The organism is Luteolibacter sp. Y139 (genome assembly GCF_038066715.1).
GTDB classification, from domain to species: domain Bacteria; phylum Verrucomicrobiota; class Verrucomicrobiia; order Verrucomicrobiales; family Akkermansiaceae; genus Haloferula; species Haloferula soli.
This window is the reverse complement of the sequence record NZ_JBBUKT010000003.1, coordinates 1-57,671: the sequence shown is the minus strand read 5'-3', so window position 1 is coordinate 57,671 and position 57,671 is coordinate 1. Positions and strand designations below refer to the sequence as shown.

Annotated in this window: 46 protein-coding genes and 1 tRNA gene; 34 read left to right on the top strand and 13 right to left on the bottom strand. The window is 61.7% G+C overall.

What is annotated here, in order from left to right; genetic code table 11:
- Nucleotides 1-47: 47 nt before the first annotated feature.
- Nucleotides 48-1,358 (top strand): hemolysin family protein, encoded by a 1,311-nt coding sequence (locus WKV53_RS08605; RefSeq protein ID WP_341404164.1) that lies wholly within the window; start codon nt 48-50, stop codon nt 1,356-1,358.
- Nucleotides 1,359-1,367: 9 nt separating this feature from the next.
- Here WKV53_RS08605 and WKV53_RS08600 read toward each other — a convergent pair whose 3' ends face one another.
- The gene (locus WKV53_RS08600) at nt 1,368-2,168 is read right to left on the bottom strand and encodes a TatD family hydrolase (RefSeq protein ID WP_341404163.1); all 801 of its coding nucleotides are present in this window, start codon (nt 2,166-2,168) and stop codon (nt 1,368-1,370) included.
- 11 nt (nt 2,169-2,179) lie between these two features.
- Nucleotides 2,180-2,443, bottom strand: coding sequence for a hypothetical protein (locus WKV53_RS08595; protein WP_341404162.1), 264 nt, complete (start codon nt 2,441-2,443; stop codon nt 2,180-2,182).
- A 101-nt stretch (nt 2,444-2,544) separates the two neighbouring features.
- Here WKV53_RS08595 and WKV53_RS08590 point away from each other — a divergent pair, with 101 nt between their 5' ends.
- From WKV53_RS08590 to WKV53_RS08575, 4 genes are all read left to right on the top strand, one after another.
- The gene (locus tag WKV53_RS08590; RefSeq protein ID WP_341404161.1) at nt 2,545-3,102 is read left to right on the top strand and encodes a sigma-70 family RNA polymerase sigma factor; all 558 of its coding nucleotides are present in this window, start codon (nt 2,545-2,547) and stop codon (nt 3,100-3,102) included.
- Complete coding sequence (locus tag WKV53_RS08585) at nt 3,099-4,466, top strand: FecR family protein (protein ID WP_341404160.1); 1,368 nt, start codon at nt 3,099-3,101, stop codon at nt 4,464-4,466. Before WKV53_RS08590 ends, WKV53_RS08585 begins: the two co-directional genes overlap by 4 nt.
- A 70-nt stretch (nt 4,467-4,536) precedes the next feature.
- Nucleotides 4,537-7,290: a DUF1549 and DUF1553 domain-containing protein gene (locus WKV53_RS08580; protein WP_341404159.1), complete on the top strand. Its 2,754-nt coding sequence runs from the start codon at nt 4,537-4,539 to the stop codon at nt 7,288-7,290.
- Between the two features lie 4 nt (nt 7,291-7,294).
- On the top strand, nt 7,295-8,698 hold the full coding sequence (locus tag WKV53_RS08575) for a DUF1501 domain-containing protein (RefSeq protein ID WP_341404158.1): 1,404 nt from the start codon (nt 7,295-7,297) through the stop codon (nt 8,696-8,698).
- Nucleotides 8,699-8,700: 2 nt separating this feature from the next.
- Here the strand turns inward: WKV53_RS08575 and WKV53_RS08570 are convergent, their stop codons facing one another.
- Nucleotides 8,701-11,409 carry an endonuclease/exonuclease/phosphatase family protein gene (locus WKV53_RS08570; RefSeq protein WP_341404157.1) on the bottom strand — a complete coding sequence of 903 codons (2,709 nt, stop codon included), beginning with the start codon at nt 11,407-11,409 and terminating at the stop codon, nt 8,701-8,703.
- Nucleotides 11,410-11,527: 118 nt separating this feature from the next.
- Between WKV53_RS08570 and WKV53_RS08565 the strand changes: the two genes are divergently transcribed.
- Both WKV53_RS08565 and WKV53_RS08560 read left to right on the top strand, forming a co-directional pair.
- Complete coding sequence (locus WKV53_RS08565; protein WP_341404156.1) at nt 11,528-12,007, top strand: rhodanese-like domain-containing protein; 480 nt, start codon at nt 11,528-11,530, stop codon at nt 12,005-12,007.
- A gap of 44 nt (nt 12,008-12,051) precedes the next feature.
- The gene (locus tag WKV53_RS08560) at nt 12,052-12,978 is read left to right on the top strand and encodes a ThuA domain-containing protein (protein ID WP_341404155.1); all 927 of its coding nucleotides are present in this window, start codon (nt 12,052-12,054) and stop codon (nt 12,976-12,978) included.
- 90 nt (nt 12,979-13,068) lie between these two features.
- Here WKV53_RS08560 and carB read toward each other — a convergent pair whose 3' ends face one another.
- Entirely contained in the window at nt 13,069-16,359 is a 3,291-nt protein-coding gene (gene carB / locus WKV53_RS08555; RefSeq protein ID WP_341404154.1) for a carbamoyl-phosphate synthase large subunit, read from the bottom strand.
- A gap of 175 nt (nt 16,360-16,534) precedes the next feature.
- Between carB and WKV53_RS08550 the strand changes: the two genes are divergently transcribed.
- The 3 genes from WKV53_RS08550 to WKV53_RS08540 all read left to right on the top strand — a co-directional run bounded on the left by WKV53_RS08550 (nt 16,535) and on the right by WKV53_RS08540 (nt 19,285).
- Nucleotides 16,535-17,593, top strand: coding sequence for a hypothetical protein (locus WKV53_RS08550; RefSeq protein WP_341404153.1), 1,059 nt, complete (start codon nt 16,535-16,537; stop codon nt 17,591-17,593).
- 116 nt (nt 17,594-17,709) lie between these two features.
- The gene (locus WKV53_RS08545; protein ID WP_341404152.1) at nt 17,710-18,786 is read left to right on the top strand and encodes a hypothetical protein; all 1,077 of its coding nucleotides are present in this window, start codon (nt 17,710-17,712) and stop codon (nt 18,784-18,786) included.
- Nucleotides 18,787-18,805: 19 nt separating this feature from the next.
- The gene (locus tag WKV53_RS08540) at nt 18,806-19,285 is read left to right on the top strand and encodes a hypothetical protein (RefSeq protein ID WP_341404151.1); all 480 of its coding nucleotides are present in this window, start codon (nt 18,806-18,808) and stop codon (nt 19,283-19,285) included.
- Nucleotides 19,286-19,299: 14 nt separating this feature from the next.
- On the opposite strand, the gene WKV53_RS08535 is transcribed toward WKV53_RS08540, so the two are convergent.
- On the bottom strand, nt 19,300-20,055 hold the full coding sequence (locus WKV53_RS08535; RefSeq protein WP_341404150.1) for a class II aldolase/adducin family protein: 756 nt from the start codon (nt 20,053-20,055) through the stop codon (nt 19,300-19,302).
- 9 nt (nt 20,056-20,064) lie between these two features.
- Nucleotides 20,065-20,952: an AraC family transcriptional regulator gene (locus tag WKV53_RS08530; RefSeq protein WP_341404149.1), complete on the bottom strand. Its 888-nt coding sequence runs from the start codon at nt 20,950-20,952 to the stop codon at nt 20,065-20,067.
- Between the two features lie 159 nt (nt 20,953-21,111).
- On the opposite strand from WKV53_RS08530, the gene WKV53_RS08525 reads away from it, so the two are divergent.
- The 6 genes from WKV53_RS08525 (at nt 21,112) to WKV53_RS08500 (ending at nt 27,566) form a co-directional block, all read left to right on the top strand.
- A complete protein-coding gene (locus WKV53_RS08525; RefSeq protein WP_341404148.1) occupies nt 21,112-22,893 on the top strand; it encodes an L-fucose isomerase in 1,782 nt (593 codons plus the stop codon).
- A gap of 80 nt (nt 22,894-22,973) precedes the next feature.
- Nucleotides 22,974-23,948 carry an ABC transporter substrate-binding protein gene (locus WKV53_RS08520; RefSeq protein WP_341404147.1) on the top strand — a complete coding sequence of 325 codons (975 nt, stop codon included), beginning with the start codon at nt 22,974-22,976 and terminating at the stop codon, nt 23,946-23,948.
- Nucleotides 23,949-24,014: 66 nt separating this feature from the next.
- Nucleotides 24,015-24,440 (top strand): hypothetical protein, encoded by a 426-nt coding sequence (locus tag WKV53_RS08515; RefSeq protein ID WP_341404146.1) that lies wholly within the window; start codon nt 24,015-24,017, stop codon nt 24,438-24,440.
- A 13-nt stretch (nt 24,441-24,453) separates the two neighbouring features.
- The gene (locus WKV53_RS08510; RefSeq protein WP_341404145.1) at nt 24,454-25,998 is read left to right on the top strand and encodes a sugar ABC transporter ATP-binding protein; all 1,545 of its coding nucleotides are present in this window, start codon (nt 24,454-24,456) and stop codon (nt 25,996-25,998) included.
- A 24-nt stretch (nt 25,999-26,022) separates the two neighbouring features.
- A complete protein-coding gene (locus tag WKV53_RS08505; RefSeq protein ID WP_341404144.1) occupies nt 26,023-26,955 on the top strand; it encodes an ABC transporter permease in 933 nt (310 codons plus the stop codon).
- An 86-nt stretch (nt 26,956-27,041) separates the two neighbouring features.
- Nucleotides 27,042-27,566 carry a hypothetical protein gene (locus tag WKV53_RS08500; protein WP_341404143.1) on the top strand — a complete coding sequence of 175 codons (525 nt, stop codon included), beginning with the start codon at nt 27,042-27,044 and terminating at the stop codon, nt 27,564-27,566.
- A 25-nt stretch (nt 27,567-27,591) separates the two neighbouring features.
- Here WKV53_RS08500 and WKV53_RS08495 read toward each other — a convergent pair whose 3' ends face one another.
- Entirely contained in the window at nt 27,592-28,080 is a 489-nt protein-coding gene (locus WKV53_RS08495; protein WP_341404142.1) for a polysaccharide biosynthesis/export family protein, read from the bottom strand.
- A gap of 117 nt (nt 28,081-28,197) precedes the next feature.
- Here WKV53_RS08495 and WKV53_RS08490 point away from each other — a divergent pair, with 117 nt between their 5' ends.
- The 3 genes from WKV53_RS08490 to WKV53_RS08480 all read left to right on the top strand — a co-directional run bounded on the left by WKV53_RS08490 (nt 28,198) and on the right by WKV53_RS08480 (nt 36,437).
- Complete coding sequence (locus tag WKV53_RS08490) at nt 28,198-29,580, top strand: DUF58 domain-containing protein (protein ID WP_341404141.1); 1,383 nt, start codon at nt 28,198-28,200, stop codon at nt 29,578-29,580.
- Between the two features lie 82 nt (nt 29,581-29,662).
- Complete coding sequence (locus tag WKV53_RS08485) at nt 29,663-31,954, top strand: transglutaminase-like domain-containing protein (protein WP_341404140.1); 2,292 nt, start codon at nt 29,663-29,665, stop codon at nt 31,952-31,954.
- 367 nt (nt 31,955-32,321) lie between these two features.
- Entirely contained in the window at nt 32,322-36,437 is a 4,116-nt protein-coding gene (locus tag WKV53_RS08480; RefSeq protein ID WP_341404139.1) for a LamG-like jellyroll fold domain-containing protein, read from the top strand.
- Nucleotides 36,438-36,536: 99 nt separating this feature from the next.
- On the opposite strand, the gene WKV53_RS08475 is transcribed toward WKV53_RS08480, so the two are convergent.
- Nucleotides 36,537-37,199 (bottom strand): hypothetical protein, encoded by a 663-nt coding sequence (locus tag WKV53_RS08475; protein ID WP_341404138.1) that lies wholly within the window; start codon nt 37,197-37,199, stop codon nt 36,537-36,539.
- Between the two features lie 242 nt (nt 37,200-37,441).
- Between WKV53_RS08475 and WKV53_RS08470 the strand changes: the two genes are divergently transcribed.
- Entirely contained in the window at nt 37,442-41,809 is a 4,368-nt protein-coding gene (locus tag WKV53_RS08470) for a DUF7133 domain-containing protein (RefSeq protein WP_341404137.1), read from the top strand.
- A 1-nt stretch (nt 41,810) separates the two neighbouring features.
- Here WKV53_RS08470 and WKV53_RS08465 read toward each other — a convergent pair whose 3' ends face one another.
- Complete coding sequence (locus WKV53_RS08465) at nt 41,811-44,000, bottom strand: hypothetical protein (RefSeq protein ID WP_341404136.1); 2,190 nt, start codon at nt 43,998-44,000, stop codon at nt 41,811-41,813.
- Between the two features lie 66 nt (nt 44,001-44,066).
- Nucleotides 44,067-45,593, bottom strand: a complete 1,527-nt coding sequence (locus WKV53_RS08460) for an arylsulfatase (RefSeq protein ID WP_341404135.1) — start codon at nt 45,591-45,593, stop codon at nt 44,067-44,069.
- A gap of 129 nt (nt 45,594-45,722) precedes the next feature.
- Between WKV53_RS08460 and WKV53_RS08455 the strand changes: the two genes are divergently transcribed.
- Together WKV53_RS08455 and WKV53_RS08450 are read left to right on the top strand one after the other, a co-directional pair.
- Nucleotides 45,723-45,797: transfer RNA gene (locus tag WKV53_RS08455), tRNA-Cys, on the top strand.
- A gap of 135 nt (nt 45,798-45,932) precedes the next feature.
- Nucleotides 45,933-47,015 (top strand): DUF3800 domain-containing protein, encoded by a 1,083-nt coding sequence (locus WKV53_RS08450; protein ID WP_341404134.1) that lies wholly within the window; start codon nt 45,933-45,935, stop codon nt 47,013-47,015.
- Between the two features lie 11 nt (nt 47,016-47,026).
- On the opposite strand, the gene WKV53_RS08445 is transcribed toward WKV53_RS08450, so the two are convergent.
- Nucleotides 47,027-47,524 (bottom strand): helix-turn-helix transcriptional regulator, encoded by a 498-nt coding sequence (locus WKV53_RS08445; protein WP_341404133.1) that lies wholly within the window; start codon nt 47,522-47,524, stop codon nt 47,027-47,029.
- A 79-nt stretch (nt 47,525-47,603) separates the two neighbouring features.
- Here WKV53_RS08445 and WKV53_RS08440 point away from each other — a divergent pair, with 79 nt between their 5' ends.
- The 9 genes from WKV53_RS08440 (at nt 47,604) to WKV53_RS08400 (ending at nt 53,903) form a co-directional block, all read left to right on the top strand.
- Entirely contained in the window at nt 47,604-47,849 is a 246-nt protein-coding gene (locus WKV53_RS08440; protein WP_341404132.1) for a hypothetical protein, read from the top strand.
- A complete protein-coding gene (locus WKV53_RS08435) occupies nt 47,846-48,040 on the top strand; it encodes a hypothetical protein (protein WP_341404131.1) in 195 nt (64 codons plus the stop codon). Before WKV53_RS08440 ends, WKV53_RS08435 begins: the two co-directional genes overlap by 4 nt.
- 382 nt (nt 48,041-48,422) lie before the next feature.
- The gene (locus tag WKV53_RS08430) at nt 48,423-49,289 is read left to right on the top strand and encodes a hypothetical protein (protein WP_341404130.1); all 867 of its coding nucleotides are present in this window, start codon (nt 48,423-48,425) and stop codon (nt 49,287-49,289) included.
- Between the two features lie 614 nt (nt 49,290-49,903).
- Nucleotides 49,904-50,128: a hypothetical protein gene (locus WKV53_RS08425; protein ID WP_341404129.1), complete on the top strand. Its 225-nt coding sequence runs from the start codon at nt 49,904-49,906 to the stop codon at nt 50,126-50,128.
- A gap of 17 nt (nt 50,129-50,145) precedes the next feature.
- Nucleotides 50,146-50,847 carry a hypothetical protein gene (locus tag WKV53_RS08420; protein ID WP_341404128.1) on the top strand — a complete coding sequence of 234 codons (702 nt, stop codon included), beginning with the start codon at nt 50,146-50,148 and terminating at the stop codon, nt 50,845-50,847.
- Nucleotides 50,848-50,892: 45 nt separating this feature from the next.
- Nucleotides 50,893-52,581, top strand: a complete 1,689-nt coding sequence (locus WKV53_RS08415) for a hypothetical protein (protein WP_341404127.1) — start codon at nt 50,893-50,895, stop codon at nt 52,579-52,581.
- Between the two features lie 4 nt (nt 52,582-52,585).
- Complete coding sequence (locus WKV53_RS08410) at nt 52,586-52,852, top strand: hypothetical protein (RefSeq protein WP_341404126.1); 267 nt, start codon at nt 52,586-52,588, stop codon at nt 52,850-52,852.
- On the top strand, nt 52,849-53,028 hold the full coding sequence (locus WKV53_RS08405; RefSeq protein WP_341404125.1) for a hypothetical protein: 180 nt from the start codon (nt 52,849-52,851) through the stop codon (nt 53,026-53,028). The genes WKV53_RS08410 and WKV53_RS08405 overlap by 4 nt, the downstream gene beginning before the upstream one ends.
- 5 nt (nt 53,029-53,033) lie before the next feature.
- Nucleotides 53,034-53,903: a hypothetical protein gene (locus tag WKV53_RS08400; RefSeq protein ID WP_341404124.1), complete on the top strand. Its 870-nt coding sequence runs from the start codon at nt 53,034-53,036 to the stop codon at nt 53,901-53,903.
- Here the strand turns inward: WKV53_RS08400 and WKV53_RS08395 are convergent.
- Nucleotides 53,900-54,487, bottom strand: coding sequence for a hypothetical protein (locus WKV53_RS08395; RefSeq protein ID WP_341404123.1), 588 nt, complete (start codon nt 54,485-54,487; stop codon nt 53,900-53,902). The genes WKV53_RS08400 and WKV53_RS08395 overlap by 4 nt on opposite strands.
- A 616-nt stretch (nt 54,488-55,103) precedes the next feature.
- On the opposite strand from WKV53_RS08395, the gene WKV53_RS08390 reads away from it, so the two are divergent.
- The 3 genes from WKV53_RS08390 (at nt 55,104) to WKV53_RS08380 (ending at nt 56,801) form a co-directional block, all read left to right on the top strand.
- Nucleotides 55,104-55,373 (top strand): hypothetical protein, encoded by a 270-nt coding sequence (locus tag WKV53_RS08390; protein ID WP_341404122.1) that lies wholly within the window; start codon nt 55,104-55,106, stop codon nt 55,371-55,373.
- A 198-nt stretch (nt 55,374-55,571) separates the two neighbouring features.
- Nucleotides 55,572-56,225 carry a hypothetical protein gene (locus WKV53_RS08385; RefSeq protein ID WP_341404121.1) on the top strand — a complete coding sequence of 218 codons (654 nt, stop codon included), beginning with the start codon at nt 55,572-55,574 and terminating at the stop codon, nt 56,223-56,225.
- Between the two features lie 348 nt (nt 56,226-56,573).
- Entirely contained in the window at nt 56,574-56,801 is a 228-nt protein-coding gene (locus WKV53_RS08380; protein ID WP_341404120.1) for a hypothetical protein, read from the top strand.
- 682 nt (nt 56,802-57,483) lie between these two features.
- On the opposite strand, the gene WKV53_RS08375 is transcribed toward WKV53_RS08380, so the two are convergent.
- A partial coding sequence (locus tag WKV53_RS08375; protein ID WP_341404119.1) for a hypothetical protein occupies nt 57,484-57,671 on the bottom strand: 188 nt, incomplete at its 5' end.

Below are 57,671 nucleotides of genomic sequence, written 5' to 3'. Positions count from 1 at the left end.
AGCAGGGATGAAATGCTTCCCTGCCTCCTTCAGGTAACCACTCGAAAATGTTTGCTCTCTTTGAAATTGCGCTGATCCTGGTGCTGCTGGTCTGCAACGGGGTCTTTGCGATGACCGAAATCGCCATCGTCTCGTCGCGCCGGGCCGTGCTTCAGGCGCGGGCCGATGCCGGTGGCAAGGGTGCCGCACGGGCGCTGAAGCTCGGGGAGTCGCCGAATCAGTTCCTGTCCACGGTCCAGATCGGCATCACCCTGGTCACTCTCATCAACGGTGCTTTCGGTGGTGCCAGTCTTGGTCTCCGCCTTTCGGAGTGGCTCAAGCCGTTCGGTATCTTCGGGAATTTCACCGAGGAAATTTCGATGGCGGTGGTGATGTCCTTGCTGACCTATGTGTCGATCGTCGTGGGCGAGTTGGTGCCGAAGCGGCTGGCCATGCAATACGCGGAGAGCATCGCGAGCATCATGTCCTTGCCAATGGCCTGGCTGTCGAAGGTTTCGTCCCCGTTCGTAAGGCTGCTCTCGTGGTCCACGAGCAAGCTGCTTTGCTTGTTTGGCGTGAAGGAGAGCGAGGAATCGAAGCTTTCCCGCGAGGAAATGAACGTGCTGATCCGCGAGGGCATGGTGGCCGGCGGGGTGGATCGCAATGAGTCGCGGATGATGGAAGGCGTGCTCGGGTTCGAGAAGCTCGATGTCTACGACATCATGATCCCGCGTCCCAAGATGGTGTGGATTGATCGCGAGGAAAGCCATGCCCAGGTCTGGCCGCGGATCGTGAAGAGCACGCAGGGCGTGTTTCCGGTCTATCAGGGGCAGCGCGACAATCTGGTCGGCGTGGTCTCGGTGAAGGACTGCTACGCGCAGCTCGCCGCGGGGATCGAGGTGAAGTTCCAGAACCTGATGCAGCCGCCGCTGCTGGTGCCGGAGGTGCAGAAGGCGAGTCTCCTGTTAGAAGACTTCCGCCGCACGGGGCATCATGCGGCGTTCGTGGTGGACGAATTTGGCGGAGTGATCGGGATGGTGACTCTGATCGATTTGATGGAGGCGATTGTCGGCGACGTGCCGTCGAAGGAAGAGCGGCTCACGATGCCGATCAAGCAGCGCAAGGATGGCTCGTGGCTGATCGACGGGCTGTTCGAGATCGAGAAGCTGGATGCCTTCCTCAAGGGCTTCGCTCCACCGGATGGGGCGGGCGACGAGTATCAGACGCTGGCGGGCTGGTTTTCCCAGCGCCTCTCGCGTGTGCCGACCGAGGGCGACGAGATCGAAGAGCACGGCTGGCGCTTCGAGATCATGGACATGGACGGCATCCGCGTGGACAAGGTGCTGGCGACGCGGGTTCCGGCGAAGCCGAAGAAGTGAAACGCGAGGCTACAGCTTGAAGTTCGGCGACTGGCTGAGGAAGCGCTTCGGATTTTCGTAAAGCACGCGCTCGATATCCTCGGCGGAGTGCTTGCGGCGCTTCATTTCAAAGCCGCATTTCACGACGGCCAAGGGATCGGAGACACCCCAATCGCAGGCGGAGTTCAGCCACAGCCGGTCGCTGTCGCAGGTCTCCAGCATGTCGATCGCGCGGTTCGGCGTGCACTTGCTTTCCGGGTAGAGGGTCATGCCGGCCCAGTAGCCCTGCTCTTGTACGAGGTTCACCGTATGTTCCTCGACGTGGTCGATGATGACCTTGCCGCGGTTGAGCTTCGAGAATGAGGCGAGTGCGTCGAGGATCAGCTTGGTGCCCTTGAGCTTGTCCTCGAGGTGGGGGGTGTGGATCAGGATCGGCAGGTCGTGATCGAGCGCGAGCTGGACGTGCTCCTCGAAGATCGCGAGCTCGCTCTTGGTGTTCTTGTTCAGGCCGATCTCGCCGATGCCGAGCACGGTGGGCTGCTTGAGGAACTCGGGGATGATGGCCATCACCTCGCGGGCGAAGACGGCGTCCTCGGCTTCCTTCGGGTTGATGCACAGCCAGCAGAAATGGGGGATGCCGTATTTCGCGGCTCGCTTCGGCTCATACTCGGTGAGCTGACGGTAGTAGTCGTAGAATCCCTGCGGCGAGGAGCGGTCGAAGCCGGCCCAGAAGGCGGGCTCACAGAGGGCGGCGCAACCGGCGAGGGCGAGCTTTTCATAGTCATCCGTCGTGCGGCTGACCATGTGGGCGTGGGGCTCGATGTATTTCATGGAAATCTGTCTCAGGCTTGGGGAGCGCCGAAGGCACCCTGGAAGGTGGCCTTTTCTGCCGGTTCAGTGGAATGGTCGGAGAGCGCCTCGAGGACGGCTTTGGCCCGGCCGGGTTGGTCGGAAAGAAGGATGGGGATTGCCTTTTTCAGGCCATCGAAGCGGAAATCCGCCTCTCCCGGGTGCCTCTCGATGCGATCGAGGAAGGCGGCGATATCGAGCAACTTGTACCGCGCGTCCATGAAATGGAGGTCGAGGATGTCCTTCTTCGTGGGCATGGGTGAATTCTACGGCGGCAAATTGCGATTCCCAGCGGGAAAGCGTGGCAGCAGGGCAATCTAAACCTTTCCGGGGAGGCCGACATCCTCTCAAGTAGGGGATGATGAACGCGTCCCAAAATCCGGACGAGGGCGAAGTCTCCGAAGCTTTCGTCAGCGAGCTGACCAACCACCAGACAGCCATGCTGGCCTTTATCCGTGCCCTGATGCCGGGGTCCTCCGGCGCCCGCGACCTGCTGCAGGAGGTGAACATCATCCTGTGGCAAAAGCGCGCCCAGTTCGAGCCCGGGACCAGCTTCAAGGCGTGGGCGTTTCAAGTGACCCGCTACCACCTCATGAACCACCGGCGGCGGCTGGCCTCGAAGGGCTGGCTGATCTTCGACGATGACCTGGTAGAGCGCATTTCCCCGGCGCTGGAAGCGGATCCGGAGGAGCTGGAATCCCGGCACCAGGCGCTGCACCTCTGTCTTTCCAAGCTCCGGCCGAAGGATCGCGACCTGCTCCAGCATCGCTACGCCAGCGGTGCGCCGCTCAATGATTACGCCAAGGTCATCAATCGCAGCGCTGGCACGCTCAAGGCCACGCTTTTCAATCTCCGCAGCTCGCTCCGGAAGTGCATCGAACGGCGCTTCCACGAACAGGGCATTCCTCTTCCATGAATCTCAATGACCAGCAGCTCGTCGCGGCGGCCTTCGACGGGGCGCTCGATAAGGCCAGCTTCCGCCGCCTGCAAGAGCGGCTGGGGAAGGATCCGGCGCTGTTAGCCCTCTATCGTGAGCACGCGATGCTGCATCATTCGTTGTGCGAGGAATTCGAGGGCAGCCAGATGCTCGGCTACAGCGTGCCATCCTCGGTGGCGCGGACTCCGCGCTGGGTGCCGGTGCTGGCGGCGTGCGCGGTGGCGGTGGCCGCTATCTTCTTCGCCTGGCAGTGGCTGAAGCCTTCGCGGCCTGCGCCGGTGATGGCTGGCTGTGCGTTTTCCGCGGATGCGATCGTCAAGGTGGACGACCGGCAGGCGCTCAATGGCTCGGGCTTTGCGGTGGGGTCGCGGCTTTCGGTCGAGCGGGGATGGGTACGGCTGAATCTTCCGATGAAAGCAATCGCGCTGGTCGAGGCGCCGGCGTCGGTGGTCTTCGAATCGGATGGCGTGCTGCGCTTCGAGAGTGGTCGTGGGCGTCTTCACGGCCCGGAAGGCGGGAGGGGATTCACGGTGAAGACTGGCTCGCTGACGGCAGTCGATCACGGGACGGACTTCGGTGTCGTGAGTCGTCCCGGTGCCGCCGACGAGCTTCACGTTTTCTCCGGTGAGGTGGCGGTGAATGCGGTCACGGGAACGGCCAAGGCAGTGCTGCATGCCAAGGAGGCCGCGAAGGTCGACAGTGCGGGGGCGCTGCAACGGATGCCGGCCCGGGAGGAGGACTTCGAGTCGATCACGCCGGAGCTGCGGGTTTTGTTGGAAGATCGCTTCGATACGGGCGGCCCGATCAATGATCGCCAGCCGGTTGCCGGGATCAGCCGCTGGCGCTTGGACAAGGGGGCGCCGGTAATCAAGGACGGCCACCTCGAGGGCACGGGTTTCGAGGCTTTTTACACGCTGCCGATGGATGGGCTCACGGCTTCGCGGCCGGTGTTGCTGGTGACGGTGGAGACCGTGGCTTCGCCGTCGTTTCATACGGAGCAGTGGTCGGGTGTCAGCCTCTATCAGGAGGGGTATGAGCATTGCTTCTTCGGCGATTGCTTCGGACCCGAGGAGACGTGGTCGCTGGATATGAAGCGCCGCTTGGTGCCGGTGCCGACGGAACCCCGCCTTACGGGAGCGCAGACGATCACGCTTCGCTATGATCGGCGCGATGGCACGATCGAGCTGCATCAAGGGGCGAGCGCGGGGAATCATCCGCTGGTGCGGAAGACGATCCAGTCGGGCCTTTCGTTCGATCAAATCCGGATCGGTGCGGGCGATGGTGCAACCTTGGCCGTGGCGAAAATCAGTGTCCGCGCCATCCAGGAGCCGCCGCTGCGCTAAGTTTGGAGGTGGCGAAACTGCGCGGTGGTGAAAGATTTCACCGGGGGATATCGTCCCGCCTGTCGAACTGATGCGTGCACCCGTCATCCTGCTGGCCTTGCTTTCCTGCGCTTCCGCGGCGGAGAAGCATTGGGCCTATGTGGCACCGGTGAAGGCGGAGGTGGCGGGGAATCCGGTGGATGCGCTGCTGGAGCGGGCCTGGGAACACGCGAAGCTGAAGCCAGCATCGCTCGCGGCACCGCACCAGTGGCTGGAGCGGGCGGCATTCACGGTCACGGGGTTGCCGCCGTCGGACGAGCAGCTGAAGCGGATCGAGGCGAATCCGGACGAGGCGACTTGGAAGGCGTTGGTCGATGAACTGCTCGCGAGTCCAGCCTATGGGGAGCGCTGGGCGAGGCACTGGATGGATGTGGCGCGTTATGCCGACACGCGCGGGTATAATTTCGACCAGGATAATCGCTACCCGTTCGCCTACACTTATCGGAATTGGCTGATCAAAGCCTTCAACGAGGATTTGCCGTACGACCGCTTCGTGAAGTTGCAAATCGCAGCGGATCAGATGGTGGATCGGCCGGATCATCCGGATCTTGCGGCGCTGGGGTTTCTGACCGTGGGTCTGCGTGGCGGGCCGGTGGAGACGATCGATGACCGGGTGGATGTGGTAAGCCGCGGCTTTCTTTCCAGCACTGTTTCGTGCGCGCGTTGCCACGATCACAAGTTTGATCCGATCACGATGCGAGATTACTACTCGCTCTACTCGATTTTCGACAATACCGACGAACCGGATAACAAGCCGGTGATTGGGAAGGCGGACAACGAGGCTGAGTTTCAAGCCTATCAGGCGGAGGCGGCGAAGTTGGAGGAGAAGGATCTGGCCGTGCGGCAAGAACTCGTCAACCACGTGCGCTCGAAGGAGGCTCTGCCGAATTACCTCGAACTCGCGTGGCGGGCGCGGAAGGAGGATTGGAATCATGGCAAGGCCACGAGCGAGGGCTTCAAACGCGGCCGGCTTCGTCCCAATGCCTTGATGCGGTGGAAGGATTTTCTTGGCGAGAATGCCGGTGGTGAGCGTGTGAAGCGCTGGCTCGGGGAGATGGATGCGGCGGCGGATGACAATGCGCGCAAGGTGCTCTGTGAGGCGCTTGCGGGTGAATGGCTCGCTGCGGGTGAGGGGAGTGAACTCGCGCAGCTTTCCTCGAAGGATGGCTGTCCGCTGAAGTACGGCGTGGATCGTATTTCGGAATTCATGGACGTGGAGGATGGCAATCAGCGCCGTGCCCGCGTTGGCGCGATGAGCAAGCTGATGGCGGATCATCCCGGTTCGCCGCCGCGTGCGATGAGCCTGGGCGACAAGAAGCAGTGGGGGCAGGCGGTGATTTTCGAGCGTGGGAATCCGGCGAATCGTGGCGCGACCTTTGACCGCCAGTGGCTGTCGTTCCTGGGTGGTGGCCCGTATTCGGAAGGTGAGAGCCCGCGGCTTTCGCTGGCGGAGAAGATTACGGATCCAGCGAATCCGCTGACGGCGCGGGTGATCGTGAATCGCGTGTGGGCGTGGCATTTCGGTGCGCCGCTGGCGGAGCCGGGTGATTTCGGGATGCAGACGCCACGGCCGGAGTTGTTAGAGCTGCTCGATACGCTGGCGGTGAGTTTTCAGGAGAAGGGACAATCGCTGAAGGAGCTGGACCGGCTGTTGCTGACGTCGAAGGCCTTCAGGCTTTCGGCTGAAGGTTCGCGCGAGAATGACAAGATCGACGAGGCGAACACGAAGTTCTGGAAGTGGAATCGCCGGCGTCTCGACTTCGAGACGATGCGGGATCATGTGCTGGCCACGAGCGGGGCGCTCGACACGAGTCGCACCGGTGGGCGCTCGGTGAATCTCGACAAGTCTTCGTCGGATGCGCGGCGGAGCATCTACGCGTTCGTGGATCGCTATGCCTTGCCCGGCACCTTTGTGTCGTTCGACTTGCCGCACCCGGATCATCACAGCCCGAAGCGGGTGGAAACGTCGGTGCCGCAGCAGGCGCTGTATTTCCTCAATGGGCGGATGGTGATCCGGCAGGCGGAGCGGGTGGCGAATGACGCTGCGTTCAAGGCTCAGCCTGATGACCGGGCGAAGGTGCTGTGGATCTATCAGAGATTGTTCCAGCGGGTGCCGGCGGAGGACGAGATTCGCGCCGCGCAGGAATGGGTCGAGAGTGCGAATCCAGCGGACTACGCACCTAAGCTCGGTGGCTATTGGGAAGTCCGCCATGCGCCGGACACCGGTGCACCGACGGATGATCTGAGCACTTTCCCGATGTTTGCGAACGATGTTTGGAAGACAGGTCCGGATGTTTCGACTGCGCCGATCCGCTGGCTCAATGTAGGGGCCGATGGCGGCCATGCCGGGGCGCATCACGCGATGGTTCTGCGCTGGCGGGCCACAGGGTCCGGGCAGGTGAAGATGACCGCGCACCTCAAGCGCAATCAGAAGGGTGGGGACACCCTGGCGTGGCGCATCGATGGCAAGGGCAAGCCGCTCGCCGAGGCGAAGATTTCGCCGGAAGCTTCTGTCGATGTCGCAGGCACCTGGATCGACGTGAAACCGGGAGATACGATTGATTTCGTACTTCGTGCTCCGGATGGAGATGCCTGCGGGAGCGTGAACTGGACGTTCGTCATTGAAGGCCGGGAAAGCGAGTCGCAGCCAGTGATGGAGGTCGGGAATTTCGCCAAGCAGTTTCCGAAGTCCAATGACCCTGCACCCGGTGCGCAGCCGGCGAATCCATGGGCGGACCTGGTGCAGATGCTCTGGGCATCGAACGAGTTTCACTTTGTCGACTGAGATCATGTCCCATCACCGCATCACCGCTTCCGATGTCGTTCTCGATCGCCGCGAATTCTTGCAGCGGTGCGGGATGGGCTTCGGTGCGATGGCGCTGGGAGGTTTGATGGAAGCGGGTGCCGCGCCAGCACCCCATTTCGCGCCGAAGGCGAAGCGGGTGATCCATCTTTTCATGAACGGCGGTCCGTCGCAGGTGGACACCTTCGACCCGAAGCCGAAGTTGCAGGAGTTTCATGGCAAGTCGATGCCACTCGATGGCTTGAAGACCGAGCGGCCGACGGGTGCGGCACTGCGTTCGCCGTTTTCGTTCAAGAAGTATGGGGAGAGCGGACTGGAGGTCAGTGAGCTGTTCGAGCACACCGCGCAGCATGCGGATGACTTGTGCGTGGTGAGGTCGATGACGGCGGATGTGCCGAATCACGAGCCGTCGTTGATGCTGATGAATTGCGGTGACGGGCGCTTGTCGCGGCCTTCGATGGGTTCGTGGATCAGCTATGGTCTCGGCAGTGAGAACGAGAACCTGCCGTCCTACGTGGCGCTGTGTCCGGGTGGGATGCCGATCAAGCGCGCGGAGAACTGGCGCTCCGCATTCTTGCCGGGGAATTTCCAAGGCACCTACCTCGACAGCTCGATCGAAGATGTGAACCGGATGATCGAGAACCTGCGAAATCCCTCGGCACGCGACAGCCGGCAGGCGCGGCAGATCGATTTCCTGAGGAAGATCAACGAGCGCCATCTTGATTCGCGTGGTCATGATCCGCAGCTTGAGGCGAGGATCCGGAGCTTCGAGCTGGCGTATCGGATGCAGAGTGAGGCGACGGATGCCTTTGATGTGACGAAGGAGCCGCAGCATGTGCGCGACATGTATGGGCCGGGCTCCTTTGCCAGGCAGTGCCTGATGGCGCGGCGGTTGGTCGAGCGCGGGGTGCGGTTTATCCAGCTATGGCATGGCGATGGCCAGCCGTGGGATAGTCACGACGACATTGAGGATCACCGCCGCTTGGCGAAGGAGTGTGATCAGGGGATCGGTGCCTTGCTTGCGGATTTGAAGATGCGCGGCTTGCTGGATGAGACGCTGGTCCTGTGGGGCGGCGAGTTTGGCCGCACGCCGGCGGTCGAGCTGCCGCAAGCTGGGTCTAACAAAGGCGTGATGAAGGGGCGCGATCACAATCACTATGGCTTCACCGTGTGGATGGCCGGTGGTGGGGTGAAGGGCGGCCACGTTTATGGTGCGACTGACGACTTCGGCTACAAGGCGGTTGAGAAGCCAGTGCACGTCCATGACTTGCATGCGACGATGCTCCAGCTGTTAGGATTCGATCACGAGAAGCTTACCTACCACTACTCGGGCCGGGATTTCCGGCTGACGGACGTGCATGGGAAAGTGGTGAGCGACCTTTTGGCGTGACCTTATGGTCCGACTTTCACGCGGAAGAACATCGCCGGATCCGCCGTGGGCAGGGTCACGGCAATGGTTTGTCCGGCACCGGGATGAGTGGAGAGCGTGCTCCAGGCGGTGAGGTTGGTGCTCTTCTCCACCGTGTAGGTGATGCCATTGGCTCCCGGAAAGCTCAGGGTGAGTCCGCCCGAGTGAGAGAGGATGGGGCGGAAGATCGAGGAGGCATTGAAGGGGTTCGTGCCGAAGGCGAGTTCGTCGGCGTCGGACTGGCCATCATTGTCGTCGTCGGGATCGAGGCTGTTGGCGATGCCGTCGCCATCGAAGTCGCCGTCGGAGATACCGGTGACGCTGAGGTTGTCGATGGCGAGGCCTTGGGAGGGAAGCGTGGGCAGAACGAAGCTTTGTCCTTGGTTCGGTTGGCCGGGGGAGTGGGCGACGCCGGTGAACTTCTGCCAAGTGAAGTCGGCCCTGTTTCCGCCGGTGCCGGTGCGGCCGAGCGCGGATTGTCCGGCAGTTTCGGTGCCGACCTGGCTCACACCGATATTGGTGGAAGTCATGCCGCTGGCGGGGCCGTTGGTGGCAGCGAATGATCCTTCGTAGGAAATGAATTCCTGAACCGTTCCGCCTGCAACGACGGCCATTCCATCGATATCATTCTGAATGCCGGAGATGAGCTTTGAGAAGAGCCGATGGCCTGACGCGGTCGTCGTGCCGAGGGTGAAGGTATCGAGAGTATGGGTGGCGTAGGTGACACCGCCGGTGCCATTGTAGAGCACGAGCGAGATGCCCGAGAGTGCACCCGAGTAACCGGGTCCCACGGCGATTTCGACGAACTCGCCGGTATCGGTGCTCGCGTTGTCGTAGTGGAACTCGTTCACGAAGACATCCGAAGGCAGGGCGCCGCTGCCTGCCCCCGGTGTGAAGGCGACTCGCAACTCGAAAGAAGCATCTGCTGGAATTGAAAGTCCCGAGAGACTTGCGGACTTCGCGGTCGTCAGCCCTCCGGTGATCGGGCCGGTTGGCTGGGATTGGCTGGCGACGTGGGAAAGGCCGGGTAGCGGGAAGGTTTGCCCGTCGAAGAATACGGATGCGCTCAGGCTGTCCGCTGCGCCATTGAGGGCGGCTCGCCATTGCTCGACATCGAAGCCGATTTGCAGGCCGGTGAGTGGTGCGCCGGATTGATTGACGAAGGTAGCGGTGGCGGTGGTGCCGGTGCCGGTGCCGGTGCCATTCGGCAAGATGCCGAGGGATCCATCCGTGCCGCTGCCGTAGGAGCGCAGTCCGCTTGTGATGGAGGTGCCGCTGTCGCTGCCGCGCCAGGTGAGACCACCGGAGGTAGTCCACGGGGCGGGATCGTGGGTGCCGTCGAAGGTGGTGAATTTCTCGGTGACCGGCTGGCCTGCGGAGGCGATGATGTAGGGGCCATCCACGTCGTTGAGTTGGAGCACGGCGCTATCCGGATCGTAGGCGGAGGCGGTAGCTGTGAACGTGATGCTGCGCTGTGGATCGGTGATGAAGTTCCGGGGAGCGTGAACGCCAGTGCTTCCGCTGAGGCTGCCTGCCGGGATGATGATGGTGGGTGAGACGGGCGTGGCGCCGGGGTCATCCGAGGAAAGCGCGACGGTCACTGCGCTTGCCCGGGTGGCAGGCAGGGTGACGGTGAGCGTGGCGGCGCCGTCTGGTTGGCCTTCATTAAGCGTGGAAGGCGAGAGTGTGAGATCGAGATTGGGAGAATCGGAGTCCAACTCCAGATCGGCAAAGACTGCGTAGTGATCGGATGCTGCGGCGCTGGCGCCTGCTGCCAGGGGAGAGCCTGCCTTCGGCAAGCCGACGCTGTTAGAAGTGTCGAGGGTCGAGTTGTAGACCTCACTGTCCACCGGCCTGCCGGCGATGGCGGGTGAGACCATAATGAGGTCGATGGCCGATCCGCTTTGAAAGGTGGCTGTGGAGCCGTTGACCTGGCGCAGGTCGAGCTTCGTCACCGAAGGGGTGGTGAAATAGGAGAGCGGATTGGTCGAGTAGGTGAGGGGGAAGGGAATGTCGTCGCCCAAGTCGTAGCTGGCCGGCATGTCGGCCGGGAAGGCATTGTAGGTGGCGTTGGACGACGACAGGTTGAAGTCGCCCATGATGATGTAGTTGTCGTCGTTGGTCAGGCCGAGGGCCCCGAGGTGGCCGGCCAGTCGCTTGAATTCGACGGCGCGGCGGAACTTGTCCGCGGCGGCGGTGCCGGATTTCAAGTGGGCGGAAATGAGGAGCAGGTCGCGAGTGGTGCCGGGGACATCGACTTTCACGACGGGGTCCAAGCGAGTGAGTTCCCTCGCACCTTCCGGCGAGCGCACGGCGCTGGTGGTGATGAATGGAAAGCGAGAGAGGAAGACGACCCGCAGGGTGGTATCGATCGGTCCGGTCAGCGGCGGGGCGGAGGCGGTGGGCGCGGTGTAGATGTAGGGGTAGCCCAGACTGGCAGCCAAGGCGTCGAGGTCGTCCGGGGCGCCGGAGACGTCCGCGGAGGCGATTTCCTGGAGGGCGACCACGTCGGCATCGATGCGGTCGAGCACGTCGCGGACGTTGTCGTGATCGGCGGTGCCGGGGTCGCCGAGGCTGTAGTCGGGGAAGCCTTCGGCGGTGAAGTGCGCGCCGATGTTGTAGGTCGCGACGCGGATCTCCACGGCGGCAGCCGGGATCGTCAGGGCGAGCAGCAAGGGGAGGGTTTTTCGCACGGTAGCGGCGGAACGTAGCAGAACCGGTGCCGCCGACCATTCGGGAAAATGCGGGCATTTCTGCCACCATGGAGAATCCGCCTTTGCGGGGGACGGGAAGACGCGCTGGAATCCCGCCATGAAATCGCTCGTCGCCGTTGGCGTCGTCCTTATCGCTGCTTGTCAGGACAAAGCACCGGCACCCGTGACGGCGGTGCCGCCGGTTGCCGCGAAGCCGTCGGCGGCTCCCGCCAAGCCCGCGACACCTGCCGTGAAGGCCGGCAAGCTGACGGTGATGAGCATGGCGACCTTCTTTCCTCGGCAGCAGGCGGGTACGGTCCTCATCTACGATGCGCGGCCGGGATTCGTCGCGGGTTTCGGAGAGATTCCCGGGTCGATCTCATGGCCGCGGCATGAGTTCGACAAACGTCTTTCCCAGAGCGAGACCGAGATGCGGGCGGCGAAGGCGGCGGGGAAGCCGGTGGTGATTTATTGCACGGATGCCGGGTGCCCGGACGCGCGTGCGGTGGCGGAGAAGGTGGCCGCGAAGGGTTATGACGTGGCGATTCTCGAGGGCGGGTTCGCGGCTTGGAAAGAGGCTGGGTTGCCGACGGAGTGAGACCTTGAAATGCGTCGGGAGTTCGCCGTGTATGGTGAACTCCGATGCTGAAAAACTCGCGTTTCTTGTTTGTCGCCCTCGGCTGCGTGGCCGCGGCTACCCTTGCATTTGTGACCCCGAGCCTGGCTGAGCCTGCAAAGGCTGAGGCTGTGGTGAAAAAGAAAATCGTCTTCGTGGCGGGAGTTCCGAGCCATGGGCCGGGTGAGCACGAGCATCGCGCCGGGTGCATGCTATTGGCCGAGGACTTGAACAAGAGCGGGCTGCCGGTGGAGGCGGTGGTGGTGACTGATGGCTGGCCGAAGGACGAGTCGGTCTTCGATGGGGCTGCGGCGGTGGTGTTTTATGCGGATGGCGGTGACGGTCATCCGGCGATCAAGCATTTGCCGAAGCTCCGGCAGATTGCGGATGCGGGCACGGGGATTGGTTGCATTCACTACGCCGTGGAGATCCCGAAGGGGGAGCCGGGGAATGCCTTCCTTGATTTGATCGGTGGGTATTTCGAAGGTGGCTGGTCGGTGAATCCGGAGTGGGATGCGTCCTTCAAGCCAGCGAAACATGAGATCAGCCGCGGGATCGGTGACTTCAAGATTCGCGACGAGTGGTACTACCACATGCGCTTCCGTGAGAAGATGGATGAGGTGACGCCGATCCTCAGTGACTTGCCTGGGCCGGAGACCTTGTCGCGGCCGGATGGGTTTCATTCGGGCAATCCGGAGGTGCGCAAGGCCGTGTTAGAGCGCAAGGAGCCGCAGCATGTAATGTGGGCGTTCGAGCACGAGGCGAAGGGTGGGAAGGTGCGTGCCTTTGGGTTTTCCGGCGGGCACTTTCACAAGAACTGGCAGAATGATGATCACCGGGGGATCGTGCTCAATGCGATCGCTTGGATTGCGAAGGTGGAGGTACCGGAGAAGGGAGTGCCGAGCAAGACGCCGACGGATGAGGAGATGAAGGCGAATTTGGATAAGAAGTAAGATCCGTAAATCAAAAGCCCGGCACGTAGTGCCGGGCTTCTATGAGATGTCCCGTTGGGACATTTGAGAATGTGAGGAAGTGGGAGGGTATCAATGATACTCTTGGATGCTCTTCACCGTCATCTCCTGTTCCTTCAGCGAACGGATCGCTTTCACGGACGCGCGGGCGGCGGCCATGTTGGTGCAGTAGGAGATCTTGTTCGCGACGGCGCCGCTGCGGATCTTCACTTCGTCCTCGCGGGCGGAGTGTCCGCTGGGGGTGTTGATGATGAAGTGGATGTCGCGGTTCTTCATCATGTCGATGATGTGCGGGCGGCGGCCTTCGCTGAGCTTGTAGAGGCGATGGCAGGGGATGCTCTCGGCTTGCAGGCGATCGCAGGTGCCGCCGGTGGCGTAGATCTCGAAGCCGAGGGCGACGAGTTCGCGGGCGACTTCCATCGCGGCCGGCTTGTCGCGGTCGGAGATGGAGAGGAAGACATTGCCCTTGGTCGGGAGCGGGTTGAAGGAGCTGGTCTGGGCCTTGGCGTAGGCCATGCCCCAGTCGGCGTCGATGCCCATGACCTCACCGGTCGAGCGCATCTCGGGGCCGAGGACGATGTCGATGCCGGGGAAGCGGTTCCACGGGAAGACGGCTTCCTTCACGGAGAAGTGAGTCGGGATGACGGTCTCGGTGAAGCCGAGCTCGGTGAGGGTCTTGCCGACCATGATCTGTGCGGCATACTTCGCGAGTGGGACGCCGGTGGCCTTGCTGACGAAGGGTACGGTGCGGGAAGCACGCGGGTTGACCTCGATGACGTAGAGTTGCTCGTCCTTCACGGCGAACTGGATGTTCATCAGGCCCTTCACGTTCAACTCGCGGGCGAGTTCCTTCGCGGCGCGGGTGATCTCGGACTTGATCTCGTCGGAGAGCGAGTGAGCGGGGATACAGCAAGCAGAGTCGCCGGAGTGAATGCCGGCCTGCTCGATGTGCTCCATGATCGCACCTACGACGGACATCGTACCATCGGAAATGCAGTCGACGTCCACTTCGGTGGCGGCTTCGAGGAAGCGGTCGACGAGCACCGGGCGGTCCGGCGAGACATCGACGGCTTCGCGCATGTACCTGCGCAGCTCGTTTTCCTCATAGACGATCATCATGGCGCGACCGCCGAGGACGAAGGACGGGCGGACGAGGACCGGGTAGCCGATGCGCTTGGCGATGGCGGCGGCTTCATCTTCCGAAACGGCGGTGCCGGCTTCGGCTTGCTTGAGGCCGATCTTGTCGAGCAGCGCGGAGAAGTGCTTGCGGTCTTCGGCGAGCTCGATGCTTTCCGGCGAGGTGCCGATGATCGGCACGCCGTGGCGCTTGAGATCGGCGGCGAGGTTGAGCGGCGTCTGGCCACCGAACTGGACGATCACGCCGTCCGGTTTTTCCTGGTCGCAGATATTGAGCACGTCCTCGAGCGTGAGCGGCTCGAAGAACAGCTTGTCCGAGGTGTCGTAGTCGGTGGAGACGGTCTCGGGGTTCGAGTTCACCATGATGGTCTCGTAGCCGAGTTCCTTCAGGGCGAAGGCGGCGTGGACGCAGCAGTAGTCGAACTCGATGCCTTGGCCGATGCGGTTCGGGCCGCCACCGAGGATGATGATCTTCTTCTTGTCGCTGTCGCGGGCTTCGTTTTCGTCGCCATAGGTGGAGTAGAAGTAAGGCGTGTAGGCCTCGAACTCCGCGGCGCAGGTATCAACGAGGCGATAGGTCGGGATGATGCCGCGGGCCTTGCGTTCGGCGCGGACGGTGTCCTCGGTCGGGATGTCGACCACGGCACCCTCGGGCTCGGCGCGCGGTGGCGCTCCGGCGGGCTGATCCTTTTCGCCGTGGATGGAGGCGTCATGGATGGCTGGCGAATGCGCGCGGGCCATGGCGATCTGGCGGTCGGAGAAGCCGAGACGCTTGGCATCCTTCAGGTCGAGCGTGGCGAGGTTCTTGCCCTCGTCGGCGATCTCCTTGAGGTGATGGAGGAACCATGGGTCGATGGCGGTCGTTTCGAAGACCTCATCGATGGTCCAGCCGTTGAGGAAAGCGGTCTGCAGCCAGAAGATGCGCTCGGCATTCGGCACGGCGAGCTTGGTTTCGATCTCCTCGCGGGTGGCGCCGTGGACATCCTTCTTGTCGAAGCCGAAGCCCCAGCGGCCGGTCTCGAGCGAGCGGAGCGCCTTCTGCATCGACTCCTTGAAGGTGCGGCCGATCGACATGGCCTCGCCGACCGACTTCATGGAAGTGGTCAGGACCTGATTGGCGGTCGGGAACTTCTCGAAGGTGAAGCGCGGGACCTTGGTGACCACGTAGTCGATGGTCGGCTCAAAGGAGGCCGGGGTCTCGCGGGTGATGTCGTTTGGCAGTTCGCCGAGCGTGTAGCCGACGGCGAGCTTGGCGGCGATCTTGGCGATCGGGAAGCCGGTGGCCTTCGAGGCGAGAGCGGACGAGCGCGACACGCGCGGGTTCATCTCGATCACGATCATGCGGCCGGTCTTCGGGTCGATGGCGAACTGGATGTTAGATCCGCCGGTTTCCACGCCGATCTCGCGGATGACCGCGAAAGAGGCATCGCGCATGATCTGATACTCGCGGTCGGTCAGCGTCTGGATGGGCGCGACGGTGATCGAGTCACCGGTGTGGACGCCCATAGGGTCGATGTTCTCGATCGAGCAGATGACCACGCAGTTGTCGGCCTTGTCGCGCATGACCTCCATTTCGAATTCCTTCCAGCCGAGAAGGGATTCATCGATGAGGACTTCGGAAACGGGGGACAGGTCGAGGCCGCGGAAGATGATTTCCTCGTATTCCTCGCGGTTGTAGGCGATGCCGCCGCCTTGGCCGCCGAGGGTGAAGGCGGGACGGATGATGAGCGGGAAGGTTCCGATCTCCTCGGCCACTTTCCTGGCTTCCTCCATCGTGTGGGCGATGCCGGAGCGAGGCATATCGAGGCCGATCCGGATCATGGCCTCCTTGAAAAGCTGGCGGTCCTCGCCCTTGTCGATCGCTTCCGGCTTCGCGCCGATCATCCGGACGTTGTGCTTTTCCAGCACGCCGGCCTTGTGAAGGGACATCGAGGTATTCAGCGCCGTCTGGCCGCCGAGGGTTGGGAGCAGGGCATCCGGCTTCTCGCGGATGATGATCTTTTCCACCACTTCCGGCGTGATCGGCTCGATGTAGGTCCGGTGGGCGAACTCCGGATCGGTCATGATCGTGGCCGGATTGGAGTTCACCAGCACCACCTCGTAGCCTTCCTCACGCAGCGCCTTGCAGGCCTGGACCCCGGAATAGTCGAATTCGCAGCCTTGGCCGATGACGATGGGACCGGAGCCGATGACGAGAATTTTGCGGATCGAGGTATCTTTGGGCATGGCGGGACGAGGTTAGGCGCGTGGGGGGTAAATTTCGCGGTGTTTCGCAGGGTCAGCCGGGGTTGTAAAGGGTTGGATTGACACTCTTTTCACCATGCCCCGGAAGCCCGCTAGGACGGGGCTTTCATGGCGGGAATCCGGGTTGACCGGATGGCGACGGCTTCGGATTCTATTAATGATGAAGAAGAGTCCCGCATTCTTGCCCAAGGCCTTGCTGGCTGCCGTCTCGATCGGCGCGATGGCGTCGTGCACGACTTCGGTTTCCCGAGATCGGGCGGTGGCGGCCGATGGCCGGGCGATTCACCGGCCGGAGCAGCTCAATGACTTTTACCTCAAGGAGCCGGTGAAGCTGGATGGGCTGGGGACGAAGGCGGCGCTCCAGAAACTGGACCGAGCCTATCGGGAAACCTGCCGGAAAGCGGGCGAGGTGCCGCTGGGCCTGGCCTACGAGGTGCCGGCGGGATACCACCAACCGCTGAATTTCACGGTGACCGAGAGCTTTGAGCAAGGCGTCGCGGAGATCGCAGCGACCTCGAAGCTTGAGGTGGCGCGGCGTGGCAACACCTACCACTTCCAAGCTCCGCGGGGTGGAGACGGGCTTGTGCGGCAGAAGTATCAGGTGCCGCCTGATTTCGTGCATCGAATCAGTGACGAGCCTCAGGACACGCGACTGCCGGTAAGTGTGGCATTCGAGAGGCGGGGTGTGTCCTTTGACAAATCCACCCGCTTGACGATGAAAGACTCATGGCTTGGGTTGGAAACGCGGGATCGAGGTGATGCGGCTGCCATTTTCGGGACAGTTGAAATTGTCAAAAAGGGTTATCCTCTGGAAATCCGCCTGGAGACGCAGACCTTCGAGATCCCGGCCGGTAGATCGTGGGATGGACCTGAAAACGGCATTATTTCAGGTGAAGACTTGGCCAAGCTACGCCGGATTCGGGGCGTCAAAGAGATCGCCCAGCCATTCGATCTCAGGTCAAACAAGCCGTCCCAAGGGTATATCGAGGGAGGAAAGCTTTCCGTTCAGTTCGGCTTTCTCGGCTTGGGTGTTCAGGGGAAAGCTGTGTTCGACCAAGCGGCGCCGGGCAGTCGGCCGGTCGTCGTCGAGGGTCAAACTCCGGATGGAGTGACACGAATCGCAAGCCAGACCCGGCCGGATGGTTCGCGGGTGGTGGTGGCGGTTACACCGACGGCCGTCGATGCGACGCTTCGGCCGGTGAAGCGGAGTCGATAGCGCACGACCAGGCCTTCGCCTTGATCATCTCCCGCGGGTGGAAGTGCTGGCCATGGGGCTTGGGAATGCCGGGGAACTTGATTGACCGGAGATAGGCGCTTCCAGATGGTGGGAAGATGAAGAAGAGTCCTGCATTCATGTCCAAGGCCTTGCTGGTGGCGATTTCGATTGGCGCGATCACCTCGTGCGCGACGTCGGTTTCCGGAAATCGTGCCGTGGCGGAGGATGGCCGGAAGATCCACCGGGCGGAGCAGCTCGATGAGTTTTACCTCGAAAAGACCGTGTATGTGCAGGGTTTGGGGACGAAAGCGGCGCTGGAAAAGTTGGACCGCGAGTATCGATCCAGCTGCCGGAAGGCGGGCGAGGTGCCGCTCGACCTGACGTATGAAGTGCCGGCGGGATACGAGCGGCCGCTGAATTTCCGCGCGGGTGACAATTTTGAGCATGCGGTCCGCGAGATCGCGGCGACCTCGGGGTTGGATTGGAAGAGGCGTGGCAATGTTTACCAATTCCAGGTGCCAAAGGTTTCCCGCGATAACAACCGACTCATGCAGGAGACGCTCTCGGTCCCGCCTGATTTTCTTAGCCGGGTCGCCGGGGGCGGCTACGACCGGAAATGGGGTGCCCGCGGTGCCTTTGAGAAGCGGGGCGTTTCGCTCGACCCGTCCACGCGGCTGACCGTCGTGGGATCGCGCTTTCATGTGGAAACCCGCAGTCCATCCGACCGGGTCATGACGTCAGGCATGGTGGATTCGATGGTGCAGCAAATTCCCCTGCAGTATCACTTGAGCTATCGGACTTTCGAGATCCCTGCCGGCCAATCGTGGACGGTCCCGGCGAATGGCATTGCGTCCGACCATGATCTCGCTCAGTTGCGCCAGATCCCGGGAGTTCAGGAATATGTTCCGCAATGGGAAGGTGACACGAGGTTCGATGACCCTTCGACAGTTCAGGATTTTGGAAAGAGGCTCCGCTTCCAGGCCTATTTGTTAGGTTTGGGCGTTCAGGTGAAGGCTGAGTTCGATCAGACGATTCGAGACGGCAAGCCTGTCGCTATTGTTGCGGTGGGGCAGACCCCGGATGGCGGGACGAGAATTGCGACCAAAACGCGAGCGGATGGATCGCGGATGGTGCTGGCGGTTACGCCGACGATCATTGATGCAACCGGCCGTCCGGTGAGGAAGTCCCGATAAGTGCGGCGTATCGTCGCCGATGAAACCCGGTTTTTTCCTCCCTCTCATCATCGCTTCCTGTCTTTTGCCCGCCGGGGCAAAAGACGATGCGAAGAATCCCTTAGACAGTCCGGTGGCGCTCTTCAAGGAATGCTACGTTCCGGTGATGGAGAACAACTTGGGTGCCGTGCTCCGGAATACCAACCGGGGCTTCGTGCTTCGCGGAGCGGGCACTCACGAACGGGCGGCACCCGATTGCCCGGCCTCGGACGACTTGATCGAGCTCGACGTGGCGGTTCGCGATGCGACCGAGATTCCGGCCTTCGAGGATAAGACCGAGAAGAAGGGGGAGCTGACGGTGCGCACTGTCCGCTTCCCCGCGTTTCCTCCGGGTCAGAAGATCAAGGAAGCGCAGGGACTCGTCGTGACTCTCACTTGTGGACCGAACGCCGATGAGGAGTCGCTGGCGGCGATCGGCAAATGCGTCGACGCGGTCAAGAAGACCACGGGGCAGAAGTAGCCGGCAGGCTGAGGTCAGGCCTTTGCCTCGATCATCTTCCGCCGGTAGGCCTCGTCGAGGCGGCTGTCGATTTTCGCGGCTTCTTCTTCGGGGAGGAAATTCGGGCCGCCGGCGGCGAAGGTGCCGAGGAGGACGCGGGCCCATTTGTCGAGCATCAGCATGATGTTCAGGACTTCCTTGCTGCTGGAGCCGAGGGCGACGGGGCCGTGGTTTTCCATGAGGATGACCTTTGGCGGCCTGCCGTGTTCGGCGCGGAATCTGGCGAGGCCATCGCGGACAGCGCGGGCGAGGTCGAGGCCGGGATTGATGTAGGGGATGGTCAGGACGTGGCGGCCGCAGACGACGATGGCGTCCGGGCAGACGTGGCGGAGGAAGGGTTGTGCTCCGTGCTTGCTGGCGAGGATGCCCAGCACCGAGGTGGTGTGGGTGTGGCCGGTCCATTTCACGCCGGGTTCGCGGAGGCAGAGCGAGTGGAGGAAGGTTTCGACCGAGGGTTTCTTGTGAGCCGGGTCGGCGAGGCAGGCGACGAGGCCGTCTTCGATTTCCTGCTCGGTGATGTCTTCGCGGGAGAGGAGGGCGTCGACTTTCTCGTGGGAGACGCGCGAGAGTCCATCGGTGGAAAGCGTGCCGAGGGAGGTGCCGGAGGCTTTGACGAGAAAGGTGCCGTCGCCGAGGTCGTGGGAGGTATTGCCTTCGCCGAGGATGGCGAGGTGGCGGTCCTCGCGACCGAGTTCGCGGGACAGTTGGACGAGTTCTTCGGCGGGAGACATGAAAGTGGATCAGCGCGGGAGCTTGTCGTGCATGGCGTCGCGGAAGCGGGAGGGGGGGACGCGGTGGACGGATTTGAAGACGCGCGAGAAGTGGAAGGGGTCGGGGAAGCCGCAGGCGGCGGCGACTTCCTTCACCGAGCTGCTGCCTTCGAGGAGGAGGGAGGCGGCGTGCTGCATGCGCAGGCGGGTGAGGAATTGGTAGGGGCTTTCGTCGTGGAAGCGGGAGAAGAGTCGGCAGAGGTAGGGGGCGTCGAGGTCGCAGGCCTTGGCGACGGCTTCGAGGGTGCCGAGGTCGAGGTAGTTCTGCTCGATGCACTGCTTCACGCGGCTGAAGGTGGCGAAGGCGCGGGTCTCGGTGCTGCCGGCGTCGACGGCATCCTCGCGGCACATTAGCAGGAGCTGCTGGATGATGGCGGTGCAGATCGGGCGCGAGTATTTCGAGTTCCGCGAGCCGCGGTCGATCAGGGTGTCGAAGGCGCGACGGATCGGCTCGGACTTCAGGCAGTGGGAGACCACGCCCATTTTGAGTTCGTAGCGCTCCAAGAATTCCTCCGCGGCGGGTCCCCAGAAACCGACGAAGTACTTCAGCAGCAGCTTGTCGGGGTCGGTCTTGATGTGGTGCTCGATGCCGGGGCCGTAGAGGAAGAAGTCGCCGGAGCGTAGCGGGGTTTCGACGCCATTCAGCACGACCTTCCCTTTGCCTCCGTGGACGAATTCGATGACGTACCATGGAAAGTCCGTGCGATCGATGCGGTAATCAGGACGGCAGCGCTCGAAGCCGCCGCACTTCACCTCGAAATCGCCGGGCTCCGGTTCGTCGTAGAAGAAGACCCGCGAGGACTCGACCTGCCTCGACATGAAAGTCGCGGGGTTCACATTGGGATCGGTCGGGCTCACGATGGGTTTTGTGTGCTGAAGGGATGAGTTGATGGAAGCAAAAAAATCCATTGATGGAAAGAATGATCCATTGTTGGCAGGTTAAAAGTGGTATTTGACTGACAAGGATCTCCATTTCCTTCGTGACAAGGGCGGCGGGGCGGGCGCAGCGTCGCGCTCATGAAACTCTCGCCCTTTCCCAAGGTGGGCATCCGTCCGACGATCGATGGCCGTCTTGGCGGCGTGCGTGAATCGCTGGAGGAACGCACGCTCCAGCAGGCCCGTGCGGTGGCTGATTTGATCGCCCGCGAGCTGCGTTATCCGGATGGCTCACCGGTCGAGTGCGTCATTGCGGACAGTTGCATCGGTGGGGTGAGGGAGGCGGCGGCGTGCGCGGATAAGTTCCGGCGCGAGAATGCGGGCGTGTCGCTGACGGTGACGCCGTGCTGGTGCTACGGCTCGGAGACGATGGACATGGACCCGCACGTGCCGAAGGCGGTGTGGGGCTTCAACGGGACCGAGCGACCGGGTGCGGTTTATCTGGCGGCGGTGCTGGCCGGGCACACGCAGAAGGGGCTGCCGGCATTCGGCATCTACGGGCAGGATGTGCAGGCGGCGAGTGATTCCGAGATCCCGGCGGATGTGCGGGAGAAGCTTTTGAACTTCGTGCGCTGCGGGCTCGCGGTGGCGATCATGCGGGGGAAGTCGTATCTTTCGATGGGTGGCACCTCGATGGGGATCGCGGGTTCGGTGGTGGATCCGGCGATGTGGGAAAAGTGGCTGGGGATGCGGGTCGAGGCGATCGACATGAGCGAGTTCGCCGGGCGGATGCGGAAGGGCTGGTATGACCCCGCGGAGTATGAAAAGGCGCTGGCGTGGGTGAAGGCGAACTGCCCCGAGGGGAAGGATTACAACTCACCGGATACGACCCGCAGCCGGGGGCAGATCGACAGCGAGTGGGAGGACAGCGTGAAGATGGCTCTGATCGCGCGGGACCTGATGGTGGGGAATCCGCGGCTAGCCGAGATGGGTTTGGGCGAGCAGGCGCAGGGGCACAACGCCATCGCGGCGGGCTTCCAAGGGCAGCGGCAGTGGACGGATCACTTTCCGAACGGCGACTTCCTTGAGGCGATCCTGAATTCGTCCTTCGACTGGAATGGGAAGCGCGCGCCTTACATCGTGGCGACTGAGAACGATGCGCTCAATGGGGCGGGCATGCTGTTCGGCTGGCTGCTCACGCATACGGCGCAGATTTTCGCGGACCTGCGGACGTATTGGAGTTCGACGGCGATTGAGCAGGCGAGCGGCAAGAACTTCAGTCATCCGCTGGTGCAGGATGGCATCCTTCACCTGATCAATTCCGGTCCGGCGGCGCTGGATGGGACTGGTGAGCAAGAGATTGGCGGGGTACCGGCGATGAAGCCGTTTTGGGACATCACTGATGCGGAGGTGGAGGAGTGCCTCAAGGCGACGATCTGGCATCCCTCGATCACCGAGTATTTCCCCGGCGGCGGGCTGAGCACCCGGTTCCGCACGCGCGGTGGCATGCCGGCGACGATGATCCGGCTGAACCTGGTGGATGGCCTTGGTCCGGCGCTCCAGATCGCGGAGGGGCACACGATCGATTTGCCGGAAGATGTGCATGACGCGCTCGACCAGCGGACCAACCCAACTTGGCCAACCACTTGGTTCGCACCGATTCTTAATGGCCGGGGTCCTTTCCGTAGCGCCTATGAGGTGATGAACCATTGGGGCGCGAACCACTGCGTGATGAGTCACGGCCACATCGGCCACCTTTACCTGACTCTGGCCTCAATGCTGCGGATCCCGGTCTACATGCACAATGTCAGCGAGGAGCGGATTTTCCGCCCGAGCGCATGGCGAGCCTTTGGCACTGCTGACTTGGAAAGTGCGGATTTCCGTGCATGTGCGCAGTACGGACCGCTGTATGGAAACCCCTAACGGGTGGTTTCCGTGGAAGGCGCGCAGCAAGCGTGACTTTCAGCGACCGATCCGTCAGTGAATCACCACTCGAACCCAAGATGAAATCCACCGCTCTTTTCGCTCTCACCGCTGCCGCGCTGCTCGCCGGTTGCAACAAGTCCGGCAGCGCCACCTCCGGCCAGCTCCGCGTCGCCGTCATCCCGAAAGGGACGACCCACATCTTCTGGAAATCGGTCGAGGCCGGCGCGAAGAAGGCCGCTGACGAGCTCAACGTGAAGATGACCTTCGTGGGCCCGCAGAAGGAGGACGACCGCTCGCAGCAGATCGACCTCGTGAAGAACCAGGCGCTGCAGAACGACGCGATCGTGCTCGCCCCGCTGGATGCCGTGGCGTTGCGCGATGTGGTGAAGGAAGTTTCAGCGAAGAAGCCGGTGGTGATTTTCGATTCCTCGCTGGCTGATAGTGACGGCTTCATCGCCAGCTATGTGGCGACCGACAACCGCCAGGGTGGCCGGATCGCGGCGAAAGCGTTGGCGGAGAGCATCGGGGGCAAGGGCAAGGTGGCGGTGCTCCGCTATGCGCAGGGCAGTGCTTCCACCGAGCAGCGTGAGGAAGGCTTCCTCGATGAGATCAAGAAGTTCCCGGACATCCAGGTGGCCAGCGCCGAGCAGTATGCGGGCGTGACCGCGAGCCAAGCGCAGGACACCGCGACGAATCTGATCACTCGCCTCGCCGAGGGTGGCGGGCTTTCGGTCCAAGGCATCTTCACCAGCAACCAGACCAGCACCTACGGCATGCTTCAGGCGCTGCGTGGCAAGAACCTCGCGGGCAAGGTGAAGTTCGTGGGCTTCGATTGTGATGCGACCTTCATCGATGCGCTGAAGAAGGGCGAGATGCAGGGCAGCGTGCTGCAGGATCCGCTCAACATGGGCTACCTCGGGGTGAAGACCGCCGTGGCCAAGCTCAAGGGTGAGAAGGTTGAGGCCGTGGTGGACACGGGTGCGACGCTCATTACGCCGGCGAACTTGGAAGACGCGAAGATTTCGGCGCTGATCAAGACGCAGATTCCCTGAAGTGCCGGGTGATCAGTGAAAAGCCAGAGGCGGTCGGGGCTGTATCATGCTTAAGCAACCAAGGTCATGAAATACGCGTTTCTTCTGCTATTGGCCGCGATTGCCGCGCAGGCGGATCCCGTTGTTTCGGAGATCGAATGGGAGCCTGCCTGCGACGGTGCCACGATCGAGCTGGTGTCTGACCATGGTCAGATGATGAGCGTGCGAGCCATGGCCGTTCACTCGGCGGTGACGACCGAATGGACGATTCACTACCTCGATGGCCGTCCGGTGACTGCCGAGTTCCGTGAATCCGAGCGGGGTCGAGTGACGGAGGGCGAGAATGCGGGTGACTACACGGGTGTGAATCGTCTCAAGCGCCTGCAAACCTTCAAGTGGCAGGGAGAGGGGTTCATGGTCGAGGACAAGGCTCTCCGGGAGAGTTTGGAGGGCATCCTCGTGAAGGTGCAGGCGGCGCGTGACAAGGAGGCGAAACCCAGGTCCTCCGACTGATTGCTTCTCATTCATGTCCTCCTCCGTTCCACGCCTCGTCATGCGGGGCATTCGCAAGACCTTCGGGCCGACGATTGCGCTCGGGCGGGTGGATCTTGAGATCCTGCCGGGAGAGGTGCATGCCTTGGTCGGTGAGAATGGGGCGGGGAAGAGCACGCTGATGAAGGTGCTGTCCGGGGCGCATGCGCCGGATGAGGGCGAGATGGAGTTCGATGGCCAGGTGTATTGCCCGCGGAATCCGTTGGATGCGCGGGCGTGTGGCGTTGGGATGATCTATCAGGAGCTGTCGGTTGCGCCGCATTTGACGGTGGAGGAAAACATCGTGCTCGGGATGGAGCCGAGGAAGGGGCCGTTTGTGGACCGGAAGGTGATGCGTGCGCGGGCGATGGAAGCGCTGGCGCATTTCGATCATCCGGACATCCGGCCGGATGTGAAGGCGGGCACGCTGTCGGTGTCCGCTCAGCAATTGATCGAGATCGGCCGTTCGCTGGCGATGGGGTGCAAGCTGTTGGTCTTTGATGAGCCGACCTCGTCGCTGGCGCAGAAGGACATCGAGCGGCTGTTTTTGCTGATTGATCGCCTGAAGGCGCAGGGGATCTCGATCATCTACATCTCGCACTTTCTTGAGGAGGTGAAGCGCTTGGCTTCGCGACTGACGGTCTTGCGGGATGGTTCGGTGGTGGGCACCCGCGATGTGGCGACCACGGAGCCGGAGGAAATCGTTTCGCTGATGGTGGGGCGTGATGTGGAGGATCTCTATCCGCGCACGGAGAGAACTGCGGGTGAGCGGATCCTTGCCGTCTCAGGACTGACCGGTGCGCGAAACAAGCCGGATGGCGTCACGCTTGATTTGCATCGTGGCGAAGTGGTGGGCATCGCGGGATTGGTGGGCTCGGGGCGGACTGAGTTTTTGCGTGCGTTGTTCGGGCTCGATCCGGTGAAGGGCGGGGCGGTGGAGATCGCCACGCCGGGAGCGGGGAAAAGCAAGCCACGCGATCGCTGGAAGCAGGGGGTTGGCATGCTCAGCGAGAATCGGAAGGAAGAGGGGCTCGCGCTGAATCTTTCCATCGCTGACAACGTCACGCTGCCTTGCCTGGAGCGCTTCGGCGCGGGTGGGACGCTATCGCCGGCGAAGCAGAAGTCGGCGACGGCCGCGTGGATTGAAAAGCTCGGGATCAAGTGCCAGGGGCCAGGTCAGGCGATTGGGTCGCTGTCCGGGGGCAACCAGCAGAAGGCCGCTTTCGCGCGCTTGCTGGAATACGATGTCGATGTGCTGCTGTTAGATGAGCCGACGCGCGGCATCGACATTGCCGCGAAGGCGCGCATTTACGAAGCGATCAACGAGGTTGTGACTGATGAAAAGCGACCGCGCGCGGTGATCATCATTTCGAGCTACCTGCCCGAGCTCTTCGGTGTCTGCGATCGTATCGCCGTGATGAGCCAGGGCAAACTCACCCGGGCGGTGCCGGTCGATCAACTCACTCCGCACGACGTGATGCTCGTCGCTACCGGCAAAGCCGCGGATCTTCCCGGCGGCGGTGAAGTCCGACGGTCGTAGGCCGCCGCTCCCTTTTTGCAGAACATGCGCCTCAAATCCATTCTTACCCTCCTCGGTCCGTTCATCGCGCTGCTCATCGTGTATGGGATCTTCGGTGCGTGGAATCCGGCGATGTTCACGGAGGACGTGGTGCTGAATATCCTCACCCAGACGGTTATCGTGGGCATCGCGGCAATCGGGATGACGCTAATCATCATTTCGGGTGGCATCGATCTCTCGGTGGGCTCGATGATTGCGCTGTGCGGCACGGTGGGGGCGACGATGGTGACGAAGAATGTTTCACCGGCCGCCGTCTTCCTCGGGACGATTGCCGCCGGTGGCTTGTGCGGTCTGATCAACGGCGGCCTTTCCACCGGTTTCAAGCTGCTGCCGTTCATCGTCACGCTTGGCACGATGCAGGCGTTCCGCGGTGTCGCGAAAGTGGCGACCCATGGGACGCCGGTGAATCTTCCCTTCGACGTGACGGCCTACAAGCCGTGGATGGGTGGCGCGGGGATTCCGTGGGGCGTGTGGCTGATGATCGCGCTGGTCGTGCTGTTCACGCTGGTGCTGCGCTATACCCGGTTCGGACGGCACGTGTTCGCGGTGGGTTCGAATGAGAACACGGCGACGCTCTGCGGGGTGAACGTGGCGAAGACGAAGCTGTTTGTTTACATGATCGGCGGTGCGCTGGCCGGACTTTCCGCGGTGATGAACATGGCCAAGTCTTCGCAAGGCGATCCGACGACGGCGATGGGCCTGGAGCTCGATATCATCGCTGCGGTGGTCATCGGCGGGGCGAGTCTTTCGGGTGGTGAGGGAACGGTGCTTGGTGCGTTGATCGGGGCTTTGCTGATGACGACGATCCGGACCGGTTGCGTGCTGAATGGAATCCCGACGCCGTGGACCGAGGTGATCACGGGCGTGATCATCGTGGTGGCGGTGATCATCGACCGGCTGCGGCATCGGGCGGCGTGAGTTGCGGGGCGGGATAAATCCCGCGCTCCCAGTTCATCTGGCGGATTGCCAAGCGGAAGCGGGGTTGCCACGTTAGAGAAGATTCCATGCGCCTTCCCCTTATCTTTGCTGCCGCCGCCTTGATCGCATCTTGCTCCGGGCCCACGAGTTCATCGGAGCCGGTGGTGGACGCGACGGCTCCGGCATCGTCGAAGCCGCTGTCGATCAACCCGCCTTCCCATTGGAAGGTGGTCATGGACAAGCCGGGGTTCCCGATCGCGATGTGTGTCTTCCAGATCCCGAACCCCGCGGACAAGGCCGGGAAGAACTCGACCAATGTCGTCGTCGGGGCCTATCAGGCGAATTCGAAGCAGGCGCAGGATGCCTTGGCGGGCACCAAGCGGAGATTTGTGAAGACCAGCCTCCAAAGCAGCCGGAAGGGTGCCTGGGACATCGAGTCTTACGCGGAAATCGAAGGGGTGACCCGCTACCGCATTCTGGACGGGACGCAGGTGCTGCCGGACAAGACGCTCTTCATCCGCTTCGCGTGGCCGAACCTGCCGGGCAATGCGCCGAGCTATGACGCGGATATGGCGCGGGCCTTCGACAATCTGCTGGGGCAGGTCCACTGATCCGCCTGTGGGTCGGTGAGCACGGCTATCGTCCGATCACATTTTTTTGGGGCACTTCGATGGTGTCCTTGGATTGAACGGCGGTGTCGCGCCCCTCTGCGGTATTGAGATTGTATTCCGTGCAGGTGGCTCCGCGTGTCAGCCTCACGCGATTCAGCGCTCCGAAGGGTGTCACTCCGCCCGCCTTCGCGATGACCGACTGGAGCGTGGACGAAGAACCTACGAGCACGGGTCCGGGAGAATACACCTGACCGCCCACCGTGACGTGGTCGCCTTCCTCGAATCTGTTTTGCATGCGGCTGGCGTAGGACTCGTCCTTACGGAGGCCGCGCATCTTCGTGGGAAGTTTGGCGGGGGAGGCTCCTGAGGGTGACCTGTGCGAGCGTTCCGAGAGGAACTTGCGATCGGCTGCGGCTTCGGGCGAGGTCGCCTTGGAGGTCTCCTTTTGGACGACTGCCGCGGCGGCGGTGAGCAGGCATCCGATGGCCAGTCCTTGAAGCATCCATGGGCGCATGGGGGCAAAGTAAGGATAAACTTTGTGATGCAAAGTTAATTGTGCGAGCGATTCTGATTGGTGAAGCGGCGTGGTTTCCACTTGGCGGACCGCGAGGTGCGATGGAGTTTGATGCCGATGCCCCGAACCCGGCCCAAACCGAAACCTGCCAAGCGCTGGCGGCTGTTTCCGCGGAATCCGGTCTATCAGTTTTACGTCCGGGGCACGCAGCTCAACCATTGGTTCCGCCGACGGGTGCGGCCGCCGGGGATCGCGCTGATGATCCTGGTGGTGATCTCGGCGGGAGCGGCGGCGGGGAATGCCGAGACGCCGGTGTTCCAGTCGTTTTCCCTGGTCTGCGGGCTGATGATGACCGCGCTATTTCTAACGCTGTTCCGGCGGGCTTCATTGGAAGCCGTGCGCGACCTGCCCGCCCATGCCACGGCCGGGCTGCCGGTGACCTATCACGTGTCCCTGCGCAATCTGCGCCGCCGGCCGCTGAAGCGGTTCCAACTGCAGGAGACGCCGCCGGACCCGCGGCCGGATGAGGCCACCTTCCGGCTGAGCGAGGAGCCGGGGGAAAAGCTGCGCAATGTCTTCGACCGGAAATTTGCCTACTACCGCTGGAATTGGTTGTACGAGAAGCGCCTCTCGTTCGATGGCGGGCGCAGTCCGGTCGTCGAGCGACTGGGGGCCAGCGGCCAGGTCGCAGTGACGATCACCCCACGCCGCCGCGGACTGGTGCGCCTGAATGATCTGCGGGTGCTGCTGCCCGACCCACTCGGGCTTTTCCAACGCTGCGTGAAAGCCTCGTCGCCACCGACCCTGCTGGCGGTGCTGCCGAAACGCTATCCGCTGCCGAGGTTCGAGCTGCCCGGCAGTGCGCGCTTCCAGCCCGGCGGCGAGGCGACGGCGCGGCACGCGGGGGCCACTGGTGAGTTCACGGGCCTGCGCGATTATCAATCGGGCGATCCGCTGCGGCTGATCCATTGGAAGACTTGGGCGCGCACCGGCAAGCCAGTGGTGAAGGAGCTGGAGGACACCTTTTTCCCACGCCATGGGCTGATCCTCGATACCTTTCCTGCGACGGGAGATGACGATCTCTTCGAGGATGCCGTGTCGGTCGCTGCGTCGTTCGTGGTGGCGGTGGATGCGCAGGAGTCGCTGATCGACCTGATGTTCATCGCCGGTCGTGAACGGGTGGTGACGGCCGGGCAGGGGATCGCGCGCTCGGAGACCCTGCTGGAAGTGCTGGCGGGGGTGGAAAGCTCGCCGGTTGAGGATTTCGACTCGCTCGGGAAGCTGGTCCAGCGCCACTCCGACGATCTGGCCGGGTGCCTGTGCGTCTTCGCCGGCTGGTCGCCAAGCCGGGCGAAGCTGCTCCAACGGCTCAATCGGATGGGAATCGAGACCTCGGCCATGGTCGTGGTGAGGGAGAAGCCGGGAGCGATCCCGCGCTGTCATTTCCTGCGCTCGTCCGAGCTAGCGGCGGACCTGATGAAACTGCCGAGGCGATTGTGAGGGGGCCACTCGAAGAACTGGCCTGATTTCGCCCCGGGCGTTACATTGACGTGAACTTGCAACCGACCACTTTGGACATCCGATGACTCCGCCCCGTTTCCTGCTCGGTGCCGCGCTCCTGTTCTGGGGCGTGATGACCGATCGCGTGGTGCCGGGGCTTGCCTGCGCGATGCTGGTGGAGGGTGCTCAGTGGACGCGGGTGCGCTGGAACTTCGGCGAACGCGCCTTTCTCAATGCCTGGCGTCTGTCGGTGCTGCTGTTGGTGGTGGTGATGATGCTGGTGCTGCTGAACGGGGCGCGGCTCGCGACGATGTCGATCGTCTTTACCTGGCTGCCGGTGGTGCTGCTGCCGCTGGAGTTCGTGCAGGCGTATGGGATGTCCCCGACCACTACGCTCGCGACCTTTTCGATGATGGTGAGGCGGCGGCGGGATCATGCGCGGAAGCACGGGCTGCCCTTCCGCGAGGTCCGCTTCGGGTTTGGCCATGTCTATCTGTGCGCCACGCTACTGGCTTCCTGTCTTGGGTCGCAGGCGGATGTGCCGGCTTTTTATCCCCTGTTGGTGCTACTGGGAGCGTGGGGGCTGTTGTCAGTGAGCGGGCGTGCCTGGACGCAGGTCGGGGTCGCCTTCTTCCTCTCGATCCTGGCGTCTTCGTTCATGGGGGTGGGCGGCGAGATCGGCCTGATGAAGCTTTATCGCTACCTGACCACCCTGGGTTCCAGCGATGGCGGCTACAGCTCGGAATATGCCCGCGACCGCATGACCTCGATCGGCAGCCTGGGGAGGCTGAAGATGTCGCAGGAGATCATCTGGCGGCTGATTCCGGAGCAGGGGCCGCTGCCAAAGCTGCTGCGGGTGTCGTCTTACAACACCTATCTCGCCCAGAGCTGGCAGGCTGACTTGCTGCCGGCAAAAATAGATCCGAAGAGCGCGGATTCTAAGAGCGCGGATACGAAAGGCGCGGATACGAAAGGCGCGGATCCAAAGGAGGAGGTGCCGAAAGGAGAGGTTTGGAAGGCAGACTTGCCGCCCAAACCCGGCGATCCGAAAAACGAGAAGAACGATGGCTTCGACGACGTCTCGGAAATTACCAATCCGGACAACCCGGATGATCTGGAGGACAAGTTCCTGATCGCCGTGCCGGGCTTGCCGGATCCAAAGGTCGCCGTCGATCACAGCCTGCCACGCTTCCGTCTGCGGGGCGCCACCCCTTCAACGCGAAATTATACCCTGCTGCCGTTGCCGGGAAACGTGGCCAGCCTTCATCAGTTCAATCCGCAGGAATTCCAGCGCAATCCCTTCGGCACCTTCCGTCTCAAGCCGTCCCAGCCGGTGGCGGACGCGCGGGTGTTGTGGGATCCAGGCCTCGCGCCGGAGTTGCCGCCATGGAAGGCTTCGGCCAGTTCCTATGACCGCCGGCGCTTTGATTTTTCGCCGGTTTCCCCGGACTCGAAGAAGCGGGTGACGGTGGAGCCGGAGCTTCAGATCCCCCCGTCGGAAGCCGCGGCCATCACCAAGGTCGCGACCGCGCTCCACCTGAAGGAGGTTCCGTTCGACGAAAAGATCGCGCGCTTGCGGCGGCACTTCCTGACGTTCCAATACACCAAGTACAACAAGACCGCGGCGGATTTCGATCCGGACACGGATGGAACCCTGATGGCGAAATTCCTCACCAGCAGCCATGCCGGCCACTGCGAGTTCTTCGCCACTGCCACGGCGTTGCTGTTGCGTGAGGGCGGAGTGCCGACCCGCTACGTCAGCGGCTTCGTGGTCGCCGAGATCGAGCCGAAGACCGGCCAGGCGTTGCTCCGCGGCACCCACGCGCACGCCTGGTGCCGGGCGTGGAATGCGCAGTCGAAGCACTGGATCGATGTCGATCTCACGCCGCCCGATTGGCTGGGGATGGAGACCCCGCGAGTGGAACGTTTCCAAGGGCTGAGCGACTGGTTCCAGCGGGTGCGCGAGGACTTGCTAGTATGGCGCGATCAGCCGGGGCACATGATGTGGATCACCCTGGGCCTGCTTGCCCCCCTTGCCCTCGGCATGGCCTACATCGGGCGGAACCTGTGGCGATCGCGTAGCCGGCTGGATGCGGAGAAGGCTCGCCTGCGGGGTGCCAAGGTGGCGGCGACGCCTTTGGTTGCCTTGGAAAGACCCGCGCGCAAGCTGCTGGGCGAGCGTCCTCCGGGAACGCCACTGGCCCCGTGGCTGATGCGACTTTCGTCACGACTGCCGCAGCCGGAAATGCTGGTGGAGGCGCTGGCACTCCATCACCGGCTGCGCTTTGATCCCGAAGCTCCTGTCACCGAGTTGACCGCAGAGCTGCGATCCGTGGTGGAAGAGTTACGCCGGGACTTGGGAGCGCGAAGCTGAGGTTTTGCGCGTTGGGGGGAAATTCGGCGGTGGGTGAATTGTTCCGAAACAAGGAATCACTCGTGTTTCGGCACAATTGCTGTCGTACACTTAGAGTGGCTATAAAAATTCTTTTTCCTCACAAAAATTTGATTCTTAGCGAGTTGTGACGCGCGTGAAATTGGTGTGAAATTTTGATCTAAGTCATTTATTGCCCATTAAAGTGACTTTAATCAGCGTGCTAGGTGAGCTGAATGCCTCAAAGTGATGCATTAAGTGAGATTCTGGTGTGAAGGCACTGGTGCGCTGCGTGCTTCTTTTGGATTTGGCTCAAAAAAACGACCCCGAGTGGCCCCCGACGCTCGAAAATCCCAGTACCAAAGACCCCATGAGACCTCGTACCCAATGGCTGTCCCGACGGCCGAATTCCCGGTGTGCCTTGCTGGCAGCCCTCCTCTCCGCCTCGCTTCTCCCGACCCTGCGCGCTGACTACGCGGCGGAGGTGATGAGCGAGAACCCGATCGTTTACTACCGCTTCAACGATAGCGTGGCGACCGATGACTTGCCGAGTCCCGCGGTGAATCTTGGCAGCGCCGGGGCCGCCGCGAATGGCGGCTATACCGGCGGCTTCGTCCGGGGCGTGCCGGGGGCTCTCCCGGGCAGCGCCAATACCGCGGTGCAGGGTGCCGGGAATCTCGTGGAAATTCCCAACACGGCTGCGATCAACAATGCCGGATCCTTCAGCGCCGAAGTGTGGCTGAAGCCGACGTCGATCCCGGCGACCGGTGCGCTGATCAGCCCGATCGCATCGTTTCGCGAGAACGACAACGTCTACGGTCGCGCCGGCTGGCTCATCTACCAAGGTGACGCCGCCACCGGCTTCAATTTCCGCGCCTACAACCGCAACGGCAGTACGTTCACCTTCAGCATCACCTCGGGAGCCGGCACGGTCACGGCCGGAGCCTGGCACCATGTGGTGGCCACCTGGGATAGTACGACGAACCAGGGTAAGCTCTATGTGAATGGCGTGCTGTGCTCGACCAGCGCGGTGGTGACGCCGAGCGGACCGAACAACTCCACCTACGAGCCTAACAACACGCGGCCGCTCACCCTCGGCTCCCGCGACGGCGCCTTCGGATGGTCGGGTGATCTCGACGAGCCCGCGTATTACACCAGCGTGCTCAGCGGTGCGCAGGTGCTGGCCCACTACAACAATGGCATCAGCCCCTCGCCGTCGCAGACGTATGACTCGCTGGTGCTTGCGGCGGCTCCTGCCGGTTACTGGCGAGTCGGGGAAGCGGCCTTCGTTCCCCGCACGCCGCCGGTGGCGACGAATGCGGGCAACCTCGGTGCCTCTGCCAACGGCGCCTATTATGCCGGTTCGAAGAACACGGCCACCGGTCCGGCTCCGTCTTCCGGCTTCCAAGGCTTCGGGGCGAACAACTCATGCCTCTCGCTCGCCACGGCCAATGGTTACGTGGGCACGGCGCTGAGCCTGCTGAACAATCGCTCCGCCTTCACGGTGATGGGCTGGGTGAAGCGGGGTGCGGTGCACTCGGTCCGCGGAGGCTACTTCGGCCAGAATGACCTGCTCGAATTCGGCGATGCCACCAATGGCGCCGACATCGAGTCATGGATCAGCGCCCGCGGTGGCAACATGATCACGCCGTATAGTTTCGCCGATGACCAGTGGGGCTTCATCGTCCTGACCGGCGATACCACGAAAGCGACGCTCTACTTGAATGGCGTCCAAGTCGGCCAGTTGAGCGGCACCATTGCCAACTACGGCACCAGCGCCTTCAACTTCAACATCGGTGGCGGCGGCGTCTTCGCCGCCACGGGCGACTTCTTCCGCGGTGAGATCGACGAGGTGGCGGTCTTTGACAAGGCGGTGACGCCGGGGCGCGTGAAGCAACTTTACGATGCGGCCTTGGGTGGTTCCGGCGTGGATCTGGTGAACTACTTGCCGGACGTTTCTCCCGCTGGCGATATTCCTGAAGGGCAATCGTATACCTTGAGCGTCGATGCCACCGGCACTCCGCCCTTCACCTACCAGTGGAAGAAGGATGGCGTGAATGTGCCGAATTCGAACTCACGCACGCTGACGGTGACCGCAGCGGCGAACACTCCCGTTACCAATCCGTATGAGTACACCGTGGTGGTCACCAATCTCGGCGGGGGAGCCTCGGTCACCAGCGATGTGGCGGCGGTTTATGTCACGCCTGCGCTCAAGTGGACCGGCACCGATGGTGTCAATCCCGGGAAGTGGACGATTGGCGGGCCGGTCAACTGGAAGACCTACACGGCCGGCACGGGTGTCCCTTATTCCGAGGACTTCGGCGTGGTCTTCGATGACAGCGGTACGGCATTGACGGCGACGCTCACGGAGAACGTCCAGCCGATGAACCTGACCGTGGATAGCAACACGAAGAACTACACCATCACCGGGCCATTCTCACTCAGCACGGGCAGCGGCGGCATCGTGAAGAACGGGACGTCCACCTTGCAGATGAATGTGAACGATCTCTTCGTGAATACCATGACGATCAACGGGGGCACCCTGAAGCTCGGCACTGGCATGGTCACGGGTCTCTATGCCAATGCCGTGGTGGCCGTGAATGCAGGGACGCTTGATATCGGGCTGCCGACCGGCACGCCTTACTCAAGCGCCACGACGGTGGCCACCGGCGCGTCTCTAACCGTGACCGGGAGCGGGAACCTCGAGCTGACGTCAGGAAGTGCCGCGATCAGCGGTGCGGGCAATGAGGTCTTCAATCGCAACGGCACGGTGCTGGTAAACATGGCCAACACCATTGGCGGCAGCGTTTCCATCCAGACCGGCACGGTTGCCTTCGACGGCAGCCAGAACACCAACCGTCTCGCGGCCAACCAATCGGTCACGGTCAGTCCCGGTGCGACCATGGAGATTCGCGGCGTGAATGCCTTCCCGACCGCGGCCAACTCGATCTCGGTGGTGCTCAACCAAGCCACGCTGAACGTCATTTCCGGTGGCAGCACCGCCATCGGTGCCACTGGTACCAGCCATGCGCACCTCAAGAACCTGGCCTTGAATGCCAGCACGGTGATGCTCGGTTATTCCGGTGGGGGTGGTGCTTACAATGGTGAGAGCTTCCAGCTCAACGGCGGCATCACGGTCACCGGCTCCGGTGCTTCCATGATCAGCCTGGGCAGCGGCACCAATGCAGGCAACTCGGGTGTGGCGATTTCCGGCGCGGCCACGCACACGATCAGTGTGGCGAATACCGCGGTCGGGGCCGACCTGATCATCGCCGCGGAACTTGAGAACACCGATGCGAGCGCGGCAGATTCTGCGGCGAGCATTGTGGCCAAGACTGGTCCCGGAACCTTGAAGTTGGCGGACGGCACTGCCCACAGTTTCTCCGGCACCGTGCAGGTTAACGAGGGTTCGCTCGAAGCTACCGGCTCGCTCGCAGGTCCGCTGACGGTGGCATCCGGAGCGTCGATCGTTCCCGGCAATGCGGCGATCGGCACGCTTGCCACCGGCACGGCGACCTTGAGTGGCACCTACCGCTGCGACATCGATGCGGTGGTCTCCGACCGTATCACGGTGAATGGCAACCTGACCTTTGGCGCGGGTGCTTCCATCGCCTTGAACGTGGGACCGGGCGGCGTCACCGCTCCCTCGTATGAGCTCGCAAACTGCACCGGCACGATGTCCGGGCCGCTGCCCACGCTCAGCGGAACCATCCCGCCGGGCTACACCTTGCAGGTGGTTTCCAGCTCCTCGCTGGTGCTGGCGCAGGGGGCGATCAATACCCAGCCAAAGATCTCGATCGTTCCTCCGTCGGGGAACGAGGACTTCAGCACCAGCGCCGGCGGATTCACCGTGAGCGCCCCGGTGTCGCCGGAAACGGACTGGGCCTACAGCAATGGCTCGTGGTTCAGCTTCGGAACGGATGCCGCGACGGGAGTCGGCACCAACACGACCTACCTCATGACGCCAATCTACACGGTGAATGCGGGAGGTGCGGTCGCGATCTCTTTCTCGCACAGCTACAACTTCGAGGAAGACTACGATGCGGGTGCGCTGGAGATCAGTGTCAACGGCGGGGCGTTCACGCGCGTGCCGGGATCCGCCTTCACCTTGAATGGCTATGACGGAACCTTGGCAGCAGGGACCAACAGCGCATTGGCTGGCCAAGAGGGCTTCCTGAGAGCGTCCGCGGGTTATCCGGCCTTCCACACCACGACCGCCACGCTGCTCGCCAGCGCCACGGCGGGCACCACGGTGCAGGTCCGCTTCATGGGAGCCTATGACGATGCCTATTCGGCGGGGGGATGGAAGATCGACTCGTTCTCGATCACTGGCGCCTTGCCCAGCCTGCTGAAGCTCGAGTGGCCGCTGGGAACCATGCAGTACTCGGACAACCTGCAGCCGCCGTGGACTGACCTGAGCGCCGACAGCCCGCTGCTGATCGACACGAAGGCTGCGCCAAGGCGGTTCTTCCAGCTCAAGCCGTGAGACGAATCACCGGGTAGAGAGAAAACCAAGCGGACGGATGAGTCTCATCCGTCCGCTTTTTTGTGAGCCATCACCGCCCGCAGAAGCCCGCGAGGAAGTTCACTTCTTGATCTCGGTCTTCTCGCCGGCACCGGGCACCTCCAGCTTGGCGGCGCTCGTCGGTGGCTTCACGGGCCCTTGCACCGGTTCTTCCGGCTTCTTGGCCTCTTCCTGCTTCGGCGCGAGGTCGCTGGCCGTGCGGATCGCTTGGAAGATGAGGTTGTAGTTGTGCCGCACGGCCGAGGGGAAATTGACGCGGCCGGGCTCGACGATCTTTTCGCGCAGCAGCTTCGAGGAAAGGTCCGCGGTCATGTCCGCGCCGACTTTCACCACCGCGCCCACGCCGGGAACGCCAGCACCGACATTGCCGCCGGTGCGGATCACGTCGCTGGAGATCGTCTTGCCTTGGAGGGCCAGGTTCGACTGCGCGGAAACGATGGAGCCATTCTTGTCGATGGTGACTTCCAGCACGGCGTGGTCGTCGCTGGCGAGCCAGCCGCGACGGTGGTCGATGCGGACCGAGGCGAAGATGCCGCCGTCGGGGGTGGGGGTGATCTCAGGCCTGTAGGTCCGGTAGCTGGAGCCGGAGAGATCGTAGTCGCAGGCATGCTTCGACTTGGCGTCCCAGCCACCGAGGCTCTTGCCGAAGGCCTCGATGTCGAGCGTCACGTCGGCGTGGAGCGTGGAGACGAGCGAGAAGAGGAGTAGTGCGGTGCGAATCATGGTGCGTGGCGCGGCAGGAATACCACCTCGCGGACGGATTCCTTCAGTGAAAAATTCGAGGGAGATTCGAACGGAGGCTTGGAAAATGCGCAAAGCTTCCATGGAAACGCGCAATCGGCTGTCACCCTTTTGTGTCTGGAGAAAGATTCCGGAAGCGGCGCGCCGTAGCGGGTCACGCTCCGCCGTCTCCGTGCAATCATGGAGATTGTTGCCTTTCTGAACCATATTTGCCACAAGCCGTCATGATCACGAATCCTGCGTTTCTCCGCCTCGGCGTTGCCGCCCTAGTTGTTCCCGCCGGTGGAGCATTGTTTGCCGCGGAGCCGTTGGTTTCATTGAAAAAGGGGGATCACGTCGCCATCGTGGGCAGTGGCCTGGCGGATCGCCAGCAGCACGCCGCGTGGCTCGAGGCATTGATTCACCGGGCCTATCCGGATCTGGATCTGACCGTGCGGAATCTTGGCTTCCCGGCGGATGAGGTGGCGGTGCATCCGCGTTCCGCCGACGTGCCGCCGGCGGAGTGGTTCCTTTCAATGAAAAAGGGCGACTCGACCAAGCCGGGCGAGCCGAAGACCATCTACAAGGCCGGCACGGACTTCGGCGCGGACGTGATTTTCGCCTACTGGGGTTTCAATGAGTCCTTCCATGGACCGGAGGGGCTGGAGAAGTTCAAGGGGGAACTCGGCAGCTACCTCGATGCCCAGCTTGCGGCAAAATACAATGGTCAGGGGGCGCCGCGGGTGGTGCTCTTTTCGCCGATCGCTCAGGAGGATCTGAAGAGTCCTGATTTCTCCAATGGCGAGGCGAACAATGCGAACCTGGCGCTCTACACCAAGGCGATGGGAGAGGTCGCGAAGGCGAAGGGCGTGCCGTTCGTGGATCTATTCACGCCATCGAAGGACCTTTACGCCAAGGCCGGCTCGCCGCTCACGATCAATGGCATTCACCTGACGGAAGAAGGGGATCGCCAGCTCGCGCCGGTGCAGTTCGAGGCTCTCTTTGGCAAGAAGCCGCCGTCGCTGGATGACCCTCAGGTCGAGAAGATCCGCACCGCGGTGATTGAGAAGAACCTGGAGTGGCACCATCGCTACCGCACGGTCGATCAGTACAACATTTTCGGTGATCGTTCGCGCATCGCCTACAAGGGCGTGACCAACGCGACCACGCTCGGCGAGGAGCTGGCCCAGCGCGATGTGAAGACCGCCAACCGTGACCAGCGGGTGTGGGCGGTCGCCAAGGGCGGCGATCTCAAGGTGGCTGACAACAACCTGCCGAAGGTGAATCTGGTCCCGCCGAACCGTGATGATGAGACGCCGTATCTCGATCCGGAGGAGTCGATGAAGTACCTGAAGCTCGCCCCGGGCTGCAAGGTGGAGCTTGTCGCCAGCGAGCTGTCCTTCCCCGAGCTGATCAATCCGGTGCAGATGGCCTTCGACACGAAAGGACGCCTGTGGATCTCGGCCTGGCCGACTTATCCGGAGACCACGCCGACCACGACGAACTTCGACAAGCTGCTGGTATTCGATCTCGATCCCAAGACTGGCAAGGCGGCCAAGTGCACGACCTTCGCGGACGGGCTGAACTGCCCCACGGGCTTCCAGTTCTACAAGGATGGCGTGCTGCTGATGCAGTCTCCTGACCTGTGGTACATCCGCGACACCGATGGTGACGGGAAAGCCGACTCGAAGGAGCGGGTGCTGCATGGCCTGGATGCCGCGGATTCGCACCATGAGACGAACAGCATGTGCCTGGAGCCGGGCGGTGCGGTTTACCTCAGCGATGGCGTTTTCCACCGCAGCAACGTGGAGACCTTCAATGGTCCTGTTAGAAACTCCGATGGAGGGATCTACCGCTATGAGCCGCTCACTGGAAAGTTCATGCGCCACGCGCCCTACGGCTTCGCGAATCCGCACGGCCGTGTCTTCGACTACTGGGGCAATGACCTGATCACCGACGCGACGGGTAATGCGAACTACTTCGGCCCGGCGATGAGCGGCCATCTCGACAGCGGCGCGCATCCGAACATGAAGCAGTTCTGGAATCGTCCGTCGCGCCCGTGCCCTGGCACTGCGATCCTGACCAGCCGCCATTTCCCGGATGACTGGCAGGGGCTGTTCCTCAACACGAATGTCATCAGCGTGCAGGGCATCTTCCGCGCGAAGCTCAGCGAGGAAGGTTCCGGCATCAAAGGCGAGACGATTCCGAATCTGATCGAGGCGGACATTGCGAAGAATCCGAACTTCCGTCCGTCCGGCATCACGGTGGCGCCGGATGGCTCGCTGTATTTCATGGACTGGTCACAGATGCTGATCGGTCACTTGCAGCATCACCTGCGGGATCCGAACCGGGACCACCAGCACGGCCGGCTTTATCGCATCACCTACGAGGGTCGTCCGTTGTTAGAGCCGAAGAAGATCGACGGCGAGCCGGTGGCGAAGCTGATCGAGCTGCTGAAGGAGCCGGAGAACGATGTGCGCATGCGCGCGAAGATCGAGCTCGGCAAGCGCGACTCGAAGGAAGTCATTCGCAGCGTGCAGGCGTGGCTGAGCGTGCTCGATCCGAAGGATCCCACGTTTGAACATGATGTGCTCGAAGCATTGTGGGTGCACCAGTGGCACAACATCGTGGATCTGGACCTGCTCAAGCGCGTGCTGAAGTCGCCCGATCCGCGAGCCCGCGCCCAGGGCGTGCGGGTGATGGGCTACTGGCGTGACCGCGTGCCGGATGCGCTGGCGCTGCTGAAAGTCGCGGCCGATGACGAAGCACCGCGCGTGCGCCTGGAGGCGGTGCGCGTGGCCAGCTATCTCCGCCAATGGGAAGCGGCCGATATTGCGCTGACGGCGCTCAAGCACCCGACCGACTACTACATCGACTACTGCCTGAAGGAAACGATGCGCCAGCTGGAGCCGTGGTGGAAGGCGGCCGTCAGCGAAGGGAAGGCGCTCGCCGCCGACAATCCGGCTGGCATTGAATATGTGCTGGGCTCGGTGAGCACCGGTGATCTTGCGAAGCTGCCGAAGTCGCCGGTGACGCTGACTGCCTTGCTCACTAGGTCCGGTGTGCCTGCGGCGCAGCGGCAACAGGCATTGGCCGACTTGGCGCAGCTCCGTGGTGCGAAGCCGTTGGACGTTTTGTTAGGCACTCTCTCCGGCGGTGGTGCCGGTGGGGATGATCTTTCCCGACTGCTGCTCCAGCAGCCGCCTGCGGATCTGAAGGCGGCTCGTCCGGCGCTGCAGAAGCTTGCGGTGGCGAAGGTCTCCGGCAGCGTCCGGCAGTCGGCCATCGCCGCGATGATCGTCGCCGATGGCGGTGTCGATGAGGTTTGGGCGGCTGCCGCCAAGTCGCCGGCCTTGCTCACTGACTTCCTCGAGGCGCTGCCGAAGGTGGCCGACGGCAGCCTGCGGGACAGTGCGTTCGACAAGGTGCTGCCGCTGCTTTCCGCGCTTCCGCCGGAATTGAACACTGCTGCCTCTAACAAGAACGGAGCCGCCCGTTATGTCCGCATTGAACTTCCGCGCGAGGGCACTCTCACGCTGGCCGAGGTGGAGGTCTTTGCCAATGGCCAGAACGTCGCCCCGAACGGCACGGCCAAGCAATCGAGCACGGCCCACAATGGCGTCGCGAAGCGGGCGATCGATGGCGATACCGATGCGATCTACGAGAAGGGCCACCAGACCCACAGCGAGGAGGGCGAGGATCACCCATGGTGGGAGCTCGACCTCAAGTCCGGCCAACCGGTCTCGGAAATCGCGGTGTGGAATCGCCAGGGCTATGAGGATCGTCTCGATGGCTTCACGCTCACGGTCCTCGATGAGAATCGCCAGGAGCTCTTCAAGAAGGTGGGTATTCCTGCACCGCGGCTGACCTCGAAGATCGAGGTGCCGAACGATCCGTCCGCTGGTGTGCGTGGTGCCGCCATCCGCGCGCTGGTGACGATGAAGAAGGAGCCGGGCAAGGTCTTCGCGGGCCTCGCCAAGTTGATCCAAGCGGGTGATCTCGTGCCTTCCGCAGCCAAGGCCATCTCGCAGCTTCCGCGTGATTCGTGGTCGAAGGATCTCGCCGATTCCGTGGCGGCCTCGCTGGTGACGTGGGCGAAGAAGGTGCCTGCGGACAGCCGCACGACGCAGGATTACAGCGAGGTGGTGCAGGTGGCCAATGAGCTTGCGTCACTGCTTTCCCCTGATCGCGCCACTGCTGCTCGCAAGGTACTGGCGGACTTGAAGGTGAACGTCTTCGTCATCAAGGCGGTGCCGGAACAACTTCGCTATGATACCGCGGAGATCACCGTCGAGCCGGGCAAGCCCTTCGAGGTGATCTTCGAGAATCCGGATCAGATGCCGCATAACCTGGTCTTCGTGCAGCCTGGCACCTACCAGGCCGTCGCCACCGCGGTGCAGGCGCAAGCCCCCGACAAGCTCGACAAGCAAGGCCGCGCCTACCTTCCGGATGGCGACTCACGGATCCTCGGTGCAACCAAGCTGGTCGAGTCCGGCCAGAAGGAGACCTTGCAACTCACCGCGCCGGAGAAGGAAGGTGTCTACGAATACGTCTGCACCTTCCCCGGCCACTGGGCAGTGATGAATGGGAAGCTGGTGGTGAAGCGCCCCTGATTCACTTCTCCAGCGTATCGAGTTCCGTCAGGATCTCGCGGACGATCCAGTCTCCGTATTCACGCTCCAAGCGTGAGCCGAAGAACGAGGTGTCCGCGAGCGACTCGAAGCGGATCTCACGGGTCCATGCCCTTTCCTCGGCATGGACCCACGGAATGGCGAGAGCAGGGAGAATGAGTGCGATGGCGATGAACGGCCGGACCGCATGCAGCAAGACCGAGCGGTGAAGCTTCCTGGCCTGCGGGCCATTGAAGCAGCCCCCCGCTTGGACGACTAGCCAGACGAGAGGGAAGGCGAGCAGGCAGCCCGCGGCAATCGCTGCCATGGCCAAGGCGTTTGGCCACCAGTGCATGCAGAGAGGTAGGATCGCTGCGAGCGGCATGATCGCCAGGGCGGCGGGAAAGCTCAACCGTCCCGGATCCGGTCCCACCCAGCCTAGGGATAACACTGCGCCGCGGCGACCAAGCCGCCGCCTTGTCGCTTGGAGTGTCCCGAGCAGGACGGACACCACAAAAGCCACCGACTGGCCGATCCAGAGGAAGAAGCCGATCGCCGAGATGCTGATGTCCCTGGCTCCAAGCCAAGGCAAGCGGGTGGAAAGGAGATAGACGACGGTGGGCAGGATCACTCCGATGGTCAGAATCAGGAGCCGGTCGCGGTTATCTAATAATCCCGCCAGCCGCGATCCCAGCGGTCCGATTTCCTTCCGCTGAAGTAGGGGCGTGAGGAGCAGGAAGCCAAGCGCGAGAAGGAGCAGCAGGGCGATTCCGTGCATCATCAGTCTTTCATACACCGCATATTCGGCGAGACGGCCTCCCCGTAGGTCAGCTTCCGTTGGCAGTGCGGACTCGGGGCTCTGATAGGAAGTCATGTAGATCAATCCCTGAATCACCATGTTGCTGCCCCGGTTTTCGCCCAGCATTTCGGGCGTGGGCGAGAATTTGGGATTCAGCTTCGGATCGATGGCCTCGGCGAAGTCCTTCCAGCGTTTGGCCCTCGAGGCGTCTCCGATCGCTGTCCAAGCCTTCTCCAGCGTGCGTCCGCCGCTCAGTGCCGTGGCGCGAATCATAATCGGCTCCATGAGCTCGGAGCGCAATGTAGTGCCGAGTTTATGGACAAACTTCCTTTGCAAGGCATCAAGCGCGGCGAGTCGTTCCGAATCCCCCGCCTTGGACACCTCTTCTGCAGCAAGTCGAAGTCCTTCGTGATAGCTCTTCAGTTCCAGCCAATCCGGCATGTTGTCCTCAGGCTGGAAGATCGAGAAATACATCCCCCGGGACCACGCGGCGAAGTCATCGGGCGGGGGCACCGCTGCGACGCGGATCGCATTGAGTTCGCTCCTGTAGTCGTGCCATCGGGGCATGGACAGGGCGTCATTGAGCGATTGCCATCCTTGCTGAAAGCCAACCGGATCGATCACTTGGCGCTGTGGTTTGGTTGGCTTCGGCGTTTGCGGAGGAGGGAGACCTTTTTCGCGTGCGGCGAGACGCTCTGCTCTGGTGATTTTTGGTGCGGGAGGCTCGCCCACGGAGGTTTTTGACTGGGATGCTCCGGCGATCAGGCGGAACCAGCCGTTGCTTGGATCCAGTTCTTCGCCAGTTTCGACGAAGTTTTCGGGCCACGTCCCGAGTTCCTTCCGATGGGCCAGAGCGTAGGCAAAGTAGTGGGCCGGATCGTGTGGATTGCGGTCCCACACGCGGCGCCACTTCAATACAGGATCGGGCTCGGCGGGTTCTCCGATCAGCAAGGAGCATTGGGCAGCCGGAACATCCTGTGCGATATGTTCGAGAAATTGTTTTCCGGAGTCTCGCTCTCGGGGGAACAGTAAATTTGGAAAGCGCGGCACGCCCTCGTGGCTGCAGCACACGGTGCTGACGGCATTGGCGACCTGATTGACCTCCCATATATCCCACAGCGACTTCCGTGCTCCGGGGCCGGCGATCGCGAACCATGCGACGGCGACAATCGTCGCAGTCCAGACGAGTGGGAGAATCCGATGCCGCAGACGGAAGCAGCGGCTTGTCTGCTTCATCCTCTCCGCTGCGGTGAGCGCATCATCGCCGATTGCTTGGCTGGGTAAGGTGGATGAGAGTGCGACGGCTTCTTCAAGGAGTTCGCGCCGCGGAGGATCGTCTCCCAGTGGCAGCATCACTGCGTTCACGAATGCCCGCTGGTTTGGATCAAGCTCCATCGTCCGGTAACCCTGAGGCAGCCGGGACGTATAAGGCAATTCCGGGAAGCGGGAAACGTGCAGCTCTTACCGGACACCCACTTCCTTAGCCCACTTCTCCCAAGCTGCGGTCATCGCTGCGGCCTTGTCCTTTTCGGATTCGGTTAGATCCTTGAGTTCGCAGGGGTCCTTTGCTAAATCGTAGAGTTCCCACGGCGACTTCTTGTCCTTGCGGACGAGCTTCCAATTTCCATCGCGCCATGCTGCGGCGCCGAAGTGTTCCCAGCCGAGGGTGCGTGGTTCGCCCGTGCCACCTTTCAAAACGGGCAGGAGGGACTTGCCCGCGATGCCAGCGGGTGGCTTCGCTCCGGCGATCTCGCAGAAGGTGGGCATGATGTCGATCACGTGGCCGACGGCGTCACTCGACGAGCAGGCTTTGATCGTGCTCGGCCAACGGATGAGGAGGGGCGTGTGGATCCCACCTTCGTGTGTGAAAGACTTGTGGAGGCGGAAGGGTGTATTCGAGGCATTGGCCCACGACTGTCCGTAGTTGTGATAGGAATTCACGGTGCCGATCTCGCCGGTGAGGTCGGGGCGGAAGTTTTGGCCGAGCAGGCCGCCTTCGGCGCAGGCGCCATTGTCGGAGAGGAAGGCGATGACGGTCTTGTCCAGCTCGCCGGCTTTGGCGAGGTTGTCTAACAGCACGCCAACTTGGGTATCCAGCACTTCGATCATGGCGGCATAGACGGCCATCTTGTGGGACATCTCCGCGCGCTTCTCAACGGGCAGCGATTGCCAATCCGCTCCATCCGGCGGGCTCAACGGGGTGCCTGCGGGCAGCAGCCCGAGTTCGATTTGGTGGCGATGTCTTGCCTCGCGGATCGGCTGCCAGCCATCGCGATAGGCCGCCTCGTGCTTCCTGATGATTTCCTCCGGGGCATGCAGCGGCCAGTGCGGCGCGGTGTAGGCGAGGTAGAGGAACCACGGCTCGCCGGGATGTTCCTGGCGATGGCCGTCCAGAAAACCCGTGGCTTCCTTCGTGAACTCGCGGGTGATGTAGCGGCCGTCGGCGGGTGGGACGATGTTTTCCCCATCGCGGGCGAACCTGCGCTCGCCCTCCTTGGTCTTGTCGATACGAAGGTCGTAGTAGTTCATCGCCCCGGAGATGAGACCGTAGGAGTGCTCGAAGCCGCGATCGATCGGCCATTGCGGGCGGAACTCGCCGACGTGCCACTTGCCGGAAAGGTAGCTGTGGTAGCCGGCGGGCTTGAGCGCCTCCGCCAGCGTGGTGCAGGTGCCGTTCAGGTAGCCTTGATACGGGCCCTTTTCGGTCCCCGGTTTCTCGACGACCATTTCGCCCATGCCGGCCTGATGGGGGTAGAGGCCGGTCAGCAGCGCGGCGCGACTCGGGCAGCAGCGGGCGGCATTGTAGAACTGCCGGAACTTCATCCCCTCTGTGGCGAGTCGGTCGATATTCGGCGTTGCGATTTCCGAGCCCTGGCAACCGAGGTCCGACCAGCCCATATCATCGGCCAGAATGATCAGCAGATTCGGCTTCTCCGCGGCGGTAGCGGTCAGGGCGGCGAACAGCCAGGCGAGAATCGCGGGTTTCATTTCCAGAAGGCTATGGGGAAGCGAGGCGGCTTGTCCGGCCCGCAATCGGGGGATGCAGCGGGAAAACCCGGGCATTGACAGGTCCTGCCGGGCCACGTAGGGAATCTGCCCCCGCGCTGAAAGCGTCACGGCGGAGTAGCCAAGTGGTAAGGCATCGGTTTGCAAAACCGCTATTCGAGGGTTCGATTCCCTCCTCCGCCTCCAGCGTTGTATTTCAGTGGCTTGCGGGAAGTGTTGGCTGCGAGGCCCCCGAATTGGGAGCGAAATTGGGAGCGTATTCCTTGACGTTCCAAGAAGGTTCCCTTCCTCCCACGCTTTGTGTTAGAAGCTTGGGCGGCCATGATGTTTTTCCTCGATGAAAGCGGAATCAACGAGTCTCACGCCCCATGTGAAGTGCTGTGCGGGGTCGCTGTTCACGAGGCAACGCTGTGGAATTTGGTGGAACGCATTCACCATCTTGAGCTGGAGCACTTCGGCACCACCCTAAGCGCGGTCGATGTGGAGTATAAAGGGAAGGTTCTTCTCAAAAACAAGCGCTTCGATCTTGCCGCACAAAAGGGGCCCATCGAGAAAAACCGCCGCCGCGATCTTGCAAGAACACTTCTCACCGAAAGCCACGCCCAGAAGCTAAATGGGATCACGCGCCCCCCAAAGGGCGACGAATTGACGGCCTATTCACAGGCCGTCTTGGCTTTTGTCACCCGCCTGCTGAAAGAGTGTCAAAGGTTCAATTTGAAGGCTTTCGGCGCAATCGTCGCAAGAGGTGCTCCGAAACCGTTGACCTCTCGCTTTCTCCGAAAGGACTATCGTTATCTGTTCGAGCGGTTCAGCAAGCACGTGGAGAGTCAGGAGGACGACCAGCAGGGCGTGTTGGTTTTCGATGAATCCGAGACCAGGCAGTCCCAGCGGCTGCTCAACGAGATCCGCGACTACTGCCGCGAAACGATGGCAGGGCACCGGCTCACGGGTCGAATCATTCCGCTTCCATTCTTCGTGCATAGCCACCTGACCCCGGTCATTCAGGTAGCTGACATTTGCGCTTACATCATCAGCTGGGGCGTGCGCGTCGGCAGAATGAAGGAGCCAGCGCGAGAAGAGCTCGCGCCTCTTGCGAGGCTTGTCCGTGCCCTAGAATGGAAGCAAGAGTCGCCCGGGGAAATAAAGCCGTGGGTCGATTATGGCTTGTTCTATCTTGAGTCCCTGAAGGACCGCCGAGATCGGGAGGAGGCCGATGCTGGAGAGGATGAACCAGACCTGCAGGTTCAGAAAAAAGAGGAGGAGGAGACCGAGTCTCCTCCTCCGTTGAGAAGGCAAAGCGATCGCTCACCAATGCCTCCGGGGCAACTCTCGCTTCCGGGATTCGATCCGTCAAATTCAAATCAGCCCAAGAAAATACGTAGAAGCCATCGATTTGACCATTAGGCGGCCAGCAACTAAGGGAGAGCAGCAAATTCTTCGTCCACCCGCTTCACCGCTTGCTGGAGCTTCCACATCCGGAATTCGCCGTCCGGATGGCGGGCAAAGCGCTTTGAAAGCTCTCGCACCAGATCGGCCACCGTCTCGCCTTGTGTCGCGATTACCGCGCGCTTAATGCCAAATGGGGCCTTGCCTTCTTTCCGGTCCCGCAACTCGAATTGTGCCCGTTCTAGATGAGCGAGGGCATATGGCTTCCCGTCTCTGGCGCGAATTGGCTGAGAGGAGTCGCCCTTGAGGAGCCATGGTAGAGATACGCCCGTCACTTGGGAGATCCTCTTCGCTAGATCATCGGAGAGCGCAAGGCGTCCTGACTCGATGCTCTTGATCGTCGCCGCCGTTCTTCCAATAAGGCGCGCGAAGTCTGACTGGGTAAGTTTGCGGTTCTCTTGCTTCAGGGCCCCATGAATGTGGTAGCGAAGCGCGGCGATGACATTTGACGATGATGCTTTGGGCATGGCGGAAGGTGTAGGTAACTACACTTTTTGTATCAACCTTTAAATCGCCTAATCGGAACATCACGGGCATTCTCGGCCCATGGCTAACGCAACCGCTACCCGCCCCGAATGGGGTGACGCTAACAAGGTTCGCGAGATCTTCGGCATCAGCCGGACCTCGCTCCATCGCCTGACCGTCGCAGGAAAGGTGAAGTCCTCCAGTCTCCGCGAGCGGGGGCAGATCAAAGGCAAGCGCCTCTACAGTCTCGACAGCATCGCGGCCTTTCTTGAGTCGCGCGTGATTGCTCCCGAGGCCGCTGCCGACGGGGAGGGGGTGGATGAATGAGCCGCCGCCTCACCGTTGCCGACCATGCCGCGTGGCGGGATTCTCTCTGCACGCCCGGTGAGATCGATGATGCCGACCGCGACCTTGATCTCGATATTGTGGAGCATCCACCGGCACAGCGCACCCAGCGCGAAACACGCCGATTGTTGTCGATCTTGGATGACCTCGACCGGGAGGGAAGCCTTGGGTGACGCGAAGGGCGTTCATCTCCGCCGCCTTGGATGATGCCGGGCTCTCGCCCGAAGCCTTCCGGGTGTGGTGCCACATGGAGCGCAGGGGCGACCTATGGGGCAGCGTCCGCGGCATCGCCGAACATTGCGGCATTGGTCATCACAAGGTCCGCGAGGCCCTTGCATGGCTCGCCGCAAATGGATGGGCGATTGCGGACAAGCGGAAGGGACAAACCACCGTCTATCGAGCCTGTCATCCCTACATGAAGGACGATGGAACCCCTTCCAAAAATGGAACGGGTCCCCTTCCAAAACAGGAACGACACCCCTTCCAAAATCGGAAGACAAAGGTATTCCCCCAGAAGGATACCCCCACACATGCAAAAACGAATTTCCGAAAATTATGAAGACTTCAGAACTCGCCTCAGAATTTGAAACCGCATTCCCGCGCCTCTTTGGCACTCTGGAATACCACACCTGCACTTCCTGCGGGACACCTGAGAGCTCATTTGATGAAGGCGGCCAATGCGATGATTGCTGGCAGAAATCACCAGAGCGACAGGCGCAGATCCAAGAGGAGGAGCGGAAGCACATCGAGCTTTGCCGGAGCATCGCTATCAGGGAGCTTGCGAGTGAGGTATCGCCAGAGCTTCGTGACACCGACACCGATCACCCGGAGTTCAACGCCGCCGCATGGAACCGCATCAAGGGAGCATGGGACAGCGAATCATCCGATTGGCTGTGGCTCCACTCCCTGAGCTCCGGACGGTGCAAAAGCCGGATCGCCTACTTGCTCTTGCTGGAGAAATACGCCGCTGCAATTTCGGGCCGCGTGAGCAAGATGGGCTCCACCAATGGAAGACTCCCCGGCTTGCTGTGGGTGGACGGAGACCGCCTGACCGAAGCCTGCCGAGTCCGGCACCAATACTCCCTTGGCGAAAAGGTCATGGGGGCAGCTCACGATCTTGTCGAGGATGCCCGCACCGTTCCGTTTCTGGTCATTGACGACCTCACCAAGCGGAAGATCACCGGTGAGGCCGCGAGCGATGGCTTGTGGGAAGTCATCAAGCATCGCCACGAGTGGAAGCTGTGGACCGTCATCACCGACAACGTGAGGCCGGAGAACATGGAAGACCTGCTACACGAGAAGCATGCCCCCTACATCATTCGCCGGTTGGCAGAGCGGTGCATTCAAGTGGACTTCGACGCTACGCCGTCCGAATGCGGACAGTCTGGCCAGTCGTGCGAATCAAAATCGGGCGGGAATTAACCGGAGCGCTCATGGTGACGACACAATGCGAGCCACCACCCGCCGAATCAATTCGGATTGTCCTGGGTGAAGACGATAGCAAGGCGTTGCTGGAAGCCGGAACGTTCTTTGCGGTCATACAGCGCGGACAGTATCCCGAGCATTCAGGCGGGCGGATGATCCTTCACGTCCTGCCGGTGGACTACGCCACCGCATCCGCAGCCGTGGAGGTGGCACAAGGCAAGCGCAAGCCGGGCCGGAGGACTGAACCCGCCCCGTGAAGAACCCGCCCCAACAAGCAGAGCAGCCCGGATTCCGCGCCGGTTGGGTGAAGGGCATGAACCGGAGCTGTGGCGATTGGTTGGCCAAGCGTGGGCTCATTCACCGACGCCTCTTCCTGCATCCATCGCACCCCAAGAGGGAAGGCGCGGCCAATGTCCGACATACTAAATAAATAGTAGGTGCCGGAGCCCCGCTTCGCTGCGTTGCCCTCGCTCATGCAACCCTTGCCGCTCCGTTGTTCTGCCTCATCCAATTCGCATTTAATGCCCCTTTAATGGGCATTTAAATAGGGATTACTCTCGTGAGATTGTGATGCATCACTTGCTGGTTCAATCTGACTGAAAGCCGAATCCATGACCGCCGACCCTGCCAAACCAGACCCGCTTGAACTTCTCGAATCGATCGCCGGACCTCTGCCTGCCGATGTTCTCGCCGCCACTCCTCCCGAAGTGCGGCAACGCCTAGCAACGCTTGGTCATGCCGCCGCCGGTCTCCTCCGTGCCAGCGGCTCCACCGAATCGCACGAGAACCTCGCCAGCGAGATCGATACCTGGGCCGACAAGCACCTTTCCGAATAACCAACAGAACTGCCGCCATGCCTACCACCGCCGATGAAATCCGCCGCCGTCTTCAACTCATCACCGATGAGACCTCCGATGCTCTCAAGCAATACGCCGCAATCGGCGAGCTTCGCCGAAAGGTGGAGCGACTCCGGCATGAATGCACGAATGGAGAATCCGATGCAGCCTGTGATGCCGCCGCCTCAAAACTGGTCAAGGCCAGTGAAGATCTGCGACTCGCCGAACTCGTGGAGCCCCGGAAGAAAGCGGCCAGCGATGCCGCTACAGCCCGTCGATCTCAAGCAGCTGTTGCCGAAATTCGCGCCATCATGGGCCATTTCGAGAGGCTGAACAACGAAGCGAGGGAGGTTGCCGTCAAGGTGGTGTTCGCGATGCCCTCGCCGCTGGCAATGCAGATCCGGCATGAGGAGGGAGGCGGACGCCGGGACATGGTGCTCGGACAGCTGCTTGACCTGATGCCAGCCGTCTTCGAGAGCGGCCAAGCCTATGGTCGCGCCTACAGTTCCCACAACGCGGCATCCGCATCCGCAGCCGAGAACAACTTGGCGACGATGCTGGAAACCCTAGATGAGACCACGGAAATCGTCCGTGCCCAGATCTCCGATCTCAGGAAAATTCTCGCTGCGATCGGTGGCAGTGAGGCGGCAAGCGCCGGGGGTGGTCTTGGTGACTCCCCCGGTGCAACCGCCGAAGCCGAGGAACTCGCCACCGTCTAACAAATGGCCAACGTATGGACAGTTCAAGGGCAGACAGGAGCCGCGATGGACGACACCGTGCGGACGCTTGCGGAGATTGACGCGACCGCCGCCAAGGTGGTCTTCCGCTCGTGCTCTGCCGACTACTTCACCTACACGGTCGAATGCGACTCATCCACGGTTGCGATTCCTTCGCTCACCCAATCCGTGACGCTCTTTCGCGATGGCGTTAAGTTCTTCTCAGGGGTCGTCACTGACCGATCCCAGCAGCAAGATCGCGTTACCGTTGTCGTCTCTGGCCCATGGTGGCAGCTGGACAATATGGTGCTTGAGGTGAATCAGGCTGATGGGACTGGCGCGGTTGCACCTCGCCCGTCTCTTCCCGTCGGCGGCAGCTTCAAGGCCATCATTGAAACGGTCATCAACTACGCGATTGCGGCGGGTGCACCGATCGCGCTCGGGACCGTATCGACCTATTTCGACGTTCCGGCCAACACCTACAACCAGTCCACCTACGGTCAGGTTCTCGCGGAGCTTCTGCGGCTTGTCCCCGATGGTATGGCGTGGTTCGACTACAGCACCACGAACCCAACTCTGAATGTTACCCGGCGCGGAGTGGCGACCACGCGCACGATTGACATCACCGATTGCGCCGAGTTCGAGGCGAAGCCACGGATTCAACTCAAACTGAATTACCTGAAGATTCATTACACGGATCGCGCTCCGAATGGACGGAGGCGGTGGCAGTCACAGACCGCTGGAACCCCGGCCATCGGGTTCAACGGCATCACCATGGTGTCCGGCCCCGAGATGGACACGTTTCTCCCGGATGAGCCGACCGATAGTGTTTTCATTAGCTCGTTCCCGACTTCAGGCTCCCCGGCGACCTTGCGAGCGTTCCTTAACGCGACCGATTCCGTTCTGACCCAGCTTATTTCTCGTTACACCAACAACTGGTTCAACTACCCGGGAGCAGTTCCATATTTCCAGACCCAAAGCCCCGAGGTCGGGGGCGCTTCGATCCCTTACCACACTAGCACGCCTTCTGCGAGTTCGATACCAGCGCAGCAGGGAACGATTGGGCCGGTTTTTAAGGTCAATGGCGTAGCTATCAGCGGCACCAAATACGTTGTCGATAGCAGCGCAGCGCTGCCGGATTGGCTGACCAGCGAGAACGGCATTGCGGTTTATGACGCCATCCTCGATGTCGATATTCCTGTTATTGTCGATTACAGCGAAACCACATCCTACGGAAAAGGCTTCCCTACCAGTTCCCTGCCTGGAGTCGTGGAGTTTGCTGGGTATTGCTGGCGGAATGAGCCGCAGCTTTTCAACGTCTATGGGTCCCCCTACCCGAAACGCGGCATTTTCATCTACAAGGCCACGGCCAACGTAAAGCTATTGGATAACCAGATCGTGGGCACCATCTACCGGCGGCCATCCTTCACCTACCGCGCTCCGCCTGCCAACTTCGCCAGCAACCTGCTAGCCTCGCAGAATTGGACGCCCTACGATGGGCGCTTCACGATGCCATTGGATGAATCCGGCGGCACCCGCTACCGGGGATGCAAGATCCGTGTCACCAACTCACGGATCACGGCGCACGCAACCATGGACGCCCTCGTGGAGTCGGAGGAATTGGACCTGATGAATGACATGACCACCGTCATCTTGGGCGCACCACCCCGAGTCGATTACCAGACGTGGGTGGACAAGTCGCGCACCACCCCGCAAGCGAACATCATTTACCTCTGATGCCATGAACGCTATTGCCGACGGCGACCTTATTCTCGCGAAAGCCCATCTCCGGCAGTGCAAGCCGGAGACCATCCTTGAGGCTCCCGTTTGGTGGCAGCGCCGGAGGATGCAGACCTGCCACTTCATCGCGGCCAAGCTTGAGCGACACTCATTTACCGAGCCCGGCGCGAAGGCCGCCACTTTGAAGAAGACCGCCGCCCGCCTTCGAAACTCCGCCGCCACGATTCAGAAGATCATCGACGCCGATCCCAACGACAACCAGCCATGAACATCCCAGCCAACGCCGAATTAGTTCGCGGCCTTACCATCCCGATTGTGGAAGAGGCTGAGCACGTAAAAGGTGGATTCTTCGTGCCGATTTTCCAGCCAGTCAACACTCACCCCTCGAAGCCCGCCAAGGCCACCGAATCTGTCACGCCGCCTCCGCCGCTGCGATACACCTAACGACCATGGCCACAAGCACAGCCATCACCACGAAGCGAGGACGCCCGCCGAAATATCGCGAGGAATACGCGGAACTGGCGATGCACTTTTGCCGGTTGGGTGCCACCAATCGAGACCTTGCCCGCGCTTTCAATGTGAGCATCGCCGGGATTGATAAATGGTTGGCATCCAAACCAGAGTTTGCCGCTGCTGTCCACGAGGGACGCGAGATCGCCGACGCTCGTGTTGCAAGCGCTCTCTACCAACGCGCCGTTGGTGCCGTGGTGCCTGATACCCATATCGCCACCCATGAGGGGAAAACGATCATCACGCCGCTGCTGAAGCACTACCCGCCCGACACCGCCGCGTGTTCATTGTGGCTTCGCAACCGCAAGCCGGAGCTGTGGCGGGAGAAGACAACGCAGGCCGTTGAACTCACGAACGGCGACAATCCTTATCACGAGGTGGCGATGCGGATCAGTGCGGCAGATGATGAGCATTTCCAAGCGATCTACTACGACGAACTGGCGAAAATCGAAGCGGGCAATCCCACAGAAATTCCGACCGATGCCGAATGGCATGAGGAAAGCCCTCTGCATGCGCTGGTAGGGCTAGGAAAGCGATCGACAGAAATCGGAACGCGGCATTTCACGCAGATGCACCATGCGGCGGTGGAGCGTCATGGACCTTACGAGGAGCGCTACCCAACCACGGCGCTTGAAGCTGAGATCATCCCCAGCACGCCCGCTTTGCCACCTGAGAGGGCCGCTGAGCCCGTTGCGCTCGTGGAGCCTGCGCGTGAGCCAGATCAGGGCATCACGCCAGCACCAGAGGCCGCCACCGAGGGTGGAGACGACTTCCGCGCGTTGCTCGGGCTGCCGCCAAGGGAGGATTAAGCTGATGCGCTATTTCGCAGCTCGGCAACTCTTGCGCGAATGCGGGCAAGGCCCTTCTCTCCGTGCTCTTGCAGGATGTAGCGCTCGGACGATGGGTTGCTGAGAGTCTCAGGTCCCATTGCGTGCCGGCCAATCTCGCAGAGGATGTCAAATTCCTTGCGGTCGGTTTCAAATAGCTTGCCCACATCCAAAACCCCATATCGCTCAAGCATTGTGGATAGGACAGTATCATGGATGCGATAGAGGGTGTCGTCGTGCTTGGGGTCGTCGTCTTCATCCAAGTGCGCAAGATGCTTGTTGAAGTGAATTTGCGTGGCGTCATCCGCGACGTGCTCACAAGCTAGGGCGAGGAACGAGAGCCCGCGTTCGTCGGGCATGCGCTCATAGATCGCCGCAGCCACACAGAGGCGCAGATGGAAAGAGCGCGCTAGTGCGGGAATGTCTTTGGCATCTTTTGAGGCGTCGCGAAGACGAATCTGTTCCTCATGCACGCTCCGCGTATCAGACCGAGCCCGAGAAACATCCTTGCGGATGTCAGCTTCGGGAATTTGGAAAAGAGCGTGAAAGGTTTCCTCTACGAGCATGCGCGTTTGTATCTTTGCCATCCACGGGTTGCAAGATTGGCGGTCATGGGTATAGCCATGGGGGAATGACCATCCGCACTTCGATACGTGATTGCTGCGTGGGTGATTACCTTGAGCCCTCGACAGTTCCCACTTGGCCGACTCCTTCGGTCACGGACGCCGTCCTGACACCCACGTTCCACAATGTCAGGGTTGTTGTCAGGGTGTCGCCGAATGCCATTAATGGCTTCCGGTTCGTGACCTTCGGTTTTAAGGCCGCCGCCATTTTGGTTCCGGGAGATCACCCGAGCTATGTGCTGTGGCGGAGAAATTCCTAGCGCGGGAGGGGTTTCTAGGGCGATGCCGGAATTCCGATATCGAGCATTTTTGCCCGTTGAAACCGCCCCGATCGGATCACCGCTCAAAGCCTCATTCCACAGGGGAAAGAGAGCCTACACCTACCGTTTTCCGTCGATTTCGGATCTGGGGTAAAGCGGTTTCAAACCGCCAAACCCCCGGTGCCCTTTCCGCCTGTTTTGGCCGTCTAGCCCTTGAGCTACCGAGGGAAAGGTGCGGTGCCCTTCAGGGCGAATAATTGAGGAGCGGCACCGCTCCCGAATTGATAAAGGGCGGACGCATGAAACTGACAGACGAACAGGAGCAGAAAGTTTTAGAAATGGCCGCGAAGGATCTCGCCGACCGCGTGTGGGCGAAGGTGGAAAGCTCTGCGGATGAAATCGCTCTCTTCAACTCCAACCGAGCCGCCGGGTTGTTGGACCTCTCCACATCGCAACTGAGCCGGGTTATTACCGAGTGGGTTGATTTCGGAGCCCGAGACCGCCGGTTCTCAATTGCGCAGCTTCGGGCGCTGATTGCCCGGCGGACAGCCCGCCAGGGACGCCGCTAACGCGAGCACTTGACGCCCCTGCTACGGTAGTTCCGCCGAGGCTTCCACCCCGGCCCGCATCGATACCCCTTTGGTAGTGCTTAGGGACGCGGACAACCATCGAACGACATTCTGCCAGTGATTGGATACCTGCGGCCACTAACCGCAGGGAAGGTGTGGAAGCACCATTCCGGTCACTGGCACTTTTGTTTAGTCCCAATGAAAAACAAGAAGGCCGCAGCCACGGCCACTACCAACAAGCCCGCCGCGCTTCTCACCAACGTGGTGCAATTCCAGCCAGCAACGGCAGATATCCGCCGCAGAATACAGCAGGTAGCGAAGCTCGACGGAATCACCCAGGACCAACTCGTGAACGCCGCCGTGATTGGCTACCTTGACGGCACGTCGGACCGCAATCGCTACTTTGATTCCATCGCAGACGGCCCCCTGTGTCATCGCGAGTATGTGGAGATCATGAAGCCGGAGCGCTTCGTGGACGTGACCCTACAGGTGCCACAGTCCGCCCTAGCCGTGTTTCCGGGGCCTAGGCTGGCTCGCCTGCATTCTGCTTGTGCCTTCGATGACAAGAGTGTCGCCGACCGCGTGAGAGCTTGGAAGGAACCGCACGGCGTCGGCATCGGGGGGATAGCTCCCCCCACTTCAAAGCATCTCGCCGACATGCTGAAGGAGGGATGCACTGTCACCGCCGGATTCAGGTTCCCGGAGGAGGAGTGGAAGCACGTCGAAAAGATCGCGCTGATTCTCAAAATCACGGTGGGGGAATACCTGCTAGGATGCGTTGGCTATGCGGTATCGGAGAGCAGGCAGCCACCGGCAAAATTGCCGGAGGGCTTTAGGATCAGAATTGAGTGATCGCCTGACACACCCGCCCGGCCCCCATGTAGAGGGCCGGGCTTTTCCTTTTCACCGGCTTCGCGGTCTCCTAAGATGAAGGGATGTTTCAACCCCCGAAACCCGCCTTGGCAGAAAATCGCATAATGGCCGGAGCAATCCGAGACGATGCCTTGAACTTTACCTTCGTCGTCTGGGCATACCGCGCGTTAACGGATCGCGAGATGACGATGGCATACGCTCATTGGAACGGTCAGCGAGATAAGCGGAGATCACTTAGGAACAAGCAAATCGATGTGATCGCGAACTTCCGCTGAGCCCTCGCTCCTTCCGCCATGCCCGCTCCCCGTCCAGCGCGAATGGTTCTCGGTGAAGTCAGCCGCCGCCTATTCCGACTTCTCTGTCTCAGCCATCGAGAGCGCCCTTCGCCTTGGGCAACTCGATAGCCGGACGGTGAAGATCAAGGGCGAACGGAAGGCTCGCCGCATCAAGCGCGAGTGGCTTGATAAGTGGATCGAAGGCGAGCCGGTCGAATCGGTGGGCACTCTTGCCGAGCAGATAGCCCGCGAGGTGGTGCGGCTGATGCGGGAGGCTTGATGCCGATGCTGTGCCCATGGTAGGGCATCTACGTCCAGAGTCTCCGGCACGCACAGTGCACGCACCGCCGGTGATGGGCCGGAGGCTCTGCGGCACTTCCTCTATGAACCCCCGCCCGATCTACCGCTGGAAGAGCTTCTGGCTCGGGATGCTCTTGGCGGCGTTCCTGGGGTGGGCTTGGGTGCGGTCGATGGGGCGTCTAGACACGCTAGTAGTTTTCGGCCGGGCCGACAAATACGCGGTATATTCCAAGTCCGGAAATTTATCGGGGTCACACGTTCGGCTACTTCGGACGACCGGCGGGCCCACCGACTTCAAGTTCTATTCGGCCCCGGGAAATTATCCGTGGAATGAGGGGTTTCCCCCGCCATCCAGTCATGAAGCGTCTGGAAACGATCAGGTGTGGAGGATTGCTTATTGGTTCCTCGTGCTTCTCTTCCTCATCCCTTGGACCGCCTTCCTCGCATGGCGCTGGCGGAGGATGAAACAGGTTGCCGAGAATGGCCCGTGACCGGCTGGGTTTGAATTCCGGCCACGGGCGCATTCACCGATTCACACGGATACCCCGGAAAGGGTTGGTGCCCGCGAGTCAGCCCAGACCCACGGACACCCCGCACGAGTGCGATAGCAAAACAGATGCACGATCCCGGCCCGCAGTGCAACGAACGCACGGGACGTGATTCTACGGATGGAATCTGCCGAATGCGGCCATCGGAAAAACGAAAGGGGCGCATGCCATTTTCCACTGGATCGCCGCCCCTCCGTTGATCCATTTTTCTTCGGTGAATTCGTTCCTTTTCCGAAACGGTATCCAATTCTGTGAGGTGATCGAACCAGAGAGCTCGCTTAGTCCCAATAGCAGCGGAGTGC

Bases quoted from the DNA above. Each gene is read 5' to 3' on its own strand.
- WKV53_RS08605 (WP_341404164.1), top strand. From the start codon at position 48: ATGTTTGCTCTCTTTGAAATTGCGCTGATCCTGGTGCTGCTGGTCTGC.
- WKV53_RS08600 (WP_341404163.1), bottom strand. From the start codon at position 2,168: ATGAAATACATCGAGCCCCACGCCCACATGGTCAGCCGCACGACGGAT.
- WKV53_RS08595 (WP_341404162.1), bottom strand. From the start codon at position 2,443: ATGCCCACGAAGAAGGACATCCTCGACCTCCATTTCATGGACGCGCGG.
- WKV53_RS08590 (WP_341404161.1), top strand. From the start codon at position 2,545: ATGATGAACGCGTCCCAAAATCCGGACGAGGGCGAAGTCTCCGAAGCT.
- WKV53_RS08585 (WP_341404160.1), top strand. From the start codon at position 3,099: ATGAATCTCAATGACCAGCAGCTCGTCGCGGCGGCCTTCGACGGGGCG.
- WKV53_RS08580 (WP_341404159.1), top strand. From the start codon at position 4,537: ATGCGTGCACCCGTCATCCTGCTGGCCTTGCTTTCCTGCGCTTCCGCG.
- WKV53_RS08575 (WP_341404158.1), top strand. From the start codon at position 7,295: ATGTCCCATCACCGCATCACCGCTTCCGATGTCGTTCTCGATCGCCGC.
- WKV53_RS08565 (WP_341404156.1), top strand. From the start codon at position 11,528: ATGAAATCGCTCGTCGCCGTTGGCGTCGTCCTTATCGCTGCTTGTCAG.
- WKV53_RS08560 (WP_341404155.1), top strand. From the start codon at position 12,052: ATGCTGAAAAACTCGCGTTTCTTGTTTGTCGCCCTCGGCTGCGTGGCC.
- carB (WP_341404154.1), bottom strand. From the start codon at position 16,359: ATGCCCAAAGATACCTCGATCCGCAAAATTCTCGTCATCGGCTCCGGT.
- WKV53_RS08550 (WP_341404153.1), top strand. From the start codon at position 16,535: ATGATGAAGAAGAGTCCCGCATTCTTGCCCAAGGCCTTGCTGGCTGCC.
- WKV53_RS08545 (WP_341404152.1), top strand. From the start codon at position 17,710: ATGAAGAAGAGTCCTGCATTCATGTCCAAGGCCTTGCTGGTGGCGATT.
- WKV53_RS08540 (WP_341404151.1), top strand. From the start codon at position 18,806: ATGAAACCCGGTTTTTTCCTCCCTCTCATCATCGCTTCCTGTCTTTTG.
- WKV53_RS08535 (WP_341404150.1), bottom strand. From the start codon at position 20,055: ATGTCTCCCGCCGAAGAACTCGTCCAACTGTCCCGCGAACTCGGTCGC.
- WKV53_RS08525 (WP_341404148.1), top strand. From the start codon at position 21,112: ATGAAACTCTCGCCCTTTCCCAAGGTGGGCATCCGTCCGACGATCGAT.
- WKV53_RS08520 (WP_341404147.1), top strand. From the start codon at position 22,974: ATGAAATCCACCGCTCTTTTCGCTCTCACCGCTGCCGCGCTGCTCGCC.
- WKV53_RS08515 (WP_341404146.1), top strand. From the start codon at position 24,015: ATGAAATACGCGTTTCTTCTGCTATTGGCCGCGATTGCCGCGCAGGCG.
- WKV53_RS08510 (WP_341404145.1), top strand. From the start codon at position 24,454: ATGTCCTCCTCCGTTCCACGCCTCGTCATGCGGGGCATTCGCAAGACC.
- WKV53_RS08505 (WP_341404144.1), top strand. From the start codon at position 26,023: ATGCGCCTCAAATCCATTCTTACCCTCCTCGGTCCGTTCATCGCGCTG.
- WKV53_RS08500 (WP_341404143.1), top strand. From the start codon at position 27,042: ATGCGCCTTCCCCTTATCTTTGCTGCCGCCGCCTTGATCGCATCTTGC.
- WKV53_RS08495 (WP_341404142.1), bottom strand. From the start codon at position 28,080: ATGCGCCCATGGATGCTTCAAGGACTGGCCATCGGATGCCTGCTCACC.
- WKV53_RS08490 (WP_341404141.1), top strand. From the start codon at position 28,198: ATGCCCCGAACCCGGCCCAAACCGAAACCTGCCAAGCGCTGGCGGCTG.
- WKV53_RS08485 (WP_341404140.1), top strand. From the start codon at position 29,663: ATGACTCCGCCCCGTTTCCTGCTCGGTGCCGCGCTCCTGTTCTGGGGC.
- WKV53_RS08480 (WP_341404139.1), top strand. From the start codon at position 32,322: ATGAGACCTCGTACCCAATGGCTGTCCCGACGGCCGAATTCCCGGTGT.
- WKV53_RS08475 (WP_341404138.1), bottom strand. From the start codon at position 37,199: ATGATTCGCACCGCACTACTCCTCTTCTCGCTCGTCTCCACGCTCCAC.
- WKV53_RS08470 (WP_341404137.1), top strand. From the start codon at position 37,442: ATGATCACGAATCCTGCGTTTCTCCGCCTCGGCGTTGCCGCCCTAGTT.
- WKV53_RS08465 (WP_341404136.1), bottom strand. From the start codon at position 44,000: ATGGAGCTTGATCCAAACCAGCGGGCATTCGTGAACGCAGTGATGCTG.
- WKV53_RS08460 (WP_341404135.1), bottom strand. From the start codon at position 45,593: ATGAAACCCGCGATTCTCGCCTGGCTGTTCGCCGCCCTGACCGCTACC.
- WKV53_RS08450 (WP_341404134.1), top strand. From the start codon at position 45,933: ATGATGTTTTTCCTCGATGAAAGCGGAATCAACGAGTCTCACGCCCCA.
- WKV53_RS08445 (WP_341404133.1), bottom strand. From the start codon at position 47,524: ATGCCCAAAGCATCATCGTCAAATGTCATCGCCGCGCTTCGCTACCAC.
- WKV53_RS08440 (WP_341404132.1), top strand. From the start codon at position 47,604: ATGGCTAACGCAACCGCTACCCGCCCCGAATGGGGTGACGCTAACAAG.
- WKV53_RS08435 (WP_341404131.1), top strand. From the start codon at position 47,846: ATGAGCCGCCGCCTCACCGTTGCCGACCATGCCGCGTGGCGGGATTCT.
- WKV53_RS08430 (WP_341404130.1), top strand. From the start codon at position 48,423: ATGAAGACTTCAGAACTCGCCTCAGAATTTGAAACCGCATTCCCGCGC.
- WKV53_RS08425 (WP_341404129.1), top strand. From the start codon at position 49,904: ATGACCGCCGACCCTGCCAAACCAGACCCGCTTGAACTTCTCGAATCG.
- WKV53_RS08420 (WP_341404128.1), top strand. From the start codon at position 50,146: ATGCCTACCACCGCCGATGAAATCCGCCGCCGTCTTCAACTCATCACC.
- WKV53_RS08415 (WP_341404127.1), top strand. From the start codon at position 50,893: ATGGACGACACCGTGCGGACGCTTGCGGAGATTGACGCGACCGCCGCC.
- WKV53_RS08410 (WP_341404126.1), top strand. From the start codon at position 52,586: ATGAACGCTATTGCCGACGGCGACCTTATTCTCGCGAAAGCCCATCTC.
- WKV53_RS08405 (WP_341404125.1), top strand. From the start codon at position 52,849: ATGAACATCCCAGCCAACGCCGAATTAGTTCGCGGCCTTACCATCCCG.
- WKV53_RS08400 (WP_341404124.1), top strand. From the start codon at position 53,034: ATGGCCACAAGCACAGCCATCACCACGAAGCGAGGACGCCCGCCGAAA.
- WKV53_RS08395 (WP_341404123.1), bottom strand. From the start codon at position 54,487: ATGCTCGTAGAGGAAACCTTTCACGCTCTTTTCCAAATTCCCGAAGCT.
- WKV53_RS08390 (WP_341404122.1), top strand. From the start codon at position 55,104: ATGAAACTGACAGACGAACAGGAGCAGAAAGTTTTAGAAATGGCCGCG.
- WKV53_RS08385 (WP_341404121.1), top strand. From the start codon at position 55,572: ATGAAAAACAAGAAGGCCGCAGCCACGGCCACTACCAACAAGCCCGCC.